This is a genomic window from Achromobacter sp. GW823-FHT04E03 (assembly GCF_058796095.1).
This window is the reverse complement of record NZ_JBXAIJ010000002.1, coordinates 392413-448905: the sequence shown is the minus strand read 5'-3', so window position 1 is coordinate 448905 and position 56493 is coordinate 392413. Positions and strand designations below refer to the sequence as shown.

The following is a 56493-nucleotide window of genomic DNA, read 5'->3' as shown; positions in this document are numbered from 1 at the left end:
ATCGATATCGAATCCGGCATGACCGCCACGTTCAGCCCGACGCTGGAGGCCATGCCGGCGCCGCCTCATGGTTCGCTGCCCTTGCGCAGCCCCGTAAGCATTGTTTCGCAGTCGGGCGCCATGGCGTTCGCACTCTACAGTCGCGCCTGCCACGAACATATTCCGATCGGACGCCTTGTCTCCACCGGGAATGAAGCCGACGTCGAAATGCTGGAGGTCGTTGATCACTTGATCGCACAGGGGACGTCCAAAGCGATTCTGCTGTTCCTGGAAGGTTTCCGCGATCCGGAGCGCTTTGCATCGGTCGCCGCGCGCGCGGCCGACGCCGGCGTGGTCCTGGTGGTGGCCAAAGTGGGACAGTCCATGGCGGGCCAACGTGCAGCAGTCTCGCACACCGCTCATCTCACCGGCGCAGACACCGCCTATGAGGCCGCTTTCCGGCGTTATGGGGTCATCCGCGTCGACAACCCCGAGCAGATGCTCGCCATCGCAGCAGCCGTCAGCGTTGGCGCCCAGCCCCAAGGCAAGCGCGTCGGCATCATAACCACCTCGGGCGGCGCTGGCGGTTGGGCCGCCGACATCTGCGAACGTGCGGGGCTCGACGTTCCCGAGCTGACCCCGGCCCTGAAGCAAGAACTGGCAGCCATCGTGCCGGACTACGGCTCCAGCGAGAACCCCGTCGACGTCACAGCTCATGTCGTCGAGGACGGCGGCGCGACGCTGATGCGCATACTCGAACTGCTGGAACGCGCGCCTGACCTCGATGTGGGATTGATCATTGTGTCGCTGGTCAGTTCACGCCGCATTCCGGATATGCAGGCCCAGTTGGCTCCGCTCCTGGCCAAATCCACCCGGCCGCTCGTGTTCCATTCTCCGGGCGTTCCGGCGCCTTCTGGCCTGGAGACCCTGGCCCGCCTTGGCGGCTTGCACCTGGACCTGGAGGGCTTCGCCTATGCGATGACGAAGCTGGACGACTATCGGCTGTTTCGCGACCAATGGCTCTCCCGCCGCGCCGCCGAGTCGGCCATTCCCAGCGTGGCGACCCCGCGCGTAACGCTACCCGGCGCGGGCGGCTCACTGGACGCCGCTCAAGCACGGGCGTTGCTTTCAGCCTATGGCGTTCCCATGGCGCCCGAAGCGCTCGCCACCAGCGCATCTCAAGCCGTGGCGGAAGCGGAGCGCATCGGTTGGCCGGTTGTGCTCAAGGTCGTCTCCGCCGACATTCCGCACAAGACCGAGGCGGGCGGCGTAGCGCTGAACCTGACTGGCGCCGCGGAGGTAGAGGCGGCCTATGCGGGCATCATCGCCAACGCCAGGCGCTACGCGCCCAAGGCCCGTATCGAAGGCGTCCAGATCCAGAAGATGATGCCCCCAGGACGAGAAATGGTGGTGGGTACCGTCAACGATCCCGATTTCGGCCCCCTGGTGATGTTGGGCTTTGGCGGCATCTACGTCGAGGTTCTGCGCGACGTCGTATTCGCTGCCGCGCCGTTGGATCTCACCATTGCGCGCGACATGATTTCGCGTCTGCAGGGCAGTGCGATCCTGGAAGGCGTGCGAGGCGAGGCTGCCTCGGATCTGGACGCGCTCGCGCAAGTTCTGGTGGCGGTCTCGGACCTGCTTGCCGCGCATCCGGGGCGCATCGACGAGATCGACCTGAATCCGGTCCTGCTTTACCCGCACGGCCAGGGTGCCGTCGCGGTCGATGCCCTGTTGGTATTGACCGAAGAAACTGCACCATCCGCCGCTGAATCGGAAATTGGGAGATAGGCAATCATGGCCGAGATCGAATATCAAAAAGCAGGGGCGGTCGCACGCATCACCCTCAATCGGCCGGAGCGCAAGAATGCGCTCGCCAACAACATGCGTCAGGACCTGGCCGACGCTTTCACCAATGCCAACCGCGACGACGAAGTGCGGGTCGTCGTTCTCACCGGCGCGGGCGACAGCTTTTGCGCTGGCGCCGACGTCGCGAAACTGGCAGTGCGCGACGTCAAGGGGTCGCGCAACAACCTTCAACACAATGCGCACGCGCTCATCCGCAATCTCTACACCATAGAAAAACCCGTGATCGCTGCCGTGCGCGGTTCAGCCGTGGGCATCGGTTTGAGCATGATGCTGGCCTGCGACCTGGTGATCGCGTCCGAGACGGCCAGCTTCTCCTGCATTTTCGCGCGCCGCGGCCTGGCGCCCGATTCCGGCGCGGTGTTCTTCCTGTCACGCCTGATCGGGCTGGCGCGCGCGCGCGAGCTCGTATTCACCGCAAGCTCCTTCTCAGCCCAAGAGGCTGCCGAGATGGATCTGATCACGCGCGTAGTGCCGGACGGCGAACTTGAATCCGCCGCGGACCAACTGGCGCAAACGCTGGCGACTCAGCCTACCTACGCATTGGCGATGGCAAAGAAGATGTTCCACTTTTCGCTATCGCCCAGCCTGGACCAATTCCTCGATCTCGAAGCCATGATCCAGCCGCAGATTCACCAAACGCAGGACTTCAAGGAAGGCATCGCCGCTTTCAACGAAAAGAGGCCGCCTCGTTTCATCGGACGCTAGAGACTGCGCATTGCAGTCTTGGCAACGTATTGCAGGAAAAACCAATACTGCGCCGGCTCTGACCGGCGCGAGGAGACAAACCATGCTTTATCGCACTTCCTGGCGCCGGAAGGCCGCCATGCCTATGCTGGCCATGAAGGCCAAACGGATCGGATGGACTGCCGCCGCCTTGGCAATTCTGCCCTTTTCCCTGTACGCCCAGACCGATTATCCGTCCAGGCCGCTGCGGATGATCGTGCCCTATCAGGCTGGCGGACAGATCGATAATGTCGCGCGCGCGGTTGCCGAAGGTCTGGGCAAGCGCCTTGGGCAGCCTGTACTCGTCGAGAACAAGCCTGGCGCAGGCGGAATCATCGGCACCAATACCGCCGCCAAGTCCGCTCCGGACGGATACACCTTGCTGCTGACCATCGCAACCCCGCTCAGTGCGAACTTGGTTCTTTACAAAAAGCTGCCCTACGACCCTCGCACCGAGTTGCAGCAGATCTCCGATGTCTCCAAGAGCTCGGCCGTGATCGTTGTCCACAAGTCGCTGCCGGTAAATACCATCGACGAGCTGATAGCCTACGCAAAAAAGCACCCTGGTACGCTGCGAATAGGGTCGTGGGGGCCGGGGTCCTCGCCACAGATCATTCAGCACTATATGAACAAGACATATGGCATCGACATCCTGAACGTGCCGTACAAGGGCGAATTGCCTATCGTGACGGATTTGCTTGCCGGTCAGATCAACATTGCCGTCGCTTCGGTTTCCTCGCTCAAGCAGCACATCGCTTCCGGCCAGATTCGGGCCCTTGCCATCCTGGGCAGCAAAAGAATCGGCGCGTTCTCGGATGTCCCCACCGTGGCAGAGGAGGGTTATGACAGCACGGCTTTCCACGTCTCCACGCCAACCACGGTGCTTGCTCCAGCCAAAACGCCTCCGGAGATCATCGAGCGCCTGGGCCGTGAAGTCAGCGCTGCGGTGAAGACTCCAGAGGTCAGGCAACGACTGCTTGGGATGGACCTGGAACCCATCGGAAACCTGCCCCATGAGGCCCAGGCCGAGTACAACGCCTATCTCCCTATCGTCCTCAAGCTGACGGCCGAGACTGGAGTAACGGTGGAATGATTCTTGGCGGCCAACGGCGGGCATAAGCGGGCCGTTGGCCGTCGGGGGTCACGACAGCGTGCGCCAGACGTTGAGGGCTGCGGCGCCCTCCAACACGGCAAGAATCACCTCGCCATGCTCGCCACGGGTCGTCTCGGGCCCCTCTGACGTCTTCAGGTCAGCCACAATGGACCGTTTGCCCCGATTGAGCAGCTTGGCCACAGCGGCAGAGCCGCTTTCCCCAGCCGCCTCGGCGCCTTCGACGGCGATTACCTCAGCCCCCAGGACTGCGCCGGCCTGGTGCGAAAGCGGGCGAGTATTTCGGACCCTGATCTTCACGTACCAGTCTGCCAGACGCTCACGTACTGCGGCTTCCCTGGGACACCGCTAATTGGCGGAGGGCTTTGGCCAATACTTCTCACGCAGGGCTTGCTTGTATAGCTTCCCGGTAGGCAGGCGCGGCAATTTCTCAACGAATTCGATCGACCTCGGCACCATGTAGCGCGCCACTTTTTGGCGGCATAGTGCAAGCAGCTCATCGACCAGCATTTCCGACGGCGCTACGCCGGCGGCCGGTTCAATAATGGCCTTGACCTCTTCGCCCATCTCCGGATTCGGCACACCGATCACTGCGACATCGCCAACGCTGGGGTGCATCTGCAACGCGTCTTCTATGGCCTGTGGATAGATGTTGACGCCTCCGGAGATGATCATGAAGGCCTTGCGGTCCGTGAGATACAGGTAGCCGTCGGCATCCACATGCCCGATGTCGCCGATAGCCGTCCAGGTCGGATGGCGCGGATGCTGCGCGGCGCGCGTCTTTTCAGGATCGTTGTGGTAACGGAAAGGCAGCTCGTCCCGCTCGAAGTAGACCAGGCCGGTTTCTCCGACCGGCAGCTCATTGCCAGTCTCGTCACAGATATGAAGGACTCCTGTTGCCGCCCGGCCCACCGAACCAGGATGGGTCAGCCATTCCTCGCTATCAATCGACGTGGTGCCGTTGCCTTCTGTCGCCCCGTAGTACTCGTTCAGAATGGGCCCCCACCACGCGATCATCTGACGCTTTACCTCGACGGGACACGGTGCGGCGGCATGGATTGCCACGCGGTGGCTCGACAGATCGAACGCCTGGCGCTCCGCTTCGGGCAGCTTCAACATGCGGATGAACATGGTCGGCACCCACTGACTGTGTGTGACCCGGTGCCGCGCTATCAGAGCGAGCGCCTCTTTCTCGTCGAACTTTTCCATGAATACCACGGTGCCGCCCTCGAACTGAACGTTGAGCGCAAACCCCAGTGGAGCGGCATGGTAGAGCGGCGCGGGCGACAAGTAGACGGTTTCGCAGGAGTAGCCGTAGCGCTTGGTCTGACTGCTACGCTGCGGCGTAGGTTCATCGTTGACTTTGCGTTCGAGCAAATTACGCAGGATGCCCTTGGGCCGCCCCGTCGTCCCTGAGCTGTAGAGCATGGTGGCGCCCAGCCACTCTTCCTCGAGCCGCTGCGCCGGGAAGGGCGCCACAGCTGCCTCGTAACCGTCCCAGCCTTCGATAACGCCATCGATCATCAGGCGCGCACGGCAGCCCGGCATACGCTCGGTCAGCGCCCCAGCCAATTCGCTCATGGCGAGCGAGCTGACGACGACCTGCGCTTCGCAATCGGCAATCAGATAGACAGCCTCGTCAACGCTCAGGAATCGATTGATCGGCGTGATCAGCAGGCCCGAACGCAACGCCGCCCAGCAGATCTCGAAACAACGGGCGTTGTTCTCGAGCAGCATCGCGATGTGATCTCCGCGCCGCAGGCCCAAGGCGTACAGGTACTGCGCGAAGCGATTTGAACGTTCATCGAGCTCCCGAAAACTCAGCACCTCGCCGGTGGTCCCGTTGATGACGGCCGGCTTGTCCGGCGTCAAAGCGGCGTGATCGCCGAGATAGCGCGGATTCTCCATACTGATCTGTCTCCTTGGCAACTGCCTTGCCTAAACTGGTGATGTCGGGCGCCGCGATTCTCGAAGCGGCCCAGGACCATGTCCCGCCAGCTATGCATCACGGCCTGCGGGACTCATAAAGATTTCAAATATCTTGGTCCTCAAGGCGACTGGTTGGACAGCACCAACGTAGCCGCCGCGGTGAACATGCCACCCACGCCCTGGACCACGCTGGTCCGCACCTTGTCCAACTGACGGAACGCCTCGCCTCGCAATTGCCTGACCGCCTCCTGGATCGCGAACATGCCGTACATGCCAGTGTGCGTGTACAGGATGCCGCCGCCGTTCGTGTTCAGCGGCAGACGCCCGCCAGGCCGAGTATTGCCTTCCGCAATGAAGGCGCCTGCTTCACCACGGCCGACGAATCCCATGTCTTCCAGGCCATACAGGGGCAAGTGCGCGAACGCGTCATAAATCATCAGGTGATCGACGTCAGCATGGCTGATGCCGGCCTCGGCAAAGGCCGCGCGGCTGGAGATCCGAAATCCCTTCGACGAAGTCATGTCATCCATCATCGACACCAAGGGACTGTCGCAAGCCTCGCCCGAACCGAGCAGATAGACCGGGGAATCAGCGCGACGCAAATTGCGCGCGCGCTCAGCCGTGGTCACCACCAACGCGCCGCCGCCGTCGGTCACCACGCAGCATTCGAGCTTGTGGAAAGGATAGGCGATCATGGGCGAGGCCATCACGTCTTCGACCGTCAACAACTTGTTCCGGCTTGCGCGCGGGTTACCGTTGGCCCAGTGACTTTGCGCCACCACAACTTCCGCCAATTGCTCGTGCGTAGCGCCGGTTTCATGCATGAAACGCAACGCAGGCAAGGTGAACATATTGGGCGGCGCCGATACACCGTAAGGCAGTTCGAACTGCCCGTTCATCGAATACGGAGGACGCCGGTTCAGTGCTTTCCCTACGCGCGAACGTCCCGATTCTCCGTGCAATACCAGCACGGTCGAGCAATAACCGGCGCGAATGGCAGCCGCCGCATGCCGCAGGTGGATCAGGAAGGAACATCCCCCCACAGACGTGCCGTCGTACCACTTGGGCGTCACGCCCAGGTAATGCGCGACTTCAATCGGCGAGTCGCCCGCGCTGGTGATCCCGTCGACGTCGGCCAGCGTCAGGCCGGCATCCGCTAGCGCTCGATGGGCAGCATCCGCCCGCAGGTCCAGTTCGGAAAGTTGCGGCAAGGCGCCGAGTTCAGTCTCGGCGGCGCCGGCAATGGCGATTACGGGGCCCGTCATGACGCGCCTCCTTTGGTATTGGTCGGTCGGAACAAGGGAAGGACCTCTTCCCCGCGGGTCTCGAACACAACTTCGAGCGGCATATCCAGAGGCAGCGCCTGAGGGTCGGCGGGCACGCCCACGAGATTCGACAGCATCCTGGGCCCCTCTTCCAGCTTCACGACGGCGATCACGTAGGGGACCTCGTTTTCCCAACCCGGCGCAGCCAGGTGGCTGATGACGTAGGAGTGCAGGCTGCCCCGTCCGCTTGCGCGGACCCAGGTCAGTGCGTCAGCGCCGCAAGCGGGGCAGCGCGTGCGTGGATAAAGATGGTGGGCATGGCAGCTGCCGCAACGCTGCAGCCGCAGCTCTCCTGCCCTCGTTCCTTCCCAAAAGGGCAGGGTGGTCGGCGTGGGAACGGGCGCTGCCTTGGGCCGCGATGAATTCTTTGTGTTCATTGCTGCGCCTCCTGGCGGACCTTCATCAGGCCATGGTCGATCACGATCTCCCCGGCCCCGTCAAACGTACGGAAACGGACGTCCCCAGCCTCCTGCCAGGCGTGCACCGACAACGTCTCTCCGGGCATGACGGGGCGCGTGAAGCGTGCCGACATCGAACGCATCCGGTCCGGGTCGCTGCCGCAGAACGCATGGAGCAGCAGTCTTCCGGTGATTCCGTAGGTGCACAGGCCGTGCAGGATTGGGCGGGGGAATCCTCCCTTGGCGGCAAACGTTGGATCGCTGTGCAAAGGATTGCGGTCTCCGCTGAGACGGTACAGCAGCGCCTGATCGGGTCGGGTGCCAGCCGTGAGCACGGCATCCGCAACCCGCTCGGGCATCGGGGAGGACTGGGCGGATTTACGTTCGCCGCCGAAGCCGCCTTCGCCACGCAGGAAGGCTGCCGAGGCGCAGGTGATGAGCAATTCGCCCGAGACCGCATCGACGGCCTGGGCTTCATTACGAACCAGCGCGCCGGAACCTTTGTCCTCGATGGCCGTCACCCGATTGGTGACGCGCACCCGTCCCTCCACAGGCAGGGGACGATGCACCTCGAAGGCCTGTTCGGCATGGACCACCTTGGTACGGTCGATCGCTCCCAGATCCGGCCTGAGACCGGCGTTCTGCACAATCACTACGGCATAGGTCGGAAGCAGGCGCTGGGACACGCCTGCCGAGTTCTCCGTGGTGAATGCAAGCTCTTGTAGCGCGTCGTCTTGGCCCGCGCCCACGCCAATTGCATAGAGCAGGGCGTCGCGGTGGGTCCAACTCACTTCCGCCGTACCGCCAGAACGCCCCACTGCATTGAGGTCTAGCGCCATGACTTAGACTCCTTCAGGCGGGGCGGGAATCTCGCCGGTGGTGAGGGCATTGGGTGCGGCGCGGCGGACCAGGTCAGGAATCAGCGCTCCCAGTTCCTCCGTATGCCAGCGACCTTCCTTTTCGATGCGCGGGCCGGCGCGCCAACCTTCAGCCACGGTGATGCGCCCGCCGCGCACGCCGAACACCCGTCCCGTAATGCCGCTGGATTCCGTGCTGCCCAGCCACGCAATCAACGGCGCCACGTTGGCGGCGTCGAGCGGATCGAACTCGCCGGCCGCCTTCACGGCGCCTGCGCCCAGCTTCTTGGCGAAGATGTCTTCGGTCAGCCGGCTCATCGCAGTCGGATAGATGACGTTGACCGTCACGCCGTAGCGCTCGAGCTCGCGAGACGCAATCACCGACATCGACGTGATGCCCGCCTTGGCGGCGCCGTAGTTGCTTTGGCCAGGATTGCAATACAGGCCCGAGGACGAGCTGGTATTGATCATGCGTGCGACGCGCGGGCGTCCCGCCTTGGATTCGTCGCGCCAGTAGGCGGCCGCATGACGCGCCGGAGCAAAGGTGCCGCGCAGGTGAACGCGGATCACGGCGTCCCAGTCTTGTTCTTCCATGTTGGCGAGGGTCTTGTCGCGTAGGATGCCTGCGTTGTTGACCAGAACGTCCAGCCCGCCAAACTCGCGTATCGCCGTGTCGATCAGGCGACGCGCGCCCTCCCAGTCCGCAACATCGTCCGTATTCGCCACCGCGACACCACCAAACGCGCGAATCTCGGCCACTACCTCCTCGGCCGGTCCCGTGGCGCCGCCATTACCGTCGCGGGCCGAACCGAGATCGTTCACCACGACCTTGGCGCCCTGACGCGCGAACTCGAGCGCGTACTGGCGGCCAAGACCGCGCCCGGCGCCAGTGATAACCACAATCCGACCCTCGCATTGCTTTTGCATCGTCATCTCCTTGTTTTTGGGAATCATCGGCATGCGACAGCTCCAAGACCTGGAGTGCCAGCCATTGTTCAATTGAGCACGGCGCACCCATGCTCCAGTACGCGCTTGCCCCGATCGCGGGAAAAAGCCTGAAAGCTCACGACGTTGTCGTGTCGCCAGAACTCGAAGCCCAGTGTTTCTCCGGGAAAGACCACGGAAGAAAACCTGGCCTCGAAGGATTTCACTCGCTCTACTTCGTAGCGCAGCGGCCCTTTCAGCAACGCGCGCATTGCCATGCCGTAGGTGCACAGGCCGTGCAGGATGGGGCGATCGAATCCCGCCCTGCGCGCAACGGCGGGATCAACATGCAGCGGATTGCGATCGACATTGAGGCGGTAGAGCAGCGCGGCGTTGGGTGCGGTAGCCAAATCCACCACCATGTCGGGGCTGCGCTGCGGGACAGCATGCGGCGCAACCGGGCTGCCATACGACGCACCGAAGCCGCCGTCCGCACGGCAGTAGGAACTATGCAGAATGGTCGCCAGCTCCTGGCCCGTGGCTTGGTCCACCAGCGTGCGCTGGACATGAACGAGAGCGCCCTTGTCGACGCCTTTGTCCTCGATGCCGACAACGCGCGCTTGCGCGCTTAACGCTCCATGGCTGGGCAAGGGCGCGTGGAACTCGATGCGTTGCGCGCCATGCACGATCTTCTCGCGCGTCATGCCGGTTCGCGGGTCGCTTGCCCATGGGCCCAGGTGGCACAGCACGGACGCCATGGTAGGCACCGCCAGCAGGTCCCGTTCATAAACGAAAGGCAGTTCCTGTTCGTCCAGCGGATCCGTTCCGAATCCCAGGCTAAGCGCGTACAGCATGGTTTCGCGCTGGTCGTAGCGCTGATTCGGCGGCTCGAAGCGCCAATCACGGACGGTCTCGAAGTTCAACGGCATGGGAAGCTCCTGTCAGATTGCTTCCCACCCGAAAACGTCGCGTGTGCGTTCCGGCGGCGTGAAGCTCGAGCGGAAGGCCGGCGCCAGGGTCTGCGCCAGGCGCTCCGGCGTCCAACCGTCCGCCCGATGCAAGGTTCGTACCGGCCGCGGCTGACCATACAGATAGATCTCGTTGCCACGTGCGCCGAATATCTGGCCTGATACCTCCTTGGCAGCCTCTGAGCAGAGGTAGACCGCAAGCGGAGCGATCTGGTCCGCCCGCGTCATGGCGCGGCGCTTGGCGAGATTGCGTTCCTGCTCTTCGGGCGACAGTCCCGGCACGCTTTCGATCATGCGGCTGAATGCGTGGGGCGCGATGCAGTTCGAACGCACGCCATACCTCGCCATGTCCAGCGAGATCGAGCGCGACAGCCCGACGATTCCCATTTTTGCGGCCGCATAGTTTGCCTGCCCGATGGATCCGATCAGACCCGCCGTTGATGTCATGTGAACCAGCGCGCCGCTGCCTTGTTCGCGGAAATGAGCCGCTGCCGCCCGGCTCATGTTGAACGAGCCGAACAGATGCACACGCAGGACCAGCTCGAAGTCTTCGGCGCTCATCTTGTGAAAGATGGAGTCCCTCAGAATGCCGGCGCTGTTCACCACGGCATCGATGCGGCCAAAGGTGGCAACTGCCTTCTCGATGATGGCGGCCGCCGAGTTCCATTCAGCGACGCTGTGTCCGTCTGCCACGGCTTGTCCGCCTTGAGCGCGAATTTCCTCCACCACGGCGCCGGCCGGCGTACCGCCGCCCGCTTCGCCAGAAAGGGAAACGTCGAGGTCGTTGACCACGACCTTGGCACCTTCGCGCGCCATTGCCAACGCCACTTCCTTGCCGATGCCGCCCCCCGCGCCGGTCACGACCACCACCTTGCCTTCCATCAAGCCACTAGCCTTCATTGAATGCTCCAACAATTTGTTCGGTTGGTCATGGACGCGCGGGAAATCCACACAGGAACCGCTGAGAGATTGCGGCGATTTCCTTGCGCACCTTTAATTCATATCTCGCGCTTTTATGGCTGCACGCGGATCAAGAAACTGAGCGATATTCTGCGTCCTCTTTGCAGATCATGCGTACTTCCAATCGCTCGCTGAGCTATGATTTGCGGGAATATCAACGCCCTACAGGGAACTCAAAAAATGGGCCGTCGAATTCCCCCTCTGAATCCGCTACGCACCTTCGAGGCAGTAGCGCGACATGAGAACCTCACGAAGGCTTCCAAAGAGCTGCATGTCACGCAGTCCGCCGTCAGCAGACAGATCGCGCTGATCGAGGACTACCTCGGCGTACCCCTTTTCAACCGCAGCCGGCACGGCGTGCACCTCACCCGCGAAGGCAAGATTTACGCGGACAAGGTGGTACAGGCCTTCGCCACGATCGCAACGGCCACGGAGGAGTTGGTCAGGAAGCGCGAGGGTCAAACCGTGCGCGTGCGCACCTACATGACGTTCGCGGTACGCTGGCTGATTCCGCGTCTTCCGGCGTTCCAGGCCCTGCGCCCCGACATCGAACTTTCCTTGAGCATCGCCGTTCCCGAAGTGAATTTCGATCGGGACGACGTGGATGTGGCCATCCAATTCGGAAACGGCAAATGGCCCAACATGCAGACCGATCTGCTGTTCCTGGACAACGTCGAGCCTGTGTGCTCGCCAAAATTCCTGCAGCAGCACCTGGCGGCCGGGGAGTCCCCCTCCAAGCTGTTGACGCAGCGCCTGCTGGTCAGCCACTATCGCCGCACGGACTGGAACGAGTGGCTTGAAAGCACGGGACTGACAGCGGCCGCGGAAGGCGCGGAACGCATGACTTTCAGCAGTTCGGTGCTGACCTACCAGGCTGCTGTCGATGGCCTGGGAATCGCAGTAGGCCAAACCGCGATGCTTTCACAGGAGCTGCTTACCAAGCAGCTCGTGCGCCCGTTCGCACAGCCTTTCTCGCGGGGGCTGGGCTACTACCTGCTACGCCCCAACCATGCCGAGGACGGCCACCACGTAGCGGCATTCCGCAACTGGCTGATGGAGACTGCCGCGCGCGAATGACGCGTTTTTTCGCGCGATGATTTCATCAATCTAAGCAGGCAGACCGAGCGCACGCCGCGCGAGAATATTGCGTTGCACTTGCGCAGTTCCGCCGAAAATCGTGACGGGCCGCGCGATCATGTAGAGCCATTCCAGGTCTTCCTTGAGGCCGATTCCGGGCGCGGCTCCGATGACTCCGCCATAGTGGCCTGCAAGTTCCTGTATGGACTCCGTGAGGCGTTGCAGAAGCTCGGCGTTGAACAATTTCAACATCATGAAATCATGATCGGAATCATCAGGCTCATTGCCCCGAATGGCGGCCTCGCAACTCAATTCATACAACGCGCATGCATCCGCCACGTCACTCGCGTGACGCCCATGAAGCTCAAGATAGCTTGTCGATGACGACGCGCCGACGGCAGCCGCCGTGTCGCGCAGCACGGTCAATGCGTAGCGGACCAGCTCCGGCGAGCCGTGGCTGAAGCGTTCGAAGCCGAGCAGCGCCTTGGCGACCGACCAGCCTTCATCCACGCGTCCGACGACGTTTTCCGCCGGTACCGCCACGTCCTTGAAAAACACTTCGCAGAAATGCTCGTCTCCGGCCAGCGTGCGGATCGGCCGGATCTCGATACCCGGCGTGTTGAGGTCGGCGAGCAGAAAAGTGATGCCTTGCTGCTTCCTGGGCTGCACGCTGGTCCGCACCAGCATGAAAATCATGTTGGCGTCGGTGGCCAGGGTAGTCCAGATCTTCTGGCCGTTGACCACATAGCGATCGCCCTCAAGAACGGCTGCTGTCTTCAGATTGGCAAGGTCCGAACCCGCGTTCGGCTCCGAGTAGCCCTGGCACCACATGTCCGCGCAAGACAGGATGCGCGGCAGGTAATAAGCCTTCTGCTCCTCGGTGCCATAGCGGATGAGCACCGGCGCAAGAAGTCGCAGACCATGGTCGATGGGACGGGCCACGCCGAAGCGCTCGAGCTCCTCCTGGTAGATCAGCTGTTTGCGCATCGACAATCCCATTCCGCCATATTCGGCGGGCAGGCCCGGAGCGCGCCATCCATCCCGCAACTGGCTTTGCAGCCAGGTCCTGGCGGCCTTGCCGGTCAGGCGCTTCAGTGGATTGCGCAGATCTGAGGGATAGTTCTGCGCAATCCAGCTGCGGAATCTTGCTCGAAAGGCCTCGTCGGAAAGCGTGTTGAAATCGTTTCTGCTCATGCGTCTGCTCCTCGAGCGGCGCTGGCCTGCTCCTGCAACAACAGGCTGACGCGCCGCCGGTGCTGGGCGCCATTACCCAGCCATGCCGAGGCCCTGAGCGCGCTCTTCATGTACAGGCCGATATCCGCCTCCATGGCAAAGCCGATTGCACCGTGTACCTGCACGCCGAACCGGGCCGTGGCTAGCGCCGAATCGGACGCCCGGGCCTTGGCTGCGGAGATGGCGGCGCAGACCGCCGCGGGATGCCGAGCTACATCGCCTGCAGCCTCCAGCTTCTGCAACGCTGACAGGTAAGAGGCTGCCGCGAGCCGGTGCTGCACTTTCAGATCCACGGCCACATGTTGCAGGCTTTGAAAACTGCCGATCTTCTGCCCGAACTGCTCTCTGGTCCGCATGTAGTCGAGCGCTATTTCAAAGGCGGCCTGCGCCATTCCGTCGAGCTGGGCGGCCACGGCGAGCAATGCCTCATCCAGCGCCCTCGCCAATGCCTGGAGCAAGGCCTCGCCTTCAAACAGCACCGCGCCCTGCGCCGGCGCATTCTCCAGGTACACGGTTCCCAGCGACGCCCCATCGCTGGTAGTCACCGTCTCCACACGAACGCCGGGCGCGGATCGCGCCACCGCCACCAGGACCGGTTGACCTTCCAGGCGAGCAGTCACCAGGAAGTCGTCGGCCATTGCCGCTCCGACCACACCGGCTTTGACGCCGCTGATGAGCAGGCCGGCTGGCCCGTTCGCCGCATTGGTGCGTACAGGACAGACATCCAGGGACTGGGGATCCTCCTGCCAGGCCACGGCGATGACCTTCTCGCCATCCGTCAACGCAGCCAGGATGTCGTGCCAGGCTGCGGCCCGATTCGCACTGGCAGCCAGCATGCCAGGCAAAAGCGCGCAGCCAACAAACGGTTCGGGCAACAGGAACTGGCCAAAGACTGCGGCAATGGCTCCCGCATGCCTTGCCTGCAGGCCACTGCCGCCCAGTTGCTCGGGCAGGCGCATGGCCAGCCAGCCCTGCCGCGCCAGCTTGGCCCATACCTGCCGATCATGCGCGGGACGTCCCGGCTTCACCTGCCGCAACCGCTCCATGGCGGACTCCTGCCGCATGAAGGTCTCGACGGAGGCCTTGAGAATGGACTCGGTTTCGTCGCTTTCTGTCAACATCTGCACTCCTCCACCGCTTCATAGGTCGTTCATGCAATGCGGACGCAAGCCGATACGGTCATGTCAAAGCGCGGCAGCCGAACCCAGGATCACCGTGCTCTGGCTCGACAGCACGCCGCCATTGCCATGTGCAAGCGCGATGTCGCAGCCGCTGACTTGACGCGCGCCACATTCTCCGCGGATCTGGCGAGCCGCCTCGATCAACAAAAACAAGCCATACATCCCCGGGTGGCAGTACGACAGGCCGCCGCCGTTGGTATTGGTAGGCAGAACGCCGCCTGGACGCAGCTTGCCATCGGCCACGAAGGGACCGCCTTCACCCTTCGCGCAAAACCCGAGATCCTCGAGGAACAGCAGGGTGGTGATGGTGAAGGCGTCATAGAGTTCGATGACATCTACGTCGCTGGGACCCAGCCCGGCCATCTGATAAGCCTTGGCCCCGGATAGCTTGGCCGCTGTCTCGGTCAGGTTGGCCATATTGGAGATCGACTGATGGCTATAGGCTTCCCCGCAACCAAGGACATACGCGGGCGGCTTGCGCAGATCCCGGGCGCGCGCAGCGGACGTCATCACCAACGCGCCCCCGCCATCGGTCACCAGGCAACTGTCGCGAATAGTCAGCGGATAGCTGACCATGCGCGCATTCAGCACGTCATTGACCGACAGGTCGCCCTGTTCCCACGCCATTGGATTCAGCTGCGCCCATTTCCGGGCCGCGACCGCGATTTCCGCGAGCTGTTCGCGCGTGGTGCCGTAATCATGCATGTGACGCGACGCCGCCATGGCATAGGCGCTGGCCGGCATGAAGGGGCGATACGGCGTTTCGTAGGGATTGGATTCCCGTCCGCCCACATTGCTGCGCCCGGCCGAGCGCTGCGTGCTTCCATAGGTGATGACGGCCACTTCGCACAACCCCGCCTCGATCGCCGCAGCCGCGTGCGCCACGTGCGTCATGAAAGAGGAACCGCCAAGATAGGTCGAATCCCCATAGCGCGGCTGGATGCCCAGGTACTCCTTCAGCGCCAAGGTCACCATCCGGCTCTGGGTGGCCGCGCCGAACAAGCCGTCTACGTCGTGGAGCTGCAGGCCGCAATCATCCAGCGCCCGCGCGATACCTTGCGCCATCAAGTCCAGGGGCGTCATGTCCTGCGCCACGTGACCGAGATCCGATTCCGCCACACCCACGATTGCCGCACTGGCTCGACCCATCATCACGCATCCTCCTTGCGTAGCGCGACAAACACCGGCAGCGGTTCTTCCGCATCGCCTTCTTCGACAAACCTGACTTCGACCCGCAACCCGATCTGAACCTCCATGGGCTCCATGCCGTCGACCCGCGACATCATGCGAAACCCCTCGTCCAGGTCGATCAGGGCGACATTGTGGGACGATCCATCCTTGTTCGACACCGCGGTGGTCGCGTACACGGTTCCTCGGCCAGCGCTGATGCGCCACTCAAGATCCGTCGAGCCGGAATAGGGACAAATCAGCCGAGGGAAAAAGACCGCGCGTGCGGCCTGCGGACTGTATTGATAGGCAAGCTTCCCCTGCTTGAGGTGATGCTTGTAGATCGCCAGAGGCGCTTGCTGCAGCTTGTTCTTCATGCAGATTCTCGATGGGGTGACAGGCGCGTCGCAGACAAGTCGGCGTCAGACCGGATAGCGGCGTTGTCCGGGGCCGAACCAGCTCGCCAGCATGGGATTGATTGTCTGCGCGCACTCGTATTGGACCCAGTGACCCGCGCCGGGCACGACACACCAATCGCCAGCAGCGCAGAGTTCGGCAAGCTGGTGCGCCAGAGTCATGGGGGTTGCGGTGACGTCGTGTTCGCCCCAGATCAACAAGACGGGCTGGCTGAAGGCGGCCAGAGCTTCTGGCAATTGACGGGTCCGCGACAACAGCCGGCTCTTGAATCGAGTGCGCAGACAGGAATGCTCATGCACCGCCAGCGCCAGCGCGTCGATCGAGGCGTCCGCATGCAGCATGTGGGCGCCCAGGTTGTGCCGCAATGCCGCAAGCATGTCCGCCTGCGGCAAACCTTGCCATGGCGCCAGTCCCGCACCGGGGCGTCTTGCGGTGCCATGCCCCGCGCTGCCCAGCAGCGACATCCTGCGCACTCCCCCGCGCTGGCGTGCCAGCAAGGCGGCCACCAGTCCACCAAACGAGAAGCCCGCCAGATCCAGCGACGCTCCAGCGCCGAGTAGCTGGTCCAGCGAAGCAATCAACGCATCGACAATCTGCATCAGCCGCTCCTGCTCGCCCGCGCGACTCGGCGGATCGCCGGAATCGCCGTATCCGGGCATATCGGGAATCAACAGAGTATGGTCCTGCGACAAGGCCTCTATGTTGCGGACCCAATGCAGCCAACTGCCGTGGCCGCCATGCAAGAGCACTAGCGGTGCACCGCTGCCAAACTCACGCCACGCAATCTTGCCGTGGCGTCCGTCCACATGATGCAATCGCGCCGCAGCGTCCAGGCGTGCGATCTCGGCTTGCGCGGCCTGCGCCAGGTCTGGTACGAACACCGCGTCGTTCATGAGCGCAATACCAGCGCGTCCACCGCGATGACCCCACGGCCGTCTGGCATCACAAGCAGCGGATTGACCTCGGCCTCGCTGATTCCCAATTCAGGATGCAAGGCAAGCTGTGACAACTGCACGATGGCTTGCGCCAGCGCTTCGAGGTCCCCGCGCGCCTTGCCGCGCAGGCCCGACACGGTCTTCAACACCTTGAGTTCGCCGATCATCTCGCGCGCGCCCTCCAGGCCGACGGGTGCGAGCCGGACACTGCGGTCGCGGATGACTTCGGCCCAGACGCCTCCTGCCGCCAGCAGCACGATCGGGCCCGCATCAGGATCCACGCGATAGCCCAACAGAACCTCGGCAAGCCCCGCGCACATCGGCTGCACGAGGGCGAGATCGCAGCCCACGTCTGGCGCATGCCGGGCAAGATTCGAGCGCAGCTTGGCCAAAGCTTGCGTTAGCGATGCTGGGCTGTCGATCGACAGGACCACGCCGCCCACCTCGGTCTTGTGAGGAATCAGCTCGGAGCAGACCTTGGCCACGACGGGAAAATCAAAGGGCAGCACAGGTGCGGGCCCGGCCAGCGGCACCGTAACGAACGGCCCATGCGGCACTTCCAGTTTGTCCAGCACGGCATAGGCTTGCGCCTCGCTGAGCGCGCGCGGCGCAGCGCCTGCCGACGCGGGCGGGGCCTGGACCGCTGCCGTCATGGCGGGACGGCGCCGCGCAAAGACCGATGCAATGACATCGGCACAGTTTTCCGGAGAGCGGAAGCAGGGCACGTCCGCCGCGCTCAGCGCCGCCAGGGCCTCGGGAGCATCCGGCACGAGCATGGCGGCCAAGGGTTTGCCGCAGCCCATGCTGTCGATGATCGGCCTGACTGCGAGCTGGGGCTGGTGGCGCGCCGAGGAGCCCACCACGGCCACCACGAGATCGAACTCGGGAGCATCCAGCATGACGTCGAGACTTTTCTTCATCACCTCATAGCGCGTGCCGGCCAGCGTCAAGTCCAGCACGCGTCCGGCCGAAGCGGGAACGCCTTGCTCCCGCAAACGCTCCAGCGTCTGGGCAGATAGCGGTTCGACCACGACATCGCGTATGCCCAGCTGGTCCACCACCATGGCCGCGCCACCGCCCGTTGTAGTCACCACGCCCACACGCCGGGGCTTGGCGGCGTCATGCATCAGGTCGAAGCGCCGGGCCAGCGGCAAACCTTCCAGCAAGGCATCGAAGATGCCTATCCTGGCGATCCCGCAATCTTTGAGGAAAGCATCGGCGATATCGTCCTCGCCGGCCAATGCGCCCGTATGGGTAGCTGCCATTTCCGCCGCGGCGTCGGAGCGGCCCAGCTTGTACGCGATCACGGGCTTGCCGCGCTTGGCAGCCTCCATGGCAAAGGCGCGTAGCTCAGCGCCATGACGCAGGCTTTCGAGGAACAACAGATAGCCATCGATGGCGGGATCGTCAAGCGTGGCGGCGCAGATTTCACCGATGCTGAGATCGGCTTCGCTGCCTACCGACACCAACCCGGCAAAGCCCACGCCGCGCGCTTTTCCGCGCGAGACCAGGGCGCCGATCATGCTGCCGCTGTGCGACGCCACGAATGTTCGGCCGGAAGGCAGGTCCGGCTCGGCAAACGCCGCGTTGGCGGTCAGGCGCAGGCCCGTCTCCGCATTGACCACGCCGAGACTGCTAGGACCCAGCAACCGCACCCCGGAGCGCTTTGCGAGCGCGCGCAAGGCCTGCTCCCGTTCCGCACCTTCCGCGCCCGCCTCGGAGTAGCCACTGGCAAGTATCGTTGCCACCTTGGCGCCGACCGCGGCGCATTGCTCCAGCGCCGCCTGGACGCCGTCCGTCGGCGTGAGTATGAAGACATGCTCGGGCACTTCCGGCAGGGATGCCAGATCCGGCCAGGCTCGTTCACCCTGCACGGTGTCGCGCCTGGGATTCACGGGATAGATCCTGCCGCCATAGCCGGCACGTCGCAGGAACTTCAGGGGTCTGCCGCTGGTCTTGCTGGCATCGTCGGAGATGCCGATCAGGGCAATACTGGCCGGATTGAGCAAGGCGGCGGCCAGCGCCGCCCCCGAGACTGACTCTGTATTCATCGAGAGGGACTTGGTGTTCATCGTTGAGAATCGCACTCGATAGGCGCCTTATCTCATTTGGCCAGGGGCGCGCGTTGCGAGAACTGGCGTTCGAACACGCCCTCGGCGATCCGGTTCTTGAGCATTTCTATCGATCCGCCCGCGATCATCCATCCGCGTATGCGGCGCACGCAGTATTCGACCAGCGATTCCTGGCTGTACCCCATGCCGCCCATTACCTGCAGGGCCTCGTTTGCGACGTCCCAGCCAGCCGTGTTGCAGGCCAGTTTCGCCAATGCTGTGTTGTGCGCCGAGGGCAAGCCATGTTCGCCCTCGAGTGCGGCGCGATACAGCATCAATTGCGCGGATTCGAGCTTCAACGCCATATCGGCGAATTTCCACTGAATCCCTTGGAATTCGCATAGTTCGCGGCCAAATTGCTTACGCAACCCGGCATGTTCGCGCGCCAGGTTAAAGGCGTGCCGCCCAAGCGCAAGCGAACGCGAGGAATTGCCCAGCCGCTCGACGTTAAAACCCGCAATCTGCTTTTTGAAGCCGCCCGCGCCAAGCAGCAGGTTGCCCACGGGGATGCGGCAGTCTTCAAAGTAGAGCTGGCACCATTGTTCGCCGCTCATGAAACTGGAGGGTTCGCCAACCGAGAATCCTGGCGCGCCGCGTTCCACCAGCACGGAACCGATGCCGCCGATGCCGGCGCCGAAACGCACGTAGATCAGAAACAGATCTGCTTCCGGACTGTGGGTGGAGAACACTTTGCTGCCGTTGATCACGATCTCGTCGCCGTCCAGGCGCGCGCTTGTCTTGAGTTCGGTCACGGCGGAGCCCGCGTCGGGTTCGCTCATGCCCAGGGCGATCAGCTTCCTGCCTGCCAGCAGGTCGGGCAGGAACCGCGCCTTTTGCTCTCGGGTGGCGTATTCGACAAAGGTGCGGATGGGACCAAAATTTCCCGCCTGCACGATATCCGCGCTTTTGGGGCAAACCAGCGCCACTTCCTGGATGGCCAACACGGCGTGCATCAGCGAACCGCCCTGGCCGCCGTCGGCTTCAGAAAAGGTGATACCGAGCAAGCCCTGCTCGGCCAGCAGACGCGCGGCATCCCATGGATACGCAGAGGAGTGCGCCCGCGCCAACGCCCCCGCGGCGAGCTTGTCTTGCGCAAAACGGCGGACGGCATCCGCGAAGGACTGATGCTCCTCAGTCAGATCGAAGTTCATGGGATTTTCCCGAGAGGTTCTGCATGCCGCACATGATGGTCGGATTCAGCATCTGTCGGAACTTCGCGCTATGAAGCGCAGGCATTACAAAATCTCATGAACGAATGTTGTCGGGAGCGGACGGCGGGTCCGACATTCGCTTGGGATGAAGCCATACGCGGCAGCCGCGTCGCCCCTCGGCGACGCGCGGCTGCCGGACTTGCCCGCAATAGCTGCAGGGCTACTGCTTATCGGCCCGATGCAGCGCTCAGGCGGCCGAAAACCGCATGATGCCGTCCGCGCCCAGCGCGCGCTTGAGCTTCCCTTCGAAATACAGTGCGTGCAGGTGCGCCAGCGCCTCGCCCATGGCGAAGGTCAACTGGTGCAGGTCGAGCTTGCGCTTGAACAGCACCGGCACGATGTCGGTGGTCGATTGCGGCTGGACCGCACAGGCTTCCAGCACTTCCGCCAGGCGGTCGCGGTGGTGTTCGTGCTGTTGCGCGATGCGCTCGTGCAGACCCTTGAAAGGCCGGCCGTGCGAAGGCAGCACCAGCGTGTCTTCGGGTAGGTCGGCGTAGCCGTCCAGCGAACGCAGGTACAGAGGCAGGGGATTGGCGTCGGGCTCGTAGTCGAACACGCTGACGTTGGTGGAAATGCGCGGCAGCACCATGTCGCCGGAGATCAGCACGCGCAGGTCGGCGGAATACAGCGACGCGTGTTCAGGCGCGTGGCCATAGCCCACGATGACGCGCCAGTCGCGCCCGCCGATGCGCACCGCGTCGCCATGCAGGATGCGGGTGTAGCGCGCGGGCACGGCCGGCACCAGGTTGGGGTAGTAATTGGCGCGCTGGCGGATCTGCTCCTGCGCGTCGAGGTCAGTCAGGCCATGGCGCGCGAAGTGGTCCACCGCCGATTGGCCGCCCGGGCCGCCGCCGGCTTCGCCACGGCGCGAGGACCACAGCGAGGCCACCATGAAGTCCGTCATCGTCATCCACAGGGGCGCATTCCAGCGTTCGCACAACCAGTGCGCCAGGCCGATGTGGTCGGGATGCATGTGGGTGACGATCACGCGCAGCACCGGCAGGCCTTCGAGTTCGGTCTCGAATACCCGTTCCCACAGCGTCTTCACTTCATCGCGGGTGATGCCGCAGTCGACGATGGTCCAGCCGTCGCGGCCGTCGATGTTGTCGCGCAGCAGCCAGAGGTTGATATGATCCAGCGCGAACGGCAGAGGCATCCTGATCCACTTGACCCCATCCGCCACCACGTGCGAACGGCCGGCTTCGGGCTGGAAATCGGCCCAGGGGTACTGCAGTTTCTGTTCGTTCGGATTCATTGCCTCTCCTCCACGCTTGACGATTGGGTCAAGTCATCATAATTTACGTTTACGTAAACTGCCACACGCCGCATGTCCCCGTCAACCTGGACCATCTCTGAACTCTCGCGCGAGTTCGACGTCACGCCCCGCACGATCCGCTTCTATGAAGACCAGGGGATCGTCAGCCCGGCGCGCGAAGGACGCAACCGCATCTTCGGGCCGCGCGACCGCACGCGCCTGAAGCTGGCCCTGCGCGGCAAGCGCCTGGGCCTGCAATTGTCCGAGATCCTGACCTTGATCGACATGTACGACGGGCCGGGCGACACCGCGGTCCAGCTGCGCCAGTACCTGAGCGTGCTGGAACAGCACCGCTCCACGCTGGAACAGCAACGCCGCGACATCGAGGATACCCTGCGCGAGATCGCGCAGCAGGAACAGCAATGCCGCGAGCTGCTCGCGCAAAAGCCCTAGCGGGACGCGCATGGGCGCCCTGCAAACCCTCGCGCTGTTCATCCTGACGGCGCTGGCCGAGATCGTCGGCTGCTATCTGCCTTATCTTTGGCTGCGCAAAGGCCATTCCATCTGGCTGCTTGCGCCGGCGGCCGCCAGCCTGGCGCTGTTCGCCTGGCTGCTGACGCTGCACCCCACGGCTTCCGGCCGCGTCTATGCGGCGTATGGCGGCGTGTACATCGGCATGGCGCTGCTGTGGCTGTGGGCCGTGGACGGCGTGCGTCCCAGCGTCAGCGACTGGGTGGGCGTGGGCCTGTGCCTGGCCGGCATGCTGGTGATCATGTTCGGACCGCGCGGCACATAGCCTGCGACGCCCCCCCGCGAAACGTTCGCGGTCTTGGGGCGACCAAAAAAAAGCGCGCGTACCCCACAGGGCCGCGCGCTTTTTGTTGGGCAAGGCTTATTCCGCCTTGATGTTGCCTTCCTTGATGACGCGGGCGTTGTTGGCGAATTCCGCCTGCACCTGCTTGGCGAAGGCCTCGCCCGTGGCGGTGCCCGGTTGCAGGTAGGACTTGGCCAGCAGTTCCTGGAATTCGGCGCTGGCCACCGCCTTGGCCAAGGCGGCCTGCAGGGGCTGCGCAACCGCGGCCGGCAGATTGGCCGGCGCGAACACGCCGAAGTTGGAGTAGTACTGCGCCTGCGGCATCTTCAGTTCCGCCATGGTGGGCACGTCCGGCCAGGCGGCCAGGCGCTCGGGCGCCATCACGGCCAGCGGCTTGAGCGCACCGCTGGCGACGTGCGGCAGCACCACGTCGCTATTGACCACCAGCAGCTCGACCACGCCGCCCAGGCCGTCGGTCAGCGCCTGGCTGTTGCCGCGGTAAGGAACGTGCAGCATCCTGGTGCCGGTCTGCGCCGTGACGGCCGACATACCGATGTGGGCCACGGTGCCCTGGCCCGGCGTGCCGTAGCGCACGCCGTCGGGATGCGACTTGGCGTAGTCGATCAAGCCGGCGAAGTCCTTCACCGGCAGCGCCTTGGTGGCGACGATGGCAACGGGCGCTACCGCCACGCTGGCCACGGGCGTCAGGTCCTTCATCGGGTCATAGTTGGTCTTGGCCAGATGCGGGAAGATCGTCAGCGGGCTGGTGGAAGCCAGCAGCAGCGTGGTGCCGTCCGGCTGTGCGCGCGCCACGAAGTCGGTGCCGACGGAGGCGCCCGCGCCCGGCTTGTTCTCGACGATGACGGTTACGTTGCTTTCCTTGCGCAGGACGTCGCCCAGGCGGCGTCCGATCGCATCGGCGCTGCCGCCGGCGGTGTAGGGCACGACCAGCGTCACGGGCTTGGCCGGCCAGTTTTGCGCCATGGCGCCGCTGGCCATGATTGCCAAGGCCGCCCCCGCGGCCTTGATCAGCAATGTCTTCTTTTTCATATCGTCCTGGTAATGTTGCGTGGCACTGCGTCAGATAAAACGAAAGGCGTGAAGCACATCAGGCCAGATAGCGTTGCGCCAGGCGTACCCAGTACGACGCGCCAGCCGGAATCAGGGAGTCATTGAAGTCGTAGCTGGCGTTGTGCAGCATGCAGGGACCCAGGCCGTGGCCGGCCATGCGGTGCTCGCCGTCGCCGTTGCCCAGGAACACGTAGCAGCCGGGCTTTTCCTGCAGCAGGAAGGCGAAATCTTCCGAGGCCATGGCCGGCTCGATCACCATTGCCTTGTCCTCGCCCACGACCTCGCGCATGACTTCCATGCAGAACTCGGTTTCAGCCACGGTGTTCACCAGCGCCGGATAGCGGCGCTCGAAGAACACGTCGGCCTCGCAGCCGTGCGCGGCGGCGATGTTGCCGGCGATCTCGTTCATGCGGCGTTCAATCAGGTCGACCACCGCCGTGCTGTAAGCGCGTACCGAGCCACCCAGCCAGGCGCTGTTGGGGATGACGTTGATCACGCTGCCGCCGGCCTGCACCTGGGTGATCGACAGCACGGCGGCGTCCAGCGGACGCTTGCTGCGCGTGAGGATGGTCTGCAACGACTGGCCGATGGCGAACAGCGCCGGCACCGGATCGCTGCAGTCCTGCGGCGCGGCCGCATGGCCGCCCTTGCCGCGCACGGTGATCTTGAAACCGTTGGCGGCCGCCATCATCGGGCCGGAACAGACGCCGATGGATCCGGCGGGCAGCCCCGGCCAGTTGTGCAGGCCGAACACGGCTTCGCAGGGGAAGCGCTCGAACAGGCCGTCCTGGATCATGGCCCGGCCGCCCGCGCCGCCTTCCTCGGCCGGCTGGAAGCACAGGTACACGGTGCCGTCGAAGCCGCCTTCGGCCTGCAGATGGCGCGCGGCGGCCAGCAGCATGGCGGTGTGGCCGTCGTGGCCGCAGCCGTGCATCTTGCCGTCGTGGCGCGAGCGGTGTTCGAACTGGTTCTCTTCCTGCATGGGCAGGGCGTCCATGTCGGCGCGCAGCATGATCGCGCGATCCGACGTGCCGCGCTTGATCACGCCGACCACCCCGGTCTTGGCGATGCCGGTGTGGGTCTCGATGCCCCAGCCGCGCAGCGTGTCCGCCACCACTTTGGCCGTGCGATGCTCTTCGTAGCAAAGCTCCGGATGCATGTGGATGTCGCGCCGCAGCGCCACAATTTCGTCCAGGTTGGATAGTTCGAGCACGGCAGACTCCATCGCAATGATTCAGGATTCAAGGATCGGCTGGCATCTTACTCAGCGCAACTCCCTAGGCAGGGCTGAATTACCTAGGGATAACCCGACTCCAATTTACGTTTACGTAAACGTAATATTTGCAGTGCATCATTGCGCGGCGATGGCCGATCGGCGCATCATGAGCCACGCGCGGCAAGCTGGCGCCGGAGACGGGCGCCCACAAAATAGTAAGTACCTACTATCACGGAGACAGCGATGAACCTTCCCGGCCTGAACTTCGACCTGGGCGAAGATCTGGACATGCTGCGCGACGCGGTGCGTAATTTCGCACTGGCCGAGATCGCGCCGCGCGCCGCAGAAGTCGACCGCAGCGACCAGTTCCCCATGGACCTCTGGCGCAAATTCGGCGAACTCGGCGTGCTGGGCATGACGGCCGACGAGGAATATGGCGGCGCCAACATGGGCTATCTGGCCCATATGGTCGTGATGGAGGAAATCTCCCGCGCCAGCGCCTCCATCGGCCTGTCCTACGGCGCGCACTCCAATCTGTGCGTGAACCAGATCAACCGCAACGGCACCGCCGCCCAGAAAGCCAGGTACCTGCCCAAGCTGATTTCTGGCGAACACGTGGGCGCCCTGGCCATGAGCGAGCCGGGCGCCGGTTCCGACGTGGTCAGCATGAAGCTGCGCGCCGACAAGAAGGGCGACCGCTACGTGCTGAACGGCACCAAGATGTGGATCACCAACGGCCCCGACGCCGACACCCTGGTGGTCTACGCCAAGACCGATCCCGAGGCGCACCAGCGCGGCATCACCGCCTTCCTGGTGGAAAAGGGCTTCAAGGGCTTTTCCGTGGCGCAAAAGCTGGACAAGCTGGGCATGCGCGGCAGCCATACCGGCGAACTGGTGTTCCAGGACTGCGAAATCCCGGAAGAGAACGTGCTGGGCCAGGTCAACGGCGGCGTCAAGGTGCTGATGAGCGGCCTGGACTACGAACGCGCGGTGCTGTCCGGCGGCCCGGTGGGCATCATGCAGGCCGTGATGGACGTGGTCGTCCCCTATATCCATGACCGCAAGCAGTTCGGCCAGGCCATCGGCGAATTCCAGCTGATCCAGGGCAAGGTCGCGGACCTGTACACCACGCTGCAGGCCAGCCGCGCCTTCTGCTACCAGGTCGGCAAGAACCTGGACCGCCTGGGCGCCGAGCACGTGCGCCAGGTGCGCAAGGACTGCGCCGCGCTGATCCTGTACACCGCCGAGAAAGCCACCTGGATGGCGGGCGAGGGCGTGCAGATCCTGGGCGGCAACGGCTACATCAACGAATACCCGGTGGGCCGCCTGTGGCGCGACGCCAAGCTGTACGAAATCGGCGCCGGCACCAGCGAAATCCGCCGCATGCTGATCGGCCGCGAACTGTTCAACGAAACCGCCTGAGCGACGCCGCCATGATCCGCATGTCCGACGTCCAGCACATCGAGCAGGCGCCCGCTCCGGGCCCCTCGCCGCTGGACGTCGCACGGCTGATCCTGGCGGGCTTCGACCGCCATTACGCGCTGTTCCGCTACAGCGCCCAGCGCGCCAAGGCGCTGTTCGAATCCGGCGACTGGCACGGCATCCAGCGCCTGTCGCGCGAACGCATCGAGTACTACGACATGCGGGTGCGCGAATGCGCCACCCAGCTGGAAGGCGTGCTGCGCGGCCGCCCCGAAGGCGCGGTGGGCGCCAACGGTAGCGCAGCACCCAACCTGAGCGACGAGCAGACCGCGTTCTGGCAGCAGATCAAGCAGGAATTCGTGGGCCTGCTGGGCGACCACCGCCAGCCCGAATGCGCCGAGACGTTTTTCAACTCGGTGTCGTGCCGCATCCTGCACCGCGATTATTTCCACAACGCCTTCCTGTTCGTCCGCCCGGCCATCGCCACCGACTACCTGGACAGCAGCATCCCCTCGTACCGGGTGTATTACCCCGCCACCGACGGGCTGGAAAAAAGCCTGATCCGCATGGTGGCGGACTTCGGGCTGGCGCTGCCCTTCGAAGACCTGCCCCGCGACACCCGGCTGCTGGCGCGCGCCGCGGTCAAGCAGTTGCGCGCGATACTGCCGCGCCACGTCGGCCGCCGCATCGCCAGCGACTGCCAGATCCACGCGCTGGGCTCGCTGTTCTTCCGCAACAAGGGCGCCTACATCGTCGGCCGCCTGATCAACCAGGGCACGGTGTATCCCTTTGCGGTGGCGCTGATGCGCAACCCGGCAGGCCAGGTCGTGCTGGACGCGCTGCTGCTGGGCGCCGACGACCTGAGCACGCTGTTCAGCTTCACTCGCGCCTATTTCCTGGTGGACATGGAAACGCCGGCCGCGGTGGTGAATTTCCTGTCCAGCCTGCTGCCACGCAAGCCCAAGGCCGAGCTCTACACCATGATCGGCCTGCAGAAGCAGGGCAAGACGCTGTTCTACCGCGACTTCCTGCACCACCTGGCCCATTCGCGCGACGCCTTCGACATCGCCCCCGGCATCAAGGGCATGGTGATGTGCGTGTTCACGCTGCCGTCCTATCCCTACGTGTTCAAGCTCATCAAGGACCGCATCGACAAGGACGGCATGGACCATGCCACCGTGCGCCGCAAGTACCAGATGGTGAAGCTGCACGATCGCGTCGGCCGCATGGCCGACACCTGGGAATACTCACAGGTGGCGCTGCCGCGCGCACGCTTTGCACCCGCGCTGCTGGAAGAATTGCGCCGGCTGGTGCCCAGCCTGATAGAGGAAACCGGCGACACGGTGGTCATCCGCCATGTCTACATCGAACGGCGCATGACCCCGCTGAACATCTACCTGCGCCAGGCGTCGGATGCGCTGCTGGACCCGGCCGTGCGCGAATACGGGGACGCCATCCGCCAACTGGCGGCGGCCAATATTTTCCCCGGGGACATGCTTTACAAGAACTTCGGCGTCACGCGCCTGGGCCGGGTCGTTTTCTACGATTACGACGAAATCCAGCGCATGACAGAAATGAATTTCCGGCGCATTCCGCCCGCTCCCAACGAAGAGGCGGAGCTGGCGTCCGAACCCTGGTATGCCATCGGTCCGAATGATGTCTTTCCCGAAGAATTCGGACGCTTTCTGCTAGGCGACCCGCGCGTGCGCGGCGCCTTCATGCGTCACCATTCCGACCTGCTGGAACCGGAGTGGTGGCAGGCCTGCCGCGCCCATGTGGCGCAGGGCCGGATTGAAGAATTTTTCCCTTACGATACGGACAGACGCCTGCGTCCGGAACGCCCTACGGGCGAACCCGCGGCCTCGTAACCCCAGAGCTGTCCCGACCCTCACAGGAGCTAGCCATGTCAGATCCCATCGTCATCGTTTCCGTCGCCCGCACGCCCATGGGCGGCATGCTGGGCGCCTTGTCCGGCCTGGCCGCGCACGAGCTGGGCTCGATCGCCATCAAGGCCGCCGTCGAACGCGCCGGCATCAAGCCCGAGCAAGTCGAAGAAGTCATCATGGGCAACGTGCTGCAGGCCGGCCAGGGCCAGGCCCCGGCGCGCCAGGCAGCGCTGGGTGCCGGCCTGCCGCTGGGCGTGGCTTGCACCACCATCCACAAGGTCTGCGGTTCGGGCCTGAAGGCCGCCATGTTCGGCCATGACCTGCTGGCCGCGGGCAGCGCCAACATCGTCGTCGCCGGCGGCCAGGAAAGCATGAGCAACGCGCCCTACCTGCTGCTCAAGGGCCGCCAGGGCTACCGCTACGGCCACAACACCGTGTATGACCACATGGCGCTGGACGGCCTGGAAGACGCCTACGACAAGGGCAAGGCCATGGGCGTGTTCGCCGAGGACTGCGCCGCCAAGTATTCCTTCACCCGCGAACAGCAGGACGCGTTCTCGCTGGAATCGCTGCGCCGCGCCCGCGCCGCGTCGGAAGACGGCAGCTTCAAGTGGGAAATCGCCCCCGTGACCGTGGCCGGCCGCAAGGGCGACACCGTGATCGACACCGACGAAGCCCCCACCAAGGCCATGCCGGAAAAGATCCCCACGCTCAAGCCCGCCTTCAAGAAGGACGGCACCGTCACCGCCGCCAACTCCTCGTCGATCTCCGACGGCGCCGCCGCCATGGTGCTGATGCGTGCCTCCACCGCGGAAAAGCTGGGCGTCAAGCCCCTGGCCCGCATCGTCGCCCACAGCCAGCACTCGCAAGAGCCGAACTGGTTCACCACCGCCCCCGTGGGCGCGCTGAAGAACCTGTTCGCCAAGACCGGCTGGAAGGCCGAGGACGTGGACCTCTACGAAATCAACGAAGCCTTCGCGGTGGTCACCATGGCTGCCATGGCCGACTTCAAGCTGCCGCATGACAAGGTCAACGTCCACGGCGGCGCCACCGCCCTGGGCCACCCGATCGGCGCGTCCGGCGCCCGCCTGATGGCCACCCTGGTCGGCGCGCTGCGCAAGACCGGCGGCAAGCGCGGCGTAGCCACGCTGTGCATCGGCGGCGGCGAAGCCGTCGCCATGGCGATCGAGATGGTCTGACGCAACGCCGGGAGGCTTCGGCCTCCCGGCTTTCGATGGATTCCGCTGCGCCTTTCTTGCATGGCGTCGTAGCGCGACGGGTCGGTCGCGCGCCGTACAGGAAAGGCGCAACGAAATCCCTCTTCGGTGCCCCTAACCGACAAGAATGCCCGGCCCACCGGGCAGCGAGACAAACCGCTCCACGAGCGCCTTCAAATTTCCAACAAGCAGGACGGGTGGAACCCCATGCCCATCATCGAATCCCGCATCAATCCGCGGTCGCAGGACTACACCGACAATGCGCAGGCCATGCAGGCGCAGCTGGACGATCTGGATCAGCAACTGGCCCATACCGCGCTGGGCGGCAGCGAAGCCGCTCGCGCCAAGCACGTGGCGCGCGGCAAGCTGCTGCCGCGCGACCGCGTCGAGCACCTGATCGATCCGGGCACGCCGTTCCTGGAACTGTCGCCGATGGCGGCTCACGGCATGTACGGCGGCGAAGCCCCCGGCGCGGGCGTCATCACCGGCATCGGCCGCGTGGCCGGCACGGAATGCGTGATCGTCTGCAACGACGCCACGGTCAAGGGCGGCACCTACTACCCGATGACGGTCAAGAAGCATCTGCGCGCGCAGGAAATCGCCGCGCAGAACCATCTGCCCTGCGTCTACCTGGTGGATTCGGGCGGCGCCAACCTGCCGCAGCAGGACGAGGTCTTCCCCGACCGCGAACACTTCGGCCGCATCTTCTACAACCAGGCGCAGATGTCCTCGCAAGGCATTTCGCAGATCGCCGTGGTGATGGGCTCCTGCACCGCCGGCGGCGCCTACGTGCCCGCCATGAGCGACGAGTCCATCATCGTCAAGAACCAGGGCACCATCTTCCTGGGCGGCCCGCCGCTGGTGAAGGCCGCCACGGGCGAAGAAGTCAGCGCCGAGGACCTGGGCGGCGGCGACGTGCACACGCGCCTGTCCGGCGTGGTCGACCACCTGGCCGCCAACGACATGCATGCGTTGCAACTGGCGCGCAACGCCGTCGCGCGCCTGAACCGCAAGAAGCCGCAGCCGCTGGCGACCATCCCCGTGCGCGAGCCGCGTTACGACCCCAGCGAACTCAACGGCATCATTCCCGCCGACACGCGCAAGCCCTATGACGTGCGCGAGGTCATCGCGCGCATCGTGGACGGCTCCGAGTTCGACGAATTCAAGGCGCGCTTCGGCCCCACGCTGGTCACCGGCTTTGCGCACATCCACGGCATGCCTGTCGGCATCGTGGCCAACAACGGCATCCTGTTCTCGGAGTCCGCGCAGAAGGGCGCGCACTTCATCGAACTGTGCGCGCAGCGCAAGATCCCGCTGGTGTTCCTGCAGAACATCACCGGCTTCATGGTCGGCCGCAAGTACGAAAACGAAGGCATCGCCCGCCACGGCGCCAAGATGGTGACGGCGGTGGCCACCGCCAACGTCCCCAAGTTCACCGTGCTGATCGGCGGTTCGTTCGGCGCTGGCAACTACGGCATGTGCGGCCGCGCCTATTCGCCGCGCATGCTGTTCATGTGGCCCAACGCCCGCATCTCGGTCATGGGCGGCGAACAGGCCGCGAGCGTCCTGGCCACGGTCAAGCGCGACGGCATCGAGGCCCGCGGCGGTCAGTGGTCGGCCGATGAGGAAACCGCCTTCAAGGCGCCGATCCGCGAACAGTACGAACGCGAAGGCCATCCCTACTACGCCACCGCGCGGCTGTGGGACGACGGCATCATCGCCCCGGCCGACACGCGCCGCGTGCTGGGCCTGGCCTTGTCGGCGGCCTTGAACGCGCCCATCGAGGACACCAAGTTCGGCGTGTTCCGCATGTAGGACGGCATGGCCGCCCCCATTGCAGCCCAAGAATAATTTCAGCCTGGATGACATCCATGTTCGACACTTTGCTGATTGCCAACCGCGGTGAAATCGCCTGCCGCGTGGCCGCCACCGCCCGCCGCATGGGCATCCGCACCGTCGCGGTGTATTCCGACGCCGACGCCAACGCCCGCCACGTCGCCGCCTGCGACCAGGCCGTGTACATCGGCGGCTCGGAGCCGCGCGCCAGCTACCTGCGCGCCGACGCCATCCTGCAAGCCGCGCGCGATACCAGCGCGGGCGCCATCCACCCCGGCTACGGTTTTCTCTCCGAGAACGAAGCCTTCGCCGAAGCCGCCGAAAAGGCCGGCATCGCCTTCGTCGGCCCGCCGGCCTCCGCCATCGCCGCGATGGGCAGCAAGTCCGCCGCCAAGTCGTTGATGGAAAAAGCCGGCGTGCCGCTGGTGCCTGGCTACCACGGCGACAACCAGGACCCGCAATTCCTCAAGACCCAGGCCGACGCCATCGGCTACCCCGTGCTGATCAAGGCCAGCGCCGGCGGCGGCGGCAAAGGCATGCGCGTGGTCGAATCGTCGGGCGCGTTCCTCGATGCGCTGGCCTCCTGCCAGCGCGAGGCCGCCTCCAGCTTCGGCGACGACCGCGTGCTGATCGAACGCTATCTGCAGAAGCCCCGCCACATCGAAATCCAGGTGTTCGCCGACACGCACGGCAACTGCGTCTACCTGTTCGAACGCGATTGTTCGGTGCAGCGCCGCCACCAGAAAGTGATCGAGGAAGCCCCCGCGCCCGGCATGACCGAAGAGCGCCGCCGCGCCATGGGCGAAGCCGCCGTGGCCGCCGCGCGCGCCGTGGGCTACGTGGGTGCGGGCACGGTGGAGTTCATCGCCGAACCCGACGGCCGGTTCTACTTCATGGAAATGAACACGCGCCTGCAGGTCGAGCACCCGGTCACCGAAATGATCACGGGCCACGACCTGGTCGAATGGCAGCTGCGCGTGGCCGCCGGCCAGCCGCTGCCCGCGCGCCAGGAAGACCTGCGCATCCAGGGCCACGCCATCGAGGCCCGCATCTACGCCGAGAATCCGGAAAAGGGCTTCCTGCCGTCCATCGGCACGCTGGCCTACCTGGGGCTGCCGGCGCACACCGCGTTCGCCAACGGCGACATCCGGGTCGACGGCGGCGTGCGCATGGGCGACACCATCACGCCGTTCTACGACCCCATGATCGCCAAGCTGATCGTGCACGGCGCCGACCGCGACCAGGCCCGCGCCCGCATGCTGCAGGCCCTGGCCCAGACGCAGGCCGTGGGCGTGCAGACCAACGTGGCCTTCCTGTCGCGCCTGATGCAGGACAGCGCCTTCGCCGCGGCGGACCTGGACACCGGCCTGATCGAACGCCAACGCGCCACGCTGCTGCCCGAACCCCAGGCCGCCAGTCCCGCCACGCTGGCGCTGGCCTGCGCCGCCGTGCTGGTGCGCCAGGGCCTGGCGCAGCCGGGCGCCGCCGGCGGCAAGCAGCCTGCTGATCCCTGGGACGCGCGCGACGGCTGGCGCCTGGGCGGCCGCTACCAGCGCCAGCTGCAATGGGTGGACAACGGCGAGACCCGCCACGTCACCGTCGCCCGCCAGGGTGGCGCCTGGACCCTGGACAGCGGCGCGGGCCCGCAAGCCTTCCTGTGGCGCGCCCACGCCAGCGCCAACCCCAACCTGGCCTATGGCCTGCGCATCACGCTGGACGGCCATGAAAGCGCCGGCACCGTCGTGCTGCACGCCGAAAAAGCCCACGTCTTCGGCGAAGGCGGCGTGCACGTGCTGGACTTGTACGATCCCCTGGCGCATTCGCAGGACACCCAGGGCGAACACGGCGGCGGCCTCACGGCTCCCATGCCCGGCAAGATCATCTCGATCTCGGTCAAGGCCGGCGACACCGTGGAAAAGGGCCAGCCGCTGCTGGTGATGGAAGCCATGAAGATGGAGCACACCATTTCCGCGCCCGCCGACGGCAAGGTCTCGGAAGTGTTCTACGGCGTGGGCGATCAGGTGGCGGAAGGAGCCGAGCTGGTCGCCATCGGCGAGTAGCCAGGCGCGCAGTAACAAAATCGTCATCCTCCGCGCCGCCCGCGGGTGCATCATGGGCGCTCCTGCTTATCCACGGGAGTACCCATGATGAGTGCCAAGTCACCCGAATCGGCGGCGCCCCGCCTGTTTCCGACCCTGCGCTGCCGCGACGCAGATGCGATGATCCGCTGGCTGACCGGCGTGCTGGGGTTCACCGAGCACGCCGTCTACCGCGACGACGGCGCCGTGCAACATGCGGAATTGGCCTATGGCAGTTCCATGCTGATGCTGGGCCCGGACCGCGACGACGCCCACGGCAAGCTGGTGGGCGACCTGCAAGGACGCCGCACCGACGCGCTGTATCTGGCCGTGGACGATCCCGACGCCTTGCATACGCAGGTCCAGGCCTCGGGCGCCACCATCGAAACCCCACCGTACGACACGGCCTACGGCAGCCGCGAGTTCGCCTGCCGCGATCCGGAAGGCAATTTGTGGAGCTTTGGGACGTATTGGCCCAAGGCGTGACGGCGGGCCCGGCCGGGGACACATGAGCCGCTCTTAGTTTCCCGTCAGCGACTTGTCCCTAGAATGCGGGGTCCGGCGCCCGTCGCGCGCCCATCGCGCCATCCTCCATGCCTGCCCCCGACTCTCCCAGTCCGCTTCAACGCCCCGCCTTCCTGCATTACCTGTTCGCGCGCATCGGCGCGTCGTTGGCCTTTCAGATCGTTTCGGTCGCGGTGGGTTGGCAGATCTATGCGCTGAGCGGCAGCGCGCTGGACCTGGGGCTGATCGGCCTGGCGCAGTTCCTGCCCATGGCGGTCCTGACCCTGGTGGTGGGCCATGTGGCCGACCGCTATGACCGCCGCAAGATCGTGGCGGTGTGCATGGCGCTGGAAGCGCTGGCCACGCTGGTGCTGGCGATCGCGGCCCTGCATGGCGTGGGCGGCAAGACGCTGATCTACGCCACCATCATCATCATGAGTTCGGCCCGCGCCTTTGAAGCGCCGACCCTGGCCACGTTGATCCCAGCCGTGGTGCCGCGCGAGTGGTTGCCGCGCGCGACCGCGCTGGCGTCCTCCGGCGGCCAGATCGCGCAGATCGCGGGTCCTGCGCTGGGCGGCGTCGGCTACGGGCTGGGGGCAGGGTGGATCTATTGCGTGGCGGCGGCCCTGTACCTGTCGGCCTTCGCGTCCATCGCCACGCTCGTCATCGAACGCGCGCCGCCGCGCAAGGAACCGACCACCTGGCGCACGCTGTTCGCCGGCATCACCTTCATCTTCCAGCGGCGCCTGCTGCTGGGCACCTTGTCGCTGGACCTGTTCGCCGTGCTGCTGGGCGGGGCCACGGCCTTGCTACCCATCTTCGCCAAGGACATCCTCAACGCCGGTCCCTGGGCGCTGGGCGCGCTGCGCGCCGCCCCCGCCTGCGGCGCGGCGCTGATGTCATTGACGCTGGCGCGCCTGAGCCTGGGCGAGCACGTGGGCCGGCTGCTGTTCGGCGCATTGATCCTGTTCGGACTGGCTACCACGGTGTTCGGCCTGTCGACCTCGATCCCGTTGTCGATCGGCGCGCTGGTGGTGCTGGGCGCGGCGGACGCGGTCAGCGTGGTGGTGCGTTCGTCCCTGGTGCAGCTGAATACGCCCGACCATATGCTGGGCCGCGTGAGCGCGGTGAACACGCTATTCATCGGCACGTCCAACCAGCTGGGCGAATTCGAGTCCGGCGTCATGGCCGCGGCCTTCGGCGCGGTGCCGGCGGTGGTGATCGGCGGGGTCGGCACCATGGCGGTGGCAGGATTGTGGATGCGGTGGTTCCCCGAACTGCGCAAGTTGAAAACCATCCACGCGTCCTGACGCGGCGCGTCCGCGCCGTGCATCGGCCAGCTCAGCGCTCCAGCCCTGCCTTCTTCGCCTGGCTGGCGATCGCGATCATCACGCCGATCCGCCGCAGCGGATCGGGCGGCAGCCAGTTCGGCCGCTCGAACGCTTCCAGGTCGTCGAGCATCGGGCTGCGCCTGCCCGCGATCTGCTCGGCCAGCAGTTTGCCGTAGATGGTGCCCTTGATCACGCCCGCGCCGTTGCAACCGACCGAGGCGTACAGGCCCGGCCGCACCTGCCCCACAAAGGACGCGCCATTGCCCGTCAGCGCCGTGGATCCGCTCCAGACGTACTCGAAGTCATGCGATGCCAGTTCGGGATAGCGGCGCTGGAACGAATCGCGCAGCAACTGCGCCATGCGATCCAGGGGCTGCTCGGCTTCATAGGAATAGGCGCTGCGCACCATGAAACGGCCGCCGCGGATGCGACGCAGCGTGGTGCCCAGGCGATTGGCCGGGATGACGCCCCACTGGTCGCGCTGGCCCAGCAGCGCCTGCTGCGTCGGACTCAGCACGGGCGTGACGCCAGCGTAGGTAAAGATGGTGACGAGGCGGCTGCGCAGGAAACCCAGCTTGCGCGCGAAGGCATTGTTGGCCAGGACCACGTTGTCGGCAATGAACTCGCCGCCGCGCGTGCGCACCGTGTAGGGGCCTGCGCCGCCGACCGCCAGCACAGGATTGTTCTCCATGAGCCAGACGTTTTCAGGGAGCGTGTCGGCCAGGCCTCGTATCAGCGCGGCTGGCTGCACGAAGACGTTGTTCATCGAGTGGTATCCGAACTCGTAATAGCTGGTGCCCAGTTGTTCTCGCAAGGCGTCCCGGTCCAGTTCGGTGTACGCGACGCCCCAATCGCGGTACTGCGCCAGCGACGCGTTCAGTGTGCTGCGGCCTAGCTGCGTAGCCGCTGCGTGGTACTTTCCCGCGACATCCCAGCCGCAGTCGAATCCACCCCGTTCCGCCAATTCCGCCAGCCAGTCCAGTCCGGACTGGTACATCGCGATCTGCTTGCGCGCGACCTGCAGCGGACTGTGGTGGCCGCTCATGCGGGTGTTGTGCGGCAGGTTGATCAGAAAGCCGGAATTGCGCCCTGCGGAGCCTTCGCCGGCTGCGGTGGCGTCCAGCACCAGGATGCGCTCCTGGGGCTGCAATTCGGCCAGCCGGCGCGCGGCCGCCAGGCCGGTGTAGCCGGCGCCGATGATCACGTGCTTGAAGCGCGCATGCGGCGGCGCAGCGGTGCGCGGCGCGCGCTTGGGCAGCATGGCATTCCAGCCCGAGCCGCTCTGGTATTGAGGATAAGTCTGCGATTGCCCTGATGGGTGAGACATGATGGGTTCAGTGTTGCGGTTGGCGGATCATTGGTCTGCGCGCGCCTGCAGGCTGCGCATGACTTCGTTCTGCACGATGCCCCAGATCTGCGACTTGAGCTCGATGTAGCGCGGCGAAAGCTGCGCGTCGGCATTGCGCGGATAGGGGAGATCGTTGGGGATGTCGCAGGCGACGCGGCCCGGCCGCGCGCTCATGATGACCATGCGGTTGGACAGCAGCAGAGCCTCGTCGATGGAGTGGGTGATGAAGATGATGGTCTTGCCGCTGCGTTCGTAAATGCGGGTCAACTCTTCCTGCAGCACCTGGCGGGTCATGGCGTCCAGCGCGGCAAAGGGTTCGTCCAGCAAGATGACGTCGGGATCGTTGGCCAGCACCCGGGCGATGGACACGCGCTGGCGCATGCCGCCGGACAGGGCCTTGGGATAGGCGTCCTCGAAGCCCTTCAGCCCCACCATCTCGATGAACTTCTGCGCCGTCGCGCGACGTTCCGAAGCGGGAACGCCCTTGAGCTTCAGGCCAAAGGCCACGTTCTCGGCCACGGTCAGCCATGGGAACAAGGCGTACTGCTGGAACACCATGCCGCAGTGCGGATCCACGTCGCGCACTTCGCGGCCATTGACCACGATGCGTCCGGCGCTGGGTTTTTCGAATCCGGTGATCAGGTTGAGCAGCGTGGACTTGCCGCAACCCGACGCGCCCAACACCACCAGGAACTCGCCGCGCTTGACCTGCAGGTCCACGCCCTGCAAGGCGTGAAAGGAACCGAACGACTTGGAAATGCCTTCGATCGATATCATCGTATTGTTTGCTTCGTGGTTTATCGCGACCATGCCAACGCCCTGTTTTCAATGACTCGGAAGACCACGTCGGTCACCAGCACGGTGACGCTGATGAGCGCCATGCCCAGCACCACGGTGTCGGTCTGGAAGAACTCCTTGCCGTTCATGATGAGAAAGCCCAGGCCTTCCTTCGCGGCAACCAGTTCGGCGGAAATGACGCAGGTCCACGACAGGCCCAGGATCACCTTGAAGCCGCTGAAGATCTGCGGCAGGCTGGCCGGCAGGATCACCATGCGCATCACTTGCGGACCGCTGGCGCCCAGGTTGCGAGCGGCGCGGATCAGCAGTGGGTCGATGTTGCGCGTGGCTTCGATCACGTACAACAGCGCCGGCGCGAAGGTGCCCATGAACACGATGCTGTACTTCTGCGTTTCGGTAATACCGAACCACAGCAGCGACAGCGGAATCCAGCTCATCGAGGGCAGCGGCCGCAGGAAGGACAGGATGGGGTCGAAGGCGGCACGGGCGCGCAGCGAGGTGCCCAGGAAAATTCCCAGCGGAATCGCCAGCGCCGTGGCGGCGGCAAAGCCCACCATGACCCGGCGCGCGGACGCCAGGATGTGGCCCATTAGCGCGCCTTGCTCCCACATGCCGGCCAGGCGGGCGAAGACGGACGAGGGCGGCGGCAGGAATAGCGGATCCACCCATTGCAGGCGGCAGACGCCTTCCCAGAACAGCAGCAGCACGATCACGGACACGCTGCTGATCAGCAGCAGGTCCGGACGACGCTGACGGTTTGATGCATTCATCGTTCAATTCCTGACAGAAAGAAGGGCGGGCGGCATGCGCCCGCAGGCGTATCGGTGTGGACGCCTTCGCAGTTACAGGTAGGCGGGATCAACCCAATCGCGTACAGCTGGTGCCTTGTCGATCTGTCCGTAGCGCACCATCATTTCCGCCAGCTTCTGCAAGCCATCGATGTACTTGCTGCCCGGCGCCAGCAGCGGCCCTTGTTCCGACGCGGCATACCAATCGGCGCCCTTGACCATTTCCAGCTGGTCGGCAGCGGTAAGTTTGGTCAGTTCCGTCAAGGCGGCCACCGTGCTGTCCGGCTGCGCGCGCAACTGCTCGTTGGCGCGGAAATACGCCTTGAGGAAGCGCTTGACGGCTTCGGGGTGCTTGTCCAGGAATGCGCGGCGCGCAACCAGCACGTCCGGCCCCGGCGTGACGCCGTATTCCTTGTAGAGCGAGAACTGCGTATCGTCGGCCAGCATGCGCGCGCCCGGCATGGCGCGAATGGCGTTGAACTGCGGCGTCCATGCCGCTGCCGCGTCGATCTGGCCTGCCTTGAAGGCCGCCGGCATTTCCGGCGCGGGCACATTCAGCACGGTGACGTCCTTGTCCGCCTTCAGGCCCGCCTGGTCCAGCAGATTGAGCACCAGCAGGTGCGCGCTGGAGGCGAACGTGACGCCGACCTTCTTGCCCTTCAGGTCTTGCATGCTTTGCACGCCGTCGCGCACGATCAACCCTTCGACCCGGCCGAAGTTCTCAGGCACGCCGATGATGGCGAAATGGCGCGAACCCCGCGCCATCACCGCCAGCGCAGCGGGTGCGGCGGTGACCGCCATGTCGATATTGCCCGACAGCAGGGCGCTGACGCGTGCCGAGGTCGTGCCGAAAGACTCCCAGCCTACGTCCAGCCCTTCATTCTTGAAGTAGCCGGCCTGGATGGCCAGCCAGGCTGGGTAGTGGCCCAGCCACGCCGAGCCGCCATAGCGCACGGCCTGCGCTTGCGCGGCCCAGGCCCGTCCTGCCATCGGCAGCGCCAAGGCTGCGGCGCTCAGGGCGGCGCCTTGGATGAATCTGCGTCTAGTCTCCTGCATGTCCTTCTCCTTTTTGTCGTCGGGCTATCCTGCGGCGAAAAACCGGCTGCGCGCGGCGCCTCGCGAAAGCGTGGCGTCTTGCCCAGGCGTTTCCCGCCGGGTCAACAAAGCCGCATCTGCCGCCCGAGCCAGGGCAAATGCGCGCTTACCTGCGGGAAGATTTCCGTCTCCAGCGCCTTGCGGCTGATCTGCCAGAACATGTCGGCCATCTCCTCGAATTCGTCCTGCCGCGACACCTGGTGCAGCGTGCGCGCCAGGCCCGGTCCCGGCAGCGGCAACACCGCCACCTGATCCAGCCACGAACGTCCCTGCAACAAGCACAGCGGCGTCATCAGCGCCCAGCCCAGATTGGCCGCGATCATCGCCATGACCACGTCGCTGGTGTCGATCTCCAGGAACGGCGGCGCGGTCACGCTGCAGCGGCGCAGATGACGTTCGATCATGGCGCCGAAGTGCGAGCGGCCGCTGAAGCGTATGAAGGGCGCGGCCTGGGCCACTTGGCGCAGGTCCATGCGCGCAAACTCGTCGGCGCGCGCCGCCGGCACCACCAGCGCAAAGGGCTCGGTCAGGATGGCGCGCCGCGCCAACCCGTCCACGTCGTCCAAGGCGTCGGTGGTGACGATGATGTCGACCTGCCGGTTCAGCAGCGCCTGCGCGTGGCCGTAGGCCAGCCCGGACCACACCAGCACCTGGCTGGCGCTCTGCGTCAGCCGCTTGACGATGGCTGGACCGGTGGTCGCGGCGAAGGAATCAATCATGCCGATCCGGATGGCCGGCCGGTTCATCAGGTCCGCCTCGCGCACCTGCGAAATCAGCCGATCCACGTCATCCACGATCTGCCGCGACTGGCGGTACAAGGTCACCCCCGCCGGCGTCAGCCGGTATGGCCTGCGCGACCGGTCCAGCACGCGCATGCCCAGCGTGCTCTCGATCTGAGAGATCGTCTGCGACACGGCCGACTGCGTGATGTTCAAGGCTTGCGCCGCCGCCGACAAACTATCGGCCGCCGCCACCGCCGCGAAGATGCGCAGCATGCGGATGTCCAGGCTGGAATCGTTTTTTAGTGCGCCCATGGTGTCTCCTATCAGTGATGCTAAGAATGCCGGAATGAGGGGTCAAAAAATACGGGCAACTTAAGCAAATCTAATAGTCGACATTAGGAAGCGTGAAACAACGATGGTTGTGGAAACGCGGACGCCCATCGGGAAGATGGGTGCACGGCCGACGCAGATGGCACGGCGACGCTGCACCCGGAGACAGGGCGCTTTCAATGCGAGGGAAGATCCCGGGGCCGCAGGCCGCCGGGTGCGGACGGACGTGTCCTTAAACCGCCACGCGCGGATTGCTACATCAGAGCGCCGGCAGATCCGCTTTCATGCAGGGCAAGACAAAGGACGCTCACACAGCCGCAAGCCGCTCCACGGTGTCTGGATACTTCTCGACCAGGCGAATCAATAGCGCGGCCTGCGCGTTCGGCTTGGCTCGGCCTTGCTCCCAGTTTTCGAGCGTTCGGGGATTGGTCCGCAAGTAACGAGCGAACACCTGGCGAGACAAATGCAGGCGCTCGCGCAGCGCCAGCAGCTCTTCGGCGGTCACATCCGGTGCAGGCTTGAACTCTACTTCGTGGGTGCGCAAGGTGTGCTTGCCCGCGCGCGCATTCGACATCGCATCGAAACCCTCGGCGATCTCTCCGTATAGATTGCGCTTCTTCATCGTCTCGCCTCCAGTTCCGCTTTCAGCATGGCCCTGAGTGCCAGCTTTTCCTTGGCGCTCAAATCAACTGCCTCGTTCTTGTCGTACAAAGTAAACAGCCAGAACTGCAGGCCTCCATCCCACCAGTAGTAGATCACCCGCAGGCCGCCGCGCTTGCCTTTTCCTCTGCGCGGATCGCCGTAGCGCAGCTTGCTGCAGACCGCCCGCGCCTTCGAGCACGTCTCCAGCGTCCGGGTTCTGCATCATGGTTTCCTGCAAGCCGCGAAATCCGTCGTCGTCCAGATAGTCGGACCGGTAGCGAAGAAACGCCGGCAACTCAATGAATAGGGCCTTCATGGCATGCGCACCAAATTATACGCAATTAACGTATAGAAGCAACGCAGGTTACTGGACTATCCGGCCCGAAGTTCAACGTTCGCCGTGGGCCGCTCGCCTAAGGCAAATCGCTCTATTCTGGAGGTGTCCCCCCGCCCCGTCATGCTTGCAACTTTTCCTGAATTACCCGAGCTATCTCTTGCAGGAGGTGTCCATGGCACCTCGGCACACCGTCCGATATTGTTGATACAATAAGAATCATTATCATTTAATTGAAGCCATGCCTAAGCGCCAGCTTCACAGAGCGCGCAGCGGACATAGCCTAGGGGCATCATGGGGGAGCGGTTCTTCGGCGTGATCGCCGAGGCGTACAAGGCGTGGAACGCGGAGCTGGTCGGTTTCCTGAACCGCCAGCTCAAGCGTTCGCCCGAGGCCGCCCAGGACCTGGCGCAGGAGACCTTCGCCAAATGGCTGGCGGCCCATGACGGCGCCGCGCCGCCGGAAAAGCCGCGCGCCTATCTGTACGAGATCGCCCGCAACCTGCTGCGCGACCATTGGCGCCGCGAGAGCGTGCGCGATGAACATGTGGTGGCCAGCCTGGACGACCAGGGTTTCGAGCCCACGGCAGTCGGCCTGGCTGCCCCCGCCGGCCTGCAACCCGAAGCGCGCGCCGACGCCAGCCAGCGCCTGCGCCTGCTGCAGGCCGCCATCGACGAGATGCCGCCGCGCCAGCGCGAGGCCTTCCTGCTTTATCGGTATGATGAGCTCCGTTGCGAGGACATCGCCGACCACATGGGCATCAGTGTGCGAGCGGTCGAGAAGCACCTGCAACTGGCGCTGGCGCATTGCAAGCGCCGTGTCCACGGCGAAACGCCATGACCCGATCCCTACCTTTGTCCGCTGTCGAAGAGGCCGCGAGCGCATGGTTCATGCGCCGCCGGGAACGCGCGTCCGACGCCAGCGCCGAACAGTCCTTCCAGTCCTGGCTGCAAGCCTCGCCCGAACATCGGCGGGAGTACGAGCGGCTCGAGCTGGTGTGGGAGGACATGGCGGCGCTGCCGCGCCCGGACTCCGCCCGGGTGCACTCGCAGCCGGCCAACCACACGCAGAATCCGTCGCGCAGACGGCCGCAGTCCCCGCCCCGCGCGTGGTCAGCGCCGACGCGGCGCCCCGCCTTCCTGCGCTGGGGCGGTGCGTTGGCCGCGATGCTGCTGATCGCGGCCGCCGCCTACCAGTACGTGCCCATCAGCTACGAATCCGTGGCCAACGCGTCCACCCAGACCCGCAACCTGGACCTGCCCGACGGCACCCGGCTGCATGCCAACGTCGGCACCCGCGTGACCGTGCGCTACACGATGGCCGAACGCCATATCCGCGTCGAGGGCGGCGAGGTCTACATCGATGCCGCCCCCGACCGCCGGCCGCTGATCGTGGCCGCGGGCGACGCGGAACTGCGCGACATCGGCACCGAGTTCAACGTGCTGCTGCTGCCCGACGTGCTGCAGGTCGGCGTGCGCAGCGGCGAAGTCAGGCTGAACGCCCAAGGCGCCAACGCCCCCGCCGCGCAGACGCTTCAGGCCGGCGACACGGTGCTGTTGTCGCGCGCCGACGCGCGGCTGTTGCGCCGCCAGCAGGTGCCCGCCAGCGAGATCGGCGCCTGGCAGGGCGGCGTGGCGGTGATGCACGACGCCACCTTGCAGCAGCTGGCTGGCTATCTGGCCCTGTACCGCGACACGCCGCTGCGCTTCGCCGACGAGCGCGCCCGGGGCTTGCGCCTGTCCGGCACGCTGGATCTGCGCCAGCCGGACGCCGTCCTGGACATGCTGCCCGGCCTGTTGCCGGTGACGGTAAACCGGCGTCCGGACGGCGCCACGGTGATCGGCAGCCGCTGAAGACAAGAACTAAGAATTATTTTTAATTAGATAGGTTCGGGTTTTGGCGGCTGGCGCGTCTTCCCCAGTTGAAGATCCACTTCCAGACTGGGGAAAGTCCATGGCGCAACGCCATTTTCATCGTCGGCTGAGCGCCGGCCGTTACGCGCTGCTGTGCGCGCTGTCCATGAGCGCCGCGCTGGCGGTCCAGGCGCTGGCGCCATCCGCGGCCCATGCGCAAAGCGCCGCCGCGCAAAGCTTCGACCTGCCCGCCGGCAGCCTGGCCGACGCGCTGGTGGCGTTGGGCCGGCAGGCGCAGTTGCAGGTGCTGTTCAGCCCCGACGTCGTGGCCGGCCTGAACGCCCCCGCCGTATCCGGCTCCATGACCCCGCAGGTCGCGTTGAACCGCCTGCTGGCGCGCAGCGGCCTGGTGGCCGTGCAGAGCGGCTCGGGCTTCGTGGTACGGCGGCCGGCCGACGCATCCACCGGCGATGCCACCACCCTGGCGCCCGTGACGGTCACCGGCCGCGACCTCACCGTCACCGAAGGCACGGGGTCCTACACCGCCCCCGCCGTCACCATCGGCAAGAACGCGCAAAGCCTGCGCGAGATCCCGCAATCGGTCTCGGTGGTGACGCGCCAGCTGCTGGACGACCAGAACCTGACCACGCTGGACGACGCCATGCGCACCGTCACCGGCATCACGGTGGAAGCGGGCAGCATCGGCGGCAACCATGGCAACTTCTACTCACGCGGCTATGCGCTGGACACGATCCAGGTCGACGGCGTGAACACGCCGGCCAGCACCGGCAACGACCTGTCCTCGGGCTTCGGACTGGCCATCTACGACCACATCGAAGTGCTGCGCGGACCTTCGGGCCTGTACCAGGGCGCGGGTGATCCCGGCGGTACCGTGAACCTGGTGCGCAAGCGCGCGCAGAAGGAATTCGCCTTCAGCGGCCAGGTCATGACGGGCTCCTGGGACCGCTATTACACCGAGGCCGACATCACCGGCCCCTTGGACAGCGATGGGCGCCTGCGCGGCCGCCTGGTGGCGTCCTATGACGACCGCAAATCCTTCGTCGACGGCGTGTACACCGAGAAGCCGCTGTTCTACGGCACCCTGAGCTTCGACCTGACGCCCGACACCGTCCTGACCGCCGGCGCCACCTACCAGCAATACAAGGGCCGCCCCTTCTTCGGCCTGCCCGGCTACACCGACGGCCGCTTGCTGGACGTGCGCCGTTCCACCAACCTGGACCCCAGCTGGAACCACATCACCGAGGAAGTCACCGAGTACTTCGCCGACGTGGACCACCGCCTGGCCAATGGCGGACGCATCAAGGTCAGCGGCATCTACCGCGAACAGGACGAGCCCAGCCGCGAGTTCGGCTGGTCCGACTGCGCAGTGGACCCGATCACCGGCGACACCTGCCTCGTCAGCTGGAAGTACCGCAGCAACTGGAAGACCTACGGCCTGGACGCCTTCGTCGCCACGCCCTTTGAAGCCTTCGGCCGCCAGCACGAGCTCACCGTGGGCGCCGACTACCGCAACGTCCACAAGAACTTCCGCTATGGCGGCGGCGACAACGCCGACACCAACCTTTACCACCCCAACAACAACATCCCCAAGCCGGACTACCAGTTCACCAACGGCAACGACAGCAAGACCGATCAGTACGGCCTGTATGCGCGCACCAATCTGCGCGTGACCGACGCGGCCACCATCATCGCTGGCGGCCGCTTCACCTGGTGGGAAAACCGCACGCAGAACCGCAACGCCTACTTCAACCAGTTCACCAACACCAGCGACAAGATCAACGGCAAGTTCACGCCCTATCTGGGCCTGGTGGTGGACCTGAACGAGCAGTTGTCGGCCTACGCCAGCTACACCAGCATCTTCACGCCGCAGACCGTCACCGACGTCAACGGCCAGCTGCTGGACCCGCGCACCGGCAAGCAGTTCGAGATCGGCCTGAAGGGCGAATTCCTGGACAAGCGCCTGAACGGCCACGCCGCGCTGTTCCGCATGGAAGACGAGAACCGCTCGATGACGGACCCGAACAATCCGCTGTTCTCCATGGCCGCAGGCAAGATGCGCAGCCAGGGCTTCGAGGCCGAAATCAGCGGCAGCCCCGCGCCAGGCTGGGACATCACCGCCGGCTACGCCTACACCACCACCAAGACCCTGAAGGGAACGGAAGAACAGAAGTCGCAGCAGTACGCCTTCATCACGCCGCGCCACACCTTCAACCTGTGGACCAAGTACACCTTCGCCACCGGCACGCTGGAAGGCCTGTCGCTGGGCGCGGGCGTGCGCAGCGTCAGCAGCATGTACCGCCTGAACGGCCCGGTGAAGTTCGAGCAGCGTCCGTACACCACCGTGTCCGCGCAAGCCGGCTACCGCTTCAACAAGCACCTGGAAGGCACGCTGACGGTGAACAACCTGTTCGACAAGGTCTATTACCAGCGCGTGTGGGCAGCGTATGGTTCGAACTACTACGGCGAGCCGCGCAGCGTGATGCTGAACCTGCGGGCGACGTACTGAGGGAAAACGCCGCGCGAAACCCATCCCCGTCCCGTAACGGGCGATGGGTTTCACGCATTGCAGGACAGTTCTGTCCGCCACGTCTTTCTTGCGCCACACCCATCCTACGATCCCCGAGCAAAACGCCGATTCCGTGGCAGACTAGCCAGGGGCGCTCCATGCATTGCAGTCCGACACAATTGGCAAATTGTTGTCCGACGCGGATTGCAACGGGCGATTAGGATGGCGCCGCACAGACAGAGACAGGCGATCACAAGGCTTTCCCGCCTGAGGCCGACAAGAAGATGTCCGACACATGAAAACCATTCAGAAAACCCGCCCCCCTGGCCGTTTGCTCCGCACCGCCATGGCCGGCCTGCTGGCGTCCACCCTGGCCGCGCTGTTCAGCCCCGCCGCAACCGCCGCTGAATCCGCCGGCGCCGCGGCGCTGCCGCCCACCGCCCAGGCCGCCGCCATTGCACCGCCCGATGTGCCCACGGTGATGTATTCCATCTACCAGATCGACGGCAAGGGCGCCGATTCCTACGAAGTCGCCAACGGCAGCATCGCCACCTTCTGGTTCGGCCATGCCTTCGAACTGGGCGGCACGCGCTACTACACCGGCTTCACCTGGGACACGCGCGAACGCTACGGCAAGCCGGGCGAAGACGAGGTCGGGCCCGGCACTCAGGTCAACTTGGCCGAAGCCACGTACACGCTGACCGGCGCCACGCCCGAACGTCCCTGGAAGTTCCGCGGCATGAAGCACTCGGTCGGCGAGTTCGGCGCCTACGAAAAACCGGAAGACGTCGACACCCGCCGCAAGCCGGTGGAATACCGCACGCCCGCCGGCAAGCTGCTGCTGGCCGTGCCCACCGAAGGCTTCGACAACGGCATCAGCTTCAGCGGCTACGCGCTGCTGGTCTTCAATCCGGCGGGTCCGGACGAAGGCGCGGGCTGGACCTATGTAGGCAGCATCAATACCGGCGAAGACAATAGCGCGGCCTGCGCCGAAGGCGACGTCATGCCTTGCGTGGCCAGCTCGGGCGAACTGGTCTTCTCCGCGCATGGCGGCAGCGACATGCCGCGCGTGACCGTCAAGCGCAGCGGCACGGAAATCGCCGGCCCGGACAAGACCCGCCAGCTGGGCGCGGGCGATGCCGTCGTCTACGCCTACGACACAGCCAGCAAGAAGTACGCGGAGAAGTAAGGCCGGCGTTGCTGCCAGCCGGGCACGCAAGCCGGCTTCCCAACGGCTGCGATGCCCGCGCGGCTTGTGCTGCTATGTGAGATTCAAGCCACCATCGGACAGCAGGATTTCGCCGGTCAGATAGTCCGACGCGGCCAGCATGGCGACCGCCTGCGCGATATCCTCCGGACTGGCCGCCCGGCGCATCGGCGCCTTGTCGCGCCACAGCGCCTGGGCCTGCGTCCAATCCGCCGTCATCGGCGTATCCACCAGACCCGGCGCAACTGCATTCACCCGGATATGCGGAACCAGTGAAAGCGCGAGCAAGCGCGTCACATGGTTGAGCGCCGCCTTGGTCGCCGCATAGGGAATGGAAGCGCCTTTGGGCCGGATACCCGCGTGCGAACTCACGTTGATCACGCAAGCCGGCCGGCCATGCGCCGCCGCCGCTTGCAACGCGGCCTGCGCTTCGGCCACCAGGCGAAACGGCGCCACCACGTTGACCTCGTGCAATGCATGCCAGATGTCCGGCGTGGCCGCGGCCAGGTCCGCATGGGGAATGACTTGGCTGATTCCAGCGTTGTTGACCAGCACGTCCAGCCGCCCCCATGCCGCGACGGCTTCCCGGACCAGCCGGACCCGGTCGGCATCGTTCGCCAGATCCGCCTGCACGTAGACAGCATCGCCCAGCTCGCGCGCCAAGGCATGGCCGGCTTCGGCCGAACGGCGTGAATGCACGACCACCGCATAACCGTCCCGCGACAGGCGGCGGGCAATGGCCTCGCCTATGCCGGAGGTAGAGCCCGTGACCAGCGCGACGGGACGCGTAGATTGCAAATGGGACATCGAGGAATCTCTTGCTCTGGAATGCGCCGCATGTGGCGATGGGTCTACAACTTAACACCGTGATGAAAATCGCAACCTGAGATACAAGGCCTAGGCTGCCGCGCCGCCGTCCTCGCGCGACGCGTCCAGTTCTTCGGACACCCACTCGCAGAACGCGCGCGTCAGCGGATCGTCCTCGCTGTCCCGATGCACCAGCAACGCCCATTTCGGACCGCGCACGGTTTGCTCCGTCAACGCCGCCAGCGAGCCATCGCGGCGCGAGCGGTCGGCCAGCAAGCTGCTGACCAGCGCCATGCCCAGGCCCTCGCGCGCCGCATCCAGCAACAGGCCAGGGTCGGAAAAATTCATGCCCTGGCCACGCTGGCCCACGTCGGCACCGCCTTGCGTTTCCCAATGGCTCCAATCCATCTCGCGTTCGCCATGCAGCGTGGCGCGCGTCTCGGCTGTCAACAGGCGAGGGTGGCAGGCTGGATACATGCGGTCCTCGACCAGCACGCGGAACGCGCAATCGGCCTGTGGGCCCAGGTCGTCGCGCAGCGCGATGTCTATGGTCTGCTTGCCCATGTCCGGCGCGGCATCGCTGGTGTACAGCCACAGGTCCGCCTCGGGATGCAGGGTGCGGAACGCCTCCAGCCTGGGCAGCAGCCAGTGCCGCGAAAACGCCGGACTGGTGTTCACGATCAGCTGGTTCGGCTTGCGATACTGGTCCAGCCTGCGGATGCCGGCTGCCAACTGCTGCAGCATGGCCTGCGTCGTGCCCAGCAGATCCCAGCCCGCATCCGTCAGCGACACGGCGCGCCCCTGGCGGAAAAACAGCGGCTGGCCCAGATAGTCCTCCAGGCTGCGCACCTGCTGGCTGATCGCCGACTGCGTCAGATGCAGCTCGTCAGCCGCTTTATGGAAGCTGCCCAGCCGGGCGGCCGCCTCGAAGCCGCGCAGCACGTTCAGGGGAGGCCATTGCTTGAGCATATCAATAAGCCCTGCTAATCAGAATTCCACTAAATATATCGCTAGTCCGCGCGGCCAGGCGGGAAATACACTGCAATTCAAGAGGTGCGCACCTTTGACTCAAACATAACCATTTTTTATCGATCTTCCAGAATCCCAGGAGCCCGACGTGCCCACCCGCCGCCAACTCATCCAACACACTGCCACGCTCATGGGCGTCCAGGCCGCCGCCTCGCTGGGCCTGGGTCTGCTCGCCCCCGGCGCACGGGCGGCGCCAGCGCCCCGGTGGCACATGCCCGACGAAGGCACGCCCCAGGCCCGCGCCTTCATCGCCTTCGGCGCCCAGGACGCCATCTGGGAAGACTTCACCGCCGACGTCCAGGCCGCGCTCGGCCGCATCGCCCGCGCCATCGCCGCCCACCAGCCCCTCACCGTGTTCTGCCGCGCCCGCGAACGCAGCCTGGCCGAACGCCATTGCGGCGCCGACAACGTCAGCTTCGTCGAAACCCGCCTGGATGACATCTGGATGCGCGACATCGGCGCCAACTTCGTGCTCGACGGGCGGGGCGCGGCCACCGGCGTGGACTTCAACTTCAACGGCTGGGGCAACAAGCAGCGCCACACCGCCGACGCCAAGATCGCCGCTGAAACCACCGAGGTCACCGACACCGAATACCTGCAAAGCGAACTGGTCGGCGAAGGCGGCGGCATCGAAGTCGACGGCCGCGGCACCGGCATCATGACCGAAAGCAGCTGGATCAATTCCAACCGCAACCCCGGCTGGAGCAAGGCGGAAGTCGAAGAGGAACTAAAGCGCTGCCTGGGCCTGCGCAAGATCATCTGGCTGCCCGGCATCAAGGGTAAGGACATCACCGATGCCCACGTCGACTTCTACGCCCGCTTCGCTCGCCCTGGCGTCGTCGTCGCCAACCTCGACATGGACCCCGAGTCCTACGACTACGCGCTGACCCGCAAGCACCTGGAGATCCTCCGGCGCACGACGGATGCCGACGGCAAGCCGCTGGAAATCCACACCATGAGCCCGCCGCTCAAGCCCCGGCGCAGCAAGTTCCTGCGCGACAACCCGGACTTCGCGGCGGGCTACATCAACTACTTCGTCATCAACGGCGCCGTCATTGCACCGGAATTCGGCGATGCGGAAGCGGACGCGAAGGCGCTCGACCTGCTGACGCGTTTGTATCCGGGGCGCAAGGTGGTGCAGCTGGATATCGACGCCATCGCGTCAGGCGGCGGCGGAATTCATTGCGTGACGAATCAGTTGCCGGTGGTCTAGGCCAGACGGAAAGCCGCGCCTCACGCGGCCGTCAAACAGGCGCCAGACGCCCCATCAACCGGGCCTGCTGCTGCAAATTCGCGGCCAGCAACGCAATCCTGTCGGCGCGCATCCGCTCGTCTATTGCCGCAATGCTGATGGCCGCGATCGGCCGGTCCAACGAATCGAAAATCGGCACGCCCACGGCAGTGACGCCCAGCGTTACCCGATTGCGTATGAATGAATAGCCGTTGCGGCGCGTTTGCGCCACGGCCGCACGCAACGTGCGCTCGTCCAGGCCCGCCTCCGTCTGTACGCGCGGCAAGATGTGCGACATCACTTCCTCGTACTCCGCCGCCGGCAGGTGCGACAGGATGGCCAGCCCGCCGGCGCCCAGACCTAACGGTCTGCGGCTGCCGATGGACAGCGTGTTCACGCGGATCGGCGAGGGCCCTTCCTCGCGCGCCTGACATACGGATTCGATGCCGCTGCGCACACTGAGATAGACCGTGTCGCCCAGCTCCTCCGCCAATTGCCGCATGCCCGGCTGGCAATGCTCGCGCAAGTCGTAAGAGGGCGCCGCGGCCAGACCCAGCTCGAACGCCAGCGGGCCCAACGCATAACCCTTGCCTGTTTCACGCTGCACAACTAACCGCTCCTGCATCAACTGCCGCAGCAGACGGTGCACCGTGGAGTGCGCCATATCGGTGGACTTGGATAACTGGGTGAGTGCCAGGCCGCGCCGGCCCGCCGTCGCAAGCAGCTTGAGCAATTGCACGGAACGTTCAAGCACGCCTGGCTCGGCAGGTCTAGCAGGCATAAGTCGTGTCCACTCAACGGAAATTCGATCAGGGAATTTTCCTCCAAATCATATAGTCGCCACAAGAAAAGAGGCATGCCTTTCTGTACAACGGACAGAAGGCACAACGGAGACTTTCATGGATCAGTGCTTCACCGAGCAAGGCCAGCCGGCCTCGCTGACCGGAAAAACTGCATTGGTGACCGGCGGCAGCAGCGGCATAGGAGCAGCGACGGTACGTGTGCTGGCCAATGCAGGCGCGCGCGTGGCGATCGGCTACCTGAACGGCGAGGACCGCGCCCGGGAGCTTTGCGCATCGCTGCCTGGAGCCGGCCATCTCGTGTTGCGGGTGCCGCTGGACGACGCCAATGCCCAGACGCGCGCGGCCGAGGAACTGGGTACGGCGTTCGGAAGCTTGAACATACTGGTGCATTCGGCTGGCTACACACGCCGCATTCCGCACCGCGACCTGCACACCCTCACGCCGGAACTCTACAACGAGATCCTCACCGCGAATGCGGGCGGACCGTATGCGATCACGCGCAGCTTTCTACCCTGGCTGCAGCGCGCCGACGAGGCAGTCGTCGTGGCCGTTTCTTCCGTATCCGCATATACCGGCTCCGGCAGCAACATCGCCTACTGCGCCGCCAAAGCCGCCCTGGACACGACGATCCGTTCGTTGGCCCGCGCGCTCGGCCCCATCCGGTTCCTTAGCGTTTCGCCTGCCGCAGTGGATACAGGATTCGTCGAAGGCCGCAACCGTGCGGACCTGGCGAAACATGCCGCAGGCACGGCCCTGGGACGCGTCGTTTCGCCGCAGGACGTAGCCCAGGCAATTCTGGCGGCCGCAACACTGCTGAATACCAGCACCGGTGTGCGGATCGTCATCGATGGCGGCCATACGCTATGACGCAACGCGACCATACCCACGACCCGGCCCTGCACAGCTGGGTGGAAAGCGCGAATGCCGCCGGAACGGATTTTCCGATCCAAAATTTGCCTTTCGCCGCGTTCAGCTGCCACGGCGCCACCCCGCGCATCGGCGTGGGCATAGGCGATGCCATCATTGATGTCGCTGCCGCGGCGCCATTGCTGCAGGGTCTGGCGGCTCAAGCTGCGCAAGCCTGCGCCGAACCCGTGCTCAACCCCTTGATGGCGCTGGGCGGCGAGGCGCGCCGGGCGCTGAGGGCGGCGCTATCCCACTTGCTCGACGCGCGCAGGACAAGGCAGACGCTGCCGCTTTTTCCCCAACGCGATGTCCGCCTGCATACGCCGGTGCAGATCAGGGGATTCACGGACTTTTTCGCTTCGATCGATCACGCCAGCAACGCAGGCCGGCTGTTCCGGCCGGAGCAGCCCTTGCTGCCAAACTACCGCTACGTCCCGGTCGCCTACAACGGCCGCGCCAACAGCATCTTGTGCGGTGCCGACATCGAACGTCCGCGCGGACAGCTCCGCCCGCCGGGACAGGAAGCGCCCGCCTATGAAGCCTGCCAACGGCTGGACTACGAAGTGGAGCTGGGCGCATACATCGGCCAGCCATCGGCGCGCTGGCAACCGGTGCCGGTGGAGCAGGCCTGGGAATATATCTTCGGCTTCTCGCTGCTGAACGACTGGTCCGCGCGCGACATGCAATCCTGGGAATATCAGCCGCTCGGCCCCTTCCTGGCCAAGAGCTTCGCCACCAGTGTCGCGCCCTGGATCGTTACACCGGAAGCGTTGGCGCCTTTCCGCATTCCCGCCCGCGTTCGCAGCGCGGATGAGCCAGCGCCGCTGCCCCATCTGCACGGCGCGGCAGACCAGGCGCTAGGCGCGCTGGACATCACCATGGAACTGCAGCTGCGAAGCGAGGCAATGGCACGGCAAGGCATCGCGCCGGTCACGCTTTCGCGCGGCAATACCGCAGACCTTTACTGGACCTATGCACAGATGGTGGCGCACCACACCAGCAATGGCAGCACCCTGGACGCGGGCGACCTGCTGGGTTCCGGCACCGTCTCGGGTTCGCTGGCCAGCAGCTGGGGCAGTCTGCTGGAACTGACCCACGGCGGCAAGGAGCCCATCAGACTGCCCAATGGCGAGACCAGGAGCTTTCTGGCGGACGGGGACGAGGTCATCCTGCGCGGCTACTGCGAACGACCAGGATGTGCCCGCATAGGCTTTGGCGAGTGCACGGCCCGCATTCTGCCGGCACGGGAGGTGCGAACATGATCGTTGAACAACGCACCTACACCACCCACCCTGGCAAATGGCGGGACTACCTGGCCTTGTACGAGGCCGAAGGGCTGGCCGTGCAGCGCCGCATACTCGGACGCATGGTCGGCTATTACTACAGCGAAGCAGGCGCCTTGAACCAGATCGTGCACCTGTGGGCCTATCAAGACCTGCAAGAGCGCGAAACAAGACGAGCCCGGCTTGCGGCCGATCCGCAATGGCAGGCCTACGTACAGCGCATGCTTCCGCTGCTGCAGCACCAGGAGTCCAAGCTGCTCAAGCCGGCGCCCTTTTTCACCCATTCCTGGCACGACGATGCGAGTCAATCATGAATGCAACGAAGATTGAAGCCTTGCAGTACCAGAGCGGCTTTGGCAACCGCTTCGAATCGGAAGCCGTCGCGGGCGCGCTGCCGGTTGGCCGAAACTCACCGCAGCGGGTCGCGCATGGACTGTATGCGGAGCTGTTGTCCGGCTCGGCCTTCACCATGCCGCGCGACCTCAATCTGCGTACCTGGATGTACCGCATACGCCCGGCGGCCATGCATGGCCGATTCGCGGAAACGCCCGTGCCGCGCTGGCAGACGGGTCCTTTCACCGACGCGCCCACGCCCGCCAACCGGCTGCGCTGGAATCCCTGGGCAGAACCGGATGCGCCCACGGACTTCATCGATGGCGTGGTAACGGCGGCCGGCAACGGCGACGCGCATGCACAGGTGGGCGTCGCCGCGCATGTGTACGTGGCCAATCAATCCATGCGCAGGCGCTACCTCATGAACTCCGACGGCGAAATGCTGTTGGTGCCCCAGTCCGGACGGCTGCGCTTGCATACCGAACTGGGCAGGCTCGATATCGCCCCCGGCGAGATCGCCCTGGTTCCGCGCGGCATGCGCTTTCGCGTAGAGCTACTGGACGTGTTGGCACGCGGCTATCTGTGCGAAAACTACGGCAGTCCCTTCCGCCTGCCCGAACTGGGGCCGATAGGCTCCAACGGCCTGGCGAACGCGCGTGATTTCCTGGCTCCGGTCGCGGCCTATGAGGAAGACGGCGGCCCCGTCCAATTGGTCAACAAGTTCCTCGGCCGCTTCTGGCAATGCCAGCAAGACCATACGCCGCTGGACGTGGTCGCGTGGCACGGCAACCTCGTGCCCTACAAGTACGATCTGGCGCACTTCATGGCCATCGGCTCGATCAGCTTCGATCATCCCGATCCGTCCATCTACACCGTCCTCACCTCCAACACCGACACTCCCGGCGTGGCCAACTGCGACTTCGTCATCTTCCCGCCGCGCTGGCTGGTGGCCGAGGATACATTCCGTCCGCCATGGTTTCACCGCAACGTCATGAGCGAACTGATGGGGCTGGTGCGAGGCGTCTACGACGCCAAGGCCGAAGGCTTCGTGCCGGGCGGCATCAGCCTGCACAACTGCATGCTGCCGCACGGCCCCGACGCGGCCACATTCGAAAAGGCCAGCCAGGCCGATCTCGCGCCGCATGCGCTGAAAGACACCCTGGCCTTCATGTTCGAGAGCCGTCACGCATTTCGCCCCACCGCGCAGGCGCTGGCGGCGCCCAACCTGCAGCCGGACTACGACGATGTTTGGAAAGGCTTCAGCCGCCATTTCGAGCGGCGCTAAACCACAGATGGAGACAACGCCATGACCAACACAAAACGCCGCCAGTTGATACAGATCGGCCTCTGCGCGCCCGCGCTGGCCTGGCTGCCCCAGGGATTTGCCGAAGACGCTTATCCGGCCCGGCCGGTCCGGCTGATCCACGGCTTTGGCGCGGGCGGTAACGCCGACGTCGTTGCCCGTCTGGTCGGCAAGCAATTGACACAGTCCCTGGGCCAGCCAGTCGTCGTGGAAATCAAGAGCGGCGCTGGCGGGCGCATCGCCAGCGATGCGGTCGCCAAGGCCAAGCCGGATGGCTACACCCTGATCATGCTGACCGGCGCGCATACGGTCTCCGCGGCGGTCTCCAGGGAGCTGTCCTACGATCCGGTCAAGGACTTCAGCTTCCTGTCCACCGTGTCCAAGTTTCCGTTCGTGATCGCGGTAAGGGCGGATCATCCCGCCAGGACGCTGGCCGATCTGCTCGCCATGGCCGCCAAGGCTCCCGCCAAGATCACGTTCACGTCCGTAGGCGTGGGATCCACCCAGCACATGACCGGCGAACTGCTGGCCACCGAGGGCAAGGTGGAGTTGCTGCACATACCGTATCGAGGCGGCGGCGCCCCCGTCGAGGCTGTGCTGTCCGGCGATGTCGACATCCTGGTGGATACCTTGACCGTGGCAACGCCGCAGCTGAAGGCGGGCAAGCTCAGAGCCCTGGCCGTCACCAGCGCCATACCCTGGCCGCAGGCTCCGGATATCGCTCCAGTCGCGCAAACCCTGCCGGGCTTCGAAGTGCTGTCATGGTTGGGCATTGCAGGCCCCCCGGGCCTGCCCGAAAACATCGCGGCAACCTTGAATTCCGCCATCGGCAAAGCCCTGAAAGAGGGCGAAGTGAAGCAAACGCTCGCCACCCTGGGAAGCCAGCCCGCGCCCAGCAGCCCGGCCGCCATGCGCGACATGGTCGCCAGCGAGATCGTGCGGTGGAAGCAAGTCGTCAAGGCGGCGGGGATTCCGCCTTTGTAGCGCGGTCCGCACCGGCCAGAATCCGTTCACGACGCGATGGAGGCAGGAGAACATGGGGGTCATGACTGCCGTGATACAGTCAGCCGTCATTCCTGTCGCACCTATCACGTCGCCACGCATCGGTCCCCGGCCGGCAGGCCGAGCCTCGCAAGGCGAACGTGGCAAACCCCTTGCGGAGCGGAGCATGAACACCCAGACCCCAGCCATCGTCCCGGCGCGTACCGCCTTGCTGGTCATGCACTACCAGACCGACATCATGGAACTGTTCCCATCGGTCGCCCCCGCCTTGCTCGGCAACACGCGGCAACTGTGCGACGCCGCGCGGCGCGCCGGCGTCAGCGTCTATTTTGCCAAGATCCATTTCAGCCCTGGCTATCCTGAAGTCAGCCCCTTGAACAAGAACGGGCAGGGCATCAAGCAACTGGGCCGCTTCGTCCACGACCGCATCTCGCCGGAACTCGCCCGCCGCGAAGACGAGCCCATCATCATCGCCCACCGCGCCAGCGTGTTCTTCGGCACCGACCTGCAAGTGCGGCTTTCCGCGCAGAGCATAGACACGCTGATCATGGCCGGCGTCGCGTCCACCGGCGTGATGCTGTCATCGATTGCGCATGCCAGCGACGCGGACTACCGCCTGCTGACGGTCAAGGACTGCTGCTACGACCCGGACCCGATCGTGCATGAGCATTTGTTTGCGACGGCGTTTGAATCGCGCACCACCGTGCTATCGCTGGACGATGCCTTGTCCTTGCTGGGCTAGCGGACTGCTGGAAGAATACCTGCCTCCATGACCCCGACGGGTTCCCCCTCGCTGCCCATCATGTCTTTCCAGACGATTCCTGCAGAACCTTACGCACCGCGCCGCATGGCGTTCATCGAACAATGGCGCGAAGACGGCCTGGCCATCAAGGCCTACGCGATACAACGCAATCCCGATCCAGCCGTTGCGCTGCTGTCCGCTGAAGTGGCCGCAGCCGCTCGCAAGACCGCAATGGCGGCGTTGCAAGACGCCGCCAGCGATCCGCGCGCCACGGGCTTGGGCTTCTGCATCGTGCACGTGGGCGAAGAAGCGGTCTGGCTGCTGGCTGACTGGTGGATATCCGGCGGCATCCTGTGCCAACAGATGTACTCCGCGCCGCTGGATCGGCCCGAACAGTTTCAACCC

General features: G+C 65.0%; 52 protein-coding genes (2 of these 52 cut by a window edge). 25 read left to right on the top strand and 27 right to left on the bottom strand.

Going from position 1 to position 56493, the window contains the following annotated elements; all coding sequences use genetic code 11:
- The 3 genes from AC1RHV_RS13380 to AC1RHV_RS13370 all read left to right on the top strand — a co-directional run.
- On the top strand, window positions 1–1770 hold the 3' portion of the coding sequence (locus AC1RHV_RS13380; protein ID WP_492301045.1) for an acetate--CoA ligase family protein. 402 nt of this gene lie to the left of the window's left edge; the window shows 1770 of its 2172 coding nt (coding positions 403–2172); its start codon lies off the left edge, out of view; it ends in the stop codon at window positions 1768–1770.
- A gap of 6 nt (window positions 1771–1776) precedes the next feature.
- Complete coding sequence (locus AC1RHV_RS13375; protein WP_175212869.1) at window positions 1777–2553, top strand: enoyl-CoA hydratase/isomerase family protein; 777 nt, start codon at window positions 1777–1779, stop codon at window positions 2551–2553.
- A gap of 82 nt (window positions 2554–2635) precedes the next feature.
- On the top strand, window positions 2636–3664 hold the full coding sequence (locus AC1RHV_RS13370) for a Bug family tripartite tricarboxylate transporter substrate binding protein (RefSeq protein WP_225589253.1): 1029 nt from the start codon (window positions 2636–2638) through the stop codon (window positions 3662–3664).
- A 48-nt stretch (window positions 3665–3712) separates the two neighbouring features.
- Here the strand turns inward: AC1RHV_RS13370 and AC1RHV_RS13365 are convergent, their stop codons facing one another.
- The 8 genes from AC1RHV_RS13365 to AC1RHV_RS13330 form a co-directional block, all read right to left on the bottom strand.
- Window positions 3713–3982 (bottom strand): CoA transferase, encoded by a 270-nt coding sequence (locus AC1RHV_RS13365; RefSeq protein WP_370528717.1) that lies wholly within the window; start codon window positions 3980–3982, stop codon window positions 3713–3715.
- Window positions 3983–4030: 48 nt separating this feature from the next.
- Window positions 4031–5590 (bottom strand): acyl-CoA synthetase, encoded by a 1560-nt coding sequence (locus AC1RHV_RS13360; protein ID WP_492301042.1) that lies wholly within the window; start codon window positions 5588–5590, stop codon window positions 4031–4033.
- Between the two features lie 140 nt (window positions 5591–5730).
- Window positions 5731–6876 (bottom strand): thiolase C-terminal domain-containing protein, encoded by a 1146-nt coding sequence (locus tag AC1RHV_RS13355; protein WP_492301040.1) that lies wholly within the window; start codon window positions 6874–6876, stop codon window positions 5731–5733.
- A complete protein-coding gene (locus tag AC1RHV_RS13350; protein WP_175212873.1) occupies window positions 6873–7313 on the bottom strand; it encodes a Zn-ribbon domain-containing OB-fold protein in 441 nt (146 codons plus the stop codon). Before AC1RHV_RS13350 ends, AC1RHV_RS13355 begins: the two co-directional genes overlap by 4 nt.
- On the bottom strand, window positions 7310–8173 hold the full coding sequence (locus AC1RHV_RS13345) for a MaoC family dehydratase (protein ID WP_460360531.1): 864 nt from the start codon (window positions 8171–8173) through the stop codon (window positions 7310–7312). Before AC1RHV_RS13345 ends, AC1RHV_RS13350 begins: the two co-directional genes overlap by 4 nt.
- Before the next feature lie 3 nt (window positions 8174–8176).
- Window positions 8177–9118 carry an SDR family oxidoreductase gene (locus AC1RHV_RS13340; RefSeq protein ID WP_175213163.1) on the bottom strand — a complete coding sequence of 314 codons (942 nt, stop codon included), beginning with the start codon at window positions 9116–9118 and terminating at the stop codon, window positions 8177–8179.
- A 68-nt stretch (window positions 9119–9186) separates the two neighbouring features.
- Window positions 9187–10044: a MaoC/PaaZ C-terminal domain-containing protein gene (locus AC1RHV_RS13335; RefSeq protein ID WP_492301037.1), complete on the bottom strand. Its 858-nt coding sequence runs from the start codon at window positions 10042–10044 to the stop codon at window positions 9187–9189.
- A 12-nt stretch (window positions 10045–10056) separates the two neighbouring features.
- Window positions 10057–10983, bottom strand: a complete 927-nt coding sequence (locus AC1RHV_RS13330) for an SDR family NAD(P)-dependent oxidoreductase (protein WP_192330743.1) — start codon at window positions 10981–10983, stop codon at window positions 10057–10059.
- 240 nt (window positions 10984–11223) lie between these two features.
- Here AC1RHV_RS13330 and gcvA point away from each other — a divergent pair, with 240 nt between their 5' ends.
- The gene (gene gcvA / locus AC1RHV_RS13325; protein WP_175212876.1) at window positions 11224–12120 is read left to right on the top strand and encodes a transcriptional regulator GcvA; all 897 of its coding nucleotides are present in this window, start codon (window positions 11224–11226) and stop codon (window positions 12118–12120) included.
- 30 nt (window positions 12121–12150) lie between these two features.
- Here gcvA and AC1RHV_RS13320 read toward each other — a convergent pair whose 3' ends face one another.
- The 8 genes from AC1RHV_RS13320 to AC1RHV_RS13285 form a co-directional block, all read right to left on the bottom strand.
- On the bottom strand, window positions 12151–13314 hold the full coding sequence (locus AC1RHV_RS13320) for an acyl-CoA dehydrogenase family protein (RefSeq protein WP_175212877.1): 1164 nt from the start codon (window positions 13312–13314) through the stop codon (window positions 12151–12153).
- Window positions 13311–14474, bottom strand: coding sequence for an acyl-CoA dehydrogenase family protein (locus tag AC1RHV_RS13315; RefSeq protein WP_492301035.1), 1164 nt, complete (start codon window positions 14472–14474; stop codon window positions 13311–13313). The genes AC1RHV_RS13320 and AC1RHV_RS13315 overlap by 4 nt, the downstream gene beginning before the upstream one ends.
- A gap of 63 nt (window positions 14475–14537) precedes the next feature.
- Window positions 14538–15686, bottom strand: coding sequence for an acetyl-CoA acetyltransferase (locus AC1RHV_RS13310; protein WP_175213165.1), 1149 nt, complete (start codon window positions 15684–15686; stop codon window positions 14538–14540).
- Complete coding sequence (locus tag AC1RHV_RS13305; RefSeq protein ID WP_192493078.1) at window positions 15686–16078, bottom strand: Zn-ribbon domain-containing OB-fold protein; 393 nt, start codon at window positions 16076–16078, stop codon at window positions 15686–15688. Before AC1RHV_RS13305 ends, AC1RHV_RS13310 begins: the two co-directional genes overlap by 1 nt.
- A 45-nt stretch (window positions 16079–16123) precedes the next feature.
- Window positions 16124–17011: an alpha/beta fold hydrolase gene (locus AC1RHV_RS13300; protein WP_175212880.1), complete on the bottom strand. Its 888-nt coding sequence runs from the start codon at window positions 17009–17011 to the stop codon at window positions 16124–16126.
- The gene (locus AC1RHV_RS13295) at window positions 17008–19104 is read right to left on the bottom strand and encodes an acetate--CoA ligase family protein (protein WP_492301759.1); all 2097 of its coding nucleotides are present in this window, start codon (window positions 19102–19104) and stop codon (window positions 17008–17010) included. Before AC1RHV_RS13295 ends, AC1RHV_RS13300 begins: the two co-directional genes overlap by 4 nt.
- A 53-nt stretch (window positions 19105–19157) precedes the next feature.
- Window positions 19158–20315: an acyl-CoA dehydrogenase family protein gene (locus tag AC1RHV_RS13290; RefSeq protein ID WP_192493080.1), complete on the bottom strand. Its 1158-nt coding sequence runs from the start codon at window positions 20313–20315 to the stop codon at window positions 19158–19160.
- 247 nt (window positions 20316–20562) lie between these two features.
- On the bottom strand, window positions 20563–21630 hold the full coding sequence (locus tag AC1RHV_RS13285; protein WP_119449837.1) for an MBL fold metallo-hydrolase: 1068 nt from the start codon (window positions 21628–21630) through the stop codon (window positions 20563–20565).
- 72 nt (window positions 21631–21702) lie between these two features.
- Here AC1RHV_RS13285 and AC1RHV_RS13280 point away from each other — a divergent pair, with 72 nt between their 5' ends.
- Window positions 21703–22083: a MerR family transcriptional regulator gene (locus tag AC1RHV_RS13280; protein WP_054455614.1), complete on the top strand. Its 381-nt coding sequence runs from the start codon at window positions 21703–21705 to the stop codon at window positions 22081–22083.
- 10 nt (window positions 22084–22093) lie between these two features.
- Window positions 22094–22426: a YnfA family protein gene (locus AC1RHV_RS13275; RefSeq protein WP_088156200.1), complete on the top strand. Its 333-nt coding sequence runs from the start codon at window positions 22094–22096 to the stop codon at window positions 22424–22426.
- Between the two features lie 96 nt (window positions 22427–22522).
- Here AC1RHV_RS13275 and AC1RHV_RS13270 read toward each other — a convergent pair whose 3' ends face one another.
- Both AC1RHV_RS13270 and AC1RHV_RS13265 read right to left on the bottom strand, forming a co-directional pair.
- Window positions 22523–23494, bottom strand: a complete 972-nt coding sequence (locus AC1RHV_RS13270) for a Bug family tripartite tricarboxylate transporter substrate binding protein (protein WP_492301031.1) — start codon at window positions 23492–23494, stop codon at window positions 22523–22525.
- A 58-nt stretch (window positions 23495–23552) separates the two neighbouring features.
- On the bottom strand, window positions 23553–24728 hold the full coding sequence (locus tag AC1RHV_RS13265; RefSeq protein WP_082401115.1) for a M20 aminoacylase family protein: 1176 nt from the start codon (window positions 24726–24728) through the stop codon (window positions 23553–23555).
- 246 nt (window positions 24729–24974) lie between these two features.
- On the opposite strand from AC1RHV_RS13265, the gene AC1RHV_RS13260 reads away from it, so the two are divergent.
- The 7 genes from AC1RHV_RS13260 (at window position 24975) to AC1RHV_RS13230 (ending at window position 34984) form a co-directional block, all read left to right on the top strand.
- A complete protein-coding gene (locus AC1RHV_RS13260; protein ID WP_125471016.1) occupies window positions 24975–26153 on the top strand; it encodes an isovaleryl-CoA dehydrogenase in 1179 nt (392 codons plus the stop codon).
- Window positions 26154–26164: 11 nt separating this feature from the next.
- Complete coding sequence (aceK, locus tag AC1RHV_RS13255; RefSeq protein WP_054455624.1) at window positions 26165–28021, top strand: bifunctional isocitrate dehydrogenase kinase/phosphatase; 1857 nt, start codon at window positions 26165–26167, stop codon at window positions 28019–28021.
- A gap of 35 nt (window positions 28022–28056) precedes the next feature.
- Window positions 28057–29238, top strand: a complete 1182-nt coding sequence (locus AC1RHV_RS13250) for an acetyl-CoA C-acetyltransferase (protein WP_054455626.1) — start codon at window positions 28057–28059, stop codon at window positions 29236–29238.
- A gap of 225 nt (window positions 29239–29463) precedes the next feature.
- Window positions 29464–31071 carry a carboxyl transferase domain-containing protein gene (locus AC1RHV_RS13245; RefSeq protein WP_492301029.1) on the top strand — a complete coding sequence of 536 codons (1608 nt, stop codon included), beginning with the start codon at window positions 29464–29466 and terminating at the stop codon, window positions 31069–31071.
- A gap of 56 nt (window positions 31072–31127) precedes the next feature.
- On the top strand, window positions 31128–33152 hold the full coding sequence (locus AC1RHV_RS13240; RefSeq protein ID WP_492301027.1) for an acetyl/propionyl/methylcrotonyl-CoA carboxylase subunit alpha: 2025 nt from the start codon (window positions 31128–31130) through the stop codon (window positions 33150–33152).
- An 84-nt stretch (window positions 33153–33236) separates the two neighbouring features.
- Entirely contained in the window at window positions 33237–33656 is a 420-nt protein-coding gene (locus AC1RHV_RS13235; protein ID WP_225589257.1) for a VOC family protein, read from the top strand.
- A 107-nt stretch (window positions 33657–33763) separates the two neighbouring features.
- Complete coding sequence (locus tag AC1RHV_RS13230) at window positions 33764–34984, top strand: MFS transporter (protein ID WP_492301026.1); 1221 nt, start codon at window positions 33764–33766, stop codon at window positions 34982–34984.
- 31 nt (window positions 34985–35015) lie between these two features.
- Here AC1RHV_RS13230 and AC1RHV_RS13225 read toward each other — a convergent pair whose 3' ends face one another.
- From AC1RHV_RS13225 to AC1RHV_RS13200, 6 genes are all read right to left on the bottom strand, one after another.
- A complete protein-coding gene (locus AC1RHV_RS13225) occupies window positions 35016–36332 on the bottom strand; it encodes an NAD(P)/FAD-dependent oxidoreductase (RefSeq protein ID WP_492301024.1) in 1317 nt (438 codons plus the stop codon).
- Between the two features lie 27 nt (window positions 36333–36359).
- The gene (locus AC1RHV_RS13220; protein WP_370539838.1) at window positions 36360–37130 is read right to left on the bottom strand and encodes an ABC transporter ATP-binding protein; all 771 of its coding nucleotides are present in this window, start codon (window positions 37128–37130) and stop codon (window positions 36360–36362) included.
- A gap of 20 nt (window positions 37131–37150) precedes the next feature.
- On the bottom strand, window positions 37151–37921 hold the full coding sequence (locus tag AC1RHV_RS13215) for an ABC transporter permease (protein WP_492301022.1): 771 nt from the start codon (window positions 37919–37921) through the stop codon (window positions 37151–37153).
- A gap of 72 nt (window positions 37922–37993) precedes the next feature.
- On the bottom strand, window positions 37994–38995 hold the full coding sequence (locus AC1RHV_RS13210; RefSeq protein WP_175212888.1) for an ABC transporter substrate-binding protein: 1002 nt from the start codon (window positions 38993–38995) through the stop codon (window positions 37994–37996).
- Between the two features lie 101 nt (window positions 38996–39096).
- Complete coding sequence (locus AC1RHV_RS13205) at window positions 39097–40068, bottom strand: LysR family transcriptional regulator (protein WP_175212889.1); 972 nt, start codon at window positions 40066–40068, stop codon at window positions 39097–39099.
- Window positions 40069–40393: 325 nt separating this feature from the next.
- Window positions 40394–40708, bottom strand: a complete 315-nt coding sequence (locus AC1RHV_RS13200; RefSeq protein WP_192352905.1) for a helix-turn-helix domain-containing protein — start codon at window positions 40706–40708, stop codon at window positions 40394–40396.
- Window positions 40709–41356: 648 nt separating this feature from the next.
- Here AC1RHV_RS13200 and AC1RHV_RS13195 point away from each other — a divergent pair.
- The 4 genes from AC1RHV_RS13195 to AC1RHV_RS13180 all read left to right on the top strand — a co-directional run bounded on the left by AC1RHV_RS13195 (window position 41357) and on the right by AC1RHV_RS13180 (window position 46631).
- Complete coding sequence (locus AC1RHV_RS13195; protein WP_313387633.1) at window positions 41357–41902, top strand: RNA polymerase sigma factor; 546 nt, start codon at window positions 41357–41359, stop codon at window positions 41900–41902.
- The gene (locus AC1RHV_RS13190; protein ID WP_492301019.1) at window positions 41899–42915 is read left to right on the top strand and encodes a FecR family protein; all 1017 of its coding nucleotides are present in this window, start codon (window positions 41899–41901) and stop codon (window positions 42913–42915) included. The genes AC1RHV_RS13195 and AC1RHV_RS13190 overlap by 4 nt, the downstream gene beginning before the upstream one ends.
- 100 nt (window positions 42916–43015) lie before the next feature.
- Entirely contained in the window at window positions 43016–45442 is a 2427-nt protein-coding gene (locus AC1RHV_RS13185; protein WP_492301018.1) for a TonB-dependent siderophore receptor, read from the top strand.
- A gap of 295 nt (window positions 45443–45737) precedes the next feature.
- Window positions 45738–46631: a hypothetical protein gene (locus AC1RHV_RS13180; protein ID WP_175163076.1), complete on the top strand. Its 894-nt coding sequence runs from the start codon at window positions 45738–45740 to the stop codon at window positions 46629–46631.
- A gap of 72 nt (window positions 46632–46703) precedes the next feature.
- Here AC1RHV_RS13180 and AC1RHV_RS13175 read toward each other — a convergent pair whose 3' ends face one another.
- Together AC1RHV_RS13175 and AC1RHV_RS13170 are read right to left on the bottom strand one after the other, a co-directional pair.
- A complete protein-coding gene (locus AC1RHV_RS13175; protein ID WP_492301016.1) occupies window positions 46704–47456 on the bottom strand; it encodes an SDR family NAD(P)-dependent oxidoreductase in 753 nt (250 codons plus the stop codon).
- A 90-nt stretch (window positions 47457–47546) separates the two neighbouring features.
- Window positions 47547–48425, bottom strand: coding sequence for a LysR substrate-binding domain-containing protein (locus AC1RHV_RS13170; RefSeq protein ID WP_492301015.1), 879 nt, complete (start codon window positions 48423–48425; stop codon window positions 47547–47549).
- Window positions 48426–48573: 148 nt separating this feature from the next.
- Here AC1RHV_RS13170 and AC1RHV_RS13165 point away from each other — a divergent pair, with 148 nt between their 5' ends.
- Complete coding sequence (locus tag AC1RHV_RS13165) at window positions 48574–49698, top strand: agmatine deiminase family protein (protein WP_492301013.1); 1125 nt, start codon at window positions 48574–48576, stop codon at window positions 49696–49698.
- 31 nt (window positions 49699–49729) lie between these two features.
- Here AC1RHV_RS13165 and AC1RHV_RS13160 read toward each other — a convergent pair whose 3' ends face one another.
- Entirely contained in the window at window positions 49730–50470 is a 741-nt protein-coding gene (locus tag AC1RHV_RS13160; protein WP_175181643.1) for an IclR family transcriptional regulator, read from the bottom strand.
- Between the two features lie 145 nt (window positions 50471–50615).
- On the opposite strand from AC1RHV_RS13160, the gene AC1RHV_RS13155 reads away from it, so the two are divergent.
- The 7 genes from AC1RHV_RS13155 to AC1RHV_RS13125 form a co-directional block, all read left to right on the top strand.
- Entirely contained in the window at window positions 50616–51386 is a 771-nt protein-coding gene (locus AC1RHV_RS13155) for an SDR family NAD(P)-dependent oxidoreductase (protein ID WP_054455647.1), read from the top strand.
- Window positions 51383–52687, top strand: a complete 1305-nt coding sequence (fahA, locus tag AC1RHV_RS13150) for a fumarylacetoacetase (protein ID WP_054455649.1) — start codon at window positions 51383–51385, stop codon at window positions 52685–52687. Before AC1RHV_RS13155 ends, fahA begins: the two co-directional genes overlap by 4 nt.
- A complete protein-coding gene (locus AC1RHV_RS13145) occupies window positions 52684–53022 on the top strand; it encodes an NIPSNAP family protein (RefSeq protein ID WP_054455651.1) in 339 nt (112 codons plus the stop codon). The genes fahA and AC1RHV_RS13145 overlap by 4 nt, the downstream gene beginning before the upstream one ends.
- Window positions 53019–54326, top strand: coding sequence for a homogentisate 1,2-dioxygenase (hmgA, locus tag AC1RHV_RS13140; protein WP_175212898.1), 1308 nt, complete (start codon window positions 53019–53021; stop codon window positions 54324–54326). Before AC1RHV_RS13145 ends, hmgA begins: the two co-directional genes overlap by 4 nt.
- 21 nt (window positions 54327–54347) lie before the next feature.
- Window positions 54348–55328, top strand: coding sequence for a Bug family tripartite tricarboxylate transporter substrate binding protein (locus AC1RHV_RS13135; protein ID WP_492301010.1), 981 nt, complete (start codon window positions 54348–54350; stop codon window positions 55326–55328).
- A gap of 184 nt (window positions 55329–55512) precedes the next feature.
- Window positions 55513–56088 (top strand): cysteine hydrolase family protein, encoded by a 576-nt coding sequence (locus AC1RHV_RS13130; RefSeq protein ID WP_492301009.1) that lies wholly within the window; start codon window positions 55513–55515, stop codon window positions 56086–56088.
- A gap of 60 nt (window positions 56089–56148) precedes the next feature.
- Window positions 56149–56493, top strand: the 5' portion of a protein-coding gene (locus AC1RHV_RS13125) for a hypothetical protein (RefSeq protein ID WP_346544514.1). The gene runs 141 nt beyond the window's last position; 345 of the gene's 486 nt are visible here — the first part of the coding sequence; it begins with the start codon at window positions 56149–56151; its stop codon lies beyond the right edge, outside the window.

What these genes read in the sequence shown, in the direction of transcription:
- AC1RHV_RS13375 (WP_175212869.1), top strand. Translation starts at nt 1,777, where the DNA reads ATGGCCGAGATCGAATATCAAAAAGCAGGGGCGGTCGCACGCATCACC.
- AC1RHV_RS13370 (WP_225589253.1), top strand. Translation starts at nt 2,636, where the DNA reads ATGCTTTATCGCACTTCCTGGCGCCGGAAGGCCGCCATGCCTATGCTG.
- AC1RHV_RS13360 (WP_492301042.1), bottom strand. Translation starts at nt 5,590, where the DNA reads ATGGAGAATCCGCGCTATCTCGGCGATCACGCCGCTTTGACGCCGGAC.
- AC1RHV_RS13355 (WP_492301040.1), bottom strand. Translation starts at nt 6,876, where the DNA reads ATGACGGGCCCCGTAATCGCCATTGCCGGCGCCGCCGAGACTGAACTC.
- AC1RHV_RS13350 (WP_175212873.1), bottom strand. Translation starts at nt 7,313, where the DNA reads ATGAACACAAAGAATTCATCGCGGCCCAAGGCAGCGCCCGTTCCCACG.
- AC1RHV_RS13345 (WP_460360531.1), bottom strand. Translation starts at nt 8,173, where the DNA reads ATGGCGCTAGACCTCAATGCAGTGGGGCGTTCTGGCGGTACGGCGGAA.
- AC1RHV_RS13340 (WP_175213163.1), bottom strand. Translation starts at nt 9,118, where the DNA reads ATGCAAAAGCAATGCGAGGGTCGGATTGTGGTTATCACTGGCGCCGGG.
- AC1RHV_RS13335 (WP_492301037.1), bottom strand. Translation starts at nt 10,044, where the DNA reads ATGCCGTTGAACTTCGAGACCGTCCGTGATTGGCGCTTCGAGCCGCCG.
- AC1RHV_RS13330 (WP_192330743.1), bottom strand. Translation starts at nt 10,983, where the DNA reads ATGAAGGCTAGTGGCTTGATGGAAGGCAAGGTGGTGGTCGTGACCGGC.
- gcvA (WP_175212876.1), top strand. Translation starts at nt 11,224, where the DNA reads ATGGGCCGTCGAATTCCCCCTCTGAATCCGCTACGCACCTTCGAGGCA.
- AC1RHV_RS13320 (WP_175212877.1), bottom strand. Translation starts at nt 13,314, where the DNA reads ATGAGCAGAAACGATTTCAACACGCTTTCCGACGAGGCCTTTCGAGCA.
- AC1RHV_RS13315 (WP_492301035.1), bottom strand. Translation starts at nt 14,474, where the DNA reads ATGTTGACAGAAAGCGACGAAACCGAGTCCATTCTCAAGGCCTCCGTC.
- AC1RHV_RS13310 (WP_175213165.1), bottom strand. Translation starts at nt 15,686, where the DNA reads ATGATGGGTCGAGCCAGTGCGGCAATCGTGGGTGTGGCGGAATCGGAT.
- AC1RHV_RS13305 (WP_192493078.1), bottom strand. Translation starts at nt 16,078, where the DNA reads ATGAAGAACAAGCTGCAGCAAGCGCCTCTGGCGATCTACAAGCATCAC.
- AC1RHV_RS13300 (WP_175212880.1), bottom strand. Translation starts at nt 17,011, where the DNA reads ATGAACGACGCGGTGTTCGTACCAGACCTGGCGCAGGCCGCGCAAGCC.
- AC1RHV_RS13295 (WP_492301759.1), bottom strand. Translation starts at nt 19,104, where the DNA reads ATGAATACAGAGTCAGTCTCGGGGGCGGCGCTGGCCGCCGCCTTGCTC.
- AC1RHV_RS13290 (WP_192493080.1), bottom strand. Translation starts at nt 20,315, where the DNA reads ATGAACTTCGATCTGACTGAGGAGCATCAGTCCTTCGCGGATGCCGTC.
- AC1RHV_RS13285 (WP_119449837.1), bottom strand. Translation starts at nt 21,630, where the DNA reads ATGAATCCGAACGAACAGAAACTGCAGTACCCCTGGGCCGATTTCCAG.
- AC1RHV_RS13280 (WP_054455614.1), top strand. Translation starts at nt 21,703, where the DNA reads ATGTCCCCGTCAACCTGGACCATCTCTGAACTCTCGCGCGAGTTCGAC.
- AC1RHV_RS13275 (WP_088156200.1), top strand. Translation starts at nt 22,094, where the DNA reads ATGGGCGCCCTGCAAACCCTCGCGCTGTTCATCCTGACGGCGCTGGCC.
- AC1RHV_RS13270 (WP_492301031.1), bottom strand. Translation starts at nt 23,494, where the DNA reads ATGAAAAAGAAGACATTGCTGATCAAGGCCGCGGGGGCGGCCTTGGCA.
- AC1RHV_RS13260 (WP_125471016.1), top strand. Translation starts at nt 24,975, where the DNA reads ATGAACCTTCCCGGCCTGAACTTCGACCTGGGCGAAGATCTGGACATG.
- aceK (WP_054455624.1), top strand. Translation starts at nt 26,165, where the DNA reads ATGATCCGCATGTCCGACGTCCAGCACATCGAGCAGGCGCCCGCTCCG.
- AC1RHV_RS13250 (WP_054455626.1), top strand. Translation starts at nt 28,057, where the DNA reads ATGTCAGATCCCATCGTCATCGTTTCCGTCGCCCGCACGCCCATGGGC.
- AC1RHV_RS13245 (WP_492301029.1), top strand. Translation starts at nt 29,464, where the DNA reads ATGCCCATCATCGAATCCCGCATCAATCCGCGGTCGCAGGACTACACC.
- AC1RHV_RS13240 (WP_492301027.1), top strand. Translation starts at nt 31,128, where the DNA reads ATGTTCGACACTTTGCTGATTGCCAACCGCGGTGAAATCGCCTGCCGC.
- AC1RHV_RS13235 (WP_225589257.1), top strand. Translation starts at nt 33,237, where the DNA reads ATGATGAGTGCCAAGTCACCCGAATCGGCGGCGCCCCGCCTGTTTCCG.
- AC1RHV_RS13230 (WP_492301026.1), top strand. Translation starts at nt 33,764, where the DNA reads ATGCCTGCCCCCGACTCTCCCAGTCCGCTTCAACGCCCCGCCTTCCTG.
- AC1RHV_RS13225 (WP_492301024.1), bottom strand. Translation starts at nt 36,332, where the DNA reads ATGTCTCACCCATCAGGGCAATCGCAGACTTATCCTCAATACCAGAGC.
- AC1RHV_RS13220 (WP_370539838.1), bottom strand. Translation starts at nt 37,130, where the DNA reads ATGATATCGATCGAAGGCATTTCCAAGTCGTTCGGTTCCTTTCACGCC.
- AC1RHV_RS13215 (WP_492301022.1), bottom strand. Translation starts at nt 37,921, where the DNA reads ATGAATGCATCAAACCGTCAGCGTCGTCCGGACCTGCTGCTGATCAGC.
- AC1RHV_RS13210 (WP_175212888.1), bottom strand. Translation starts at nt 38,995, where the DNA reads ATGCAGGAGACTAGACGCAGATTCATCCAAGGCGCCGCCCTGAGCGCC.
- AC1RHV_RS13205 (WP_175212889.1), bottom strand. Translation starts at nt 40,068, where the DNA reads ATGGGCGCACTAAAAAACGATTCCAGCCTGGACATCCGCATGCTGCGC.
- AC1RHV_RS13200 (WP_192352905.1), bottom strand. Translation starts at nt 40,708, where the DNA reads ATGAAGAAGCGCAATCTATACGGAGAGATCGCCGAGGGTTTCGATGCG.
- AC1RHV_RS13195 (WP_313387633.1), top strand. Translation starts at nt 41,357, where the DNA reads ATGGGGGAGCGGTTCTTCGGCGTGATCGCCGAGGCGTACAAGGCGTGG.
- AC1RHV_RS13190 (WP_492301019.1), top strand. Translation starts at nt 41,899, where the DNA reads ATGACCCGATCCCTACCTTTGTCCGCTGTCGAAGAGGCCGCGAGCGCA.
- AC1RHV_RS13185 (WP_492301018.1), top strand. Translation starts at nt 43,016, where the DNA reads ATGGCGCAACGCCATTTTCATCGTCGGCTGAGCGCCGGCCGTTACGCG.
- AC1RHV_RS13180 (WP_175163076.1), top strand. Translation starts at nt 45,738, where the DNA reads ATGAAAACCATTCAGAAAACCCGCCCCCCTGGCCGTTTGCTCCGCACC.
- AC1RHV_RS13175 (WP_492301016.1), bottom strand. Translation starts at nt 47,456, where the DNA reads ATGTCCCATTTGCAATCTACGCGTCCCGTCGCGCTGGTCACGGGCTCT.
- AC1RHV_RS13170 (WP_492301015.1), bottom strand. Translation starts at nt 48,425, where the DNA reads ATGCTCAAGCAATGGCCTCCCCTGAACGTGCTGCGCGGCTTCGAGGCG.
- AC1RHV_RS13155 (WP_054455647.1), top strand. Translation starts at nt 50,616, where the DNA reads ATGGATCAGTGCTTCACCGAGCAAGGCCAGCCGGCCTCGCTGACCGGA.
- fahA (WP_054455649.1), top strand. Translation starts at nt 51,383, where the DNA reads ATGACGCAACGCGACCATACCCACGACCCGGCCCTGCACAGCTGGGTG.
- AC1RHV_RS13145 (WP_054455651.1), top strand. Translation starts at nt 52,684, where the DNA reads ATGATCGTTGAACAACGCACCTACACCACCCACCCTGGCAAATGGCGG.
- hmgA (WP_175212898.1), top strand. Translation starts at nt 53,019, where the DNA reads ATGAATGCAACGAAGATTGAAGCCTTGCAGTACCAGAGCGGCTTTGGC.
- AC1RHV_RS13135 (WP_492301010.1), top strand. Translation starts at nt 54,348, where the DNA reads ATGACCAACACAAAACGCCGCCAGTTGATACAGATCGGCCTCTGCGCG.
- AC1RHV_RS13130 (WP_492301009.1), top strand. Translation starts at nt 55,513, where the DNA reads ATGAACACCCAGACCCCAGCCATCGTCCCGGCGCGTACCGCCTTGCTG.